Below are 42,863 nucleotides of genomic sequence, written 5' to 3' on the forward strand. Positions count from 1 at the left end.
ATGTAAAAGCCTCAGGCTGCCCATGCCCGACATTCTGGCACAAGGACTTATCCTTGTTAACGACAGCCTGACAGGGCTTGAACCGAGAGCAATACGTTCCGAAAACAAGCTGAACACGCTTCTTTCAGGTGCAATTCGACAGGCCGCCTGGTATTCAGATGTCTATTTATATAAAGGTACACCTTATTTTATCGATAACATAGAAATAAGTACTTATAGCTTCAAATACAGGAAATGGTCGTTTAACCCAGACGCCAATTGTGAAATCTTCTATAACGATAGAATTAAATAACATAAGGAATTATTTATTATGACTCTTAAATGGCATACCATTAATTACCCCGCAAAAAAACTCGAACTACATTCTACGAATGCGATAACAGAGTATAAAGCGAGCACATTAAAAGGTTGCATTACTAAATGCAGACACCGCAAATGTTAACATAATTTTTAATGATACATATAATATCCTTTATCATGGAAATAAAATAAATAATAACCACATCATTTCCCACAACTAATCGGATGCACCTGAAGACAATAAGATATCTAATATGGATAATTAAACCCTTTTAAGAGAGATTCGTAATGATTATATTTTCTAGCGGGGAATATAAACCGTTATTATCAGTTGAAAATTCAAGCTTCTGTTGCTGGCTGAAAACATGGCTAAAATATTTTATTTGCCTGCTTGCCGGTATAAATAGCATGATGATCTCCCCATCTCTTTGTGCAGAAAAACTGAATAGAGAGAACCGCTTTGATTCTCTACCATCCATATCCTGGAGCGAACTTGAAAAACGGCGACCAACTGGTAGCTTTCGTCTGATTTATGCAGAAGATGAGACATTATGTCAGATCATTCTTAACTCACTGAATGAAGAAGGCTATAACCCAGACGTTTATCATTCTTCACCTGAAATTTATCACCCACTTCCCGAACTGATTTTGCAAACCCGTCTTAATCTTCCTCGAAAACTTCTGGGAACACATCTGTGGCGCACTGAAGAGTATGAAATTTATTACACAGATAAAACGGGAAAACCTCAGAAAGATTATTGGTATCGATTTATTGGACAGGGTGATGCAAATCTCGCACTAGGTTTGGGGGTAAAGGAAAGCTATACAGAGCATCATTCAGTGCCTTATACCGATTTTATAAAATTCAGGTTAACTGCATTTCCTTATCCCTGGAAGGATAAACTTTATTTAACCATGGATAATATCAATGGTCAACTTCGACCAACAGAACGGGACCAATACTGGAAGAATAAAAAATTTAGGCTATGGGAAAAAGATGGTCGCTATAAAATAGACCCAGAAATTGAATATTATATATATAGATATTTCGAAGAACTTATCATGGTAGGATCGGAATATTACCTGCTATCTACCCTTCGTTTTCCTGAGCAGGACAAACCATTACGAATTGTAGCCAGCCTATTCAACAGTATGCGAACTTATCAGCGATGGGACTATGCTCCCATACCACCCCATGGAGTTTGCTTTATTGAATCCATATTTATATTACATGGAGAATAATAATGAAAAAAATATTACCAGCCATGGTTAAAAATAAAACAAAATCAATGGTTTTTATTGTCTTACTTTCATTACTTGGTTGTATCTTTTGCCTGGAGCATCAATCAAGAGCAGCTTTAAATATAGTCGAAGATGAAATAACAGAGATGATCATCAATGAATTCATTACGGACAAAAACAATCAATTGGAGATATCTCGTCGCATAGTTGCTTATTATCCTGGTTTGGCATCCAGAGATTCATTTCTCTATGAAAATATGAATTATGAAGACAGACTAAGGAAAAAGTACGCCAATGGAAATTATTTCACGATAATATCCTATACCTCTGTCGATGAATTTAAAAAAATCAACCCAAACTGCTGTGCGGCTATAACAGCAGTGATAGTTCAAAATGCATCTATAGAAATGCAGGAGATGACAATGATGATGGAAAGCATATCTGCGTATTTCTCAAGATAAAAGTTCGTTACCTCGATCAGAATAATACTATCCAGTACGTTGAGTTACCCAAAAGAAGAGATACCGCAGTGATCGTTGATAGAAAAGGAAAAATTGTCGAGTGGATATTAAGTTCATCCCTAAGGACACAATAATATTTTAGTTAAAATATTTATATTTTTCTGTAAGTATAAAATTATGGAATAACATATGGAGAATATCTAATGACAGTTGCCAATAGTTCTTCGAACGATAAATCATTACTCCCTACACTAGAACAAGTGATAAATCTTTATTTATGGGGAAGAGAGGAAGGTGTTAGTGATAAAACAGATGAAAATATACTCCAACTCCGTTCAAAGGAAAACATCACATTAAATATCAGCATAAAAAAATTTATAAAAGAATGTGGATCGTTTATTAATGCAAAAAATTTCCCATGGATAGATGAATTCTTTAATGATAAAACGTTAGATGATGTTTATTCAAGCAATATGAATTCTGGTATGGATATTGTTTTTGAAAGTCACTCTCTGGCCAATAAATTAAAGGAACTCTACCCAAAGGTTTCCGCAGAAGATGGTTATACTCGCACGGAAATTCTCACTGCCATGGGATACTACGACAGCGAAAATAAATTATCTATTGATGAGTACCAATTTTTTCACCATGGGGAAAACGAAACTGAAACCCAGTATGAAGACAGAAGTTTCATCTGGGCCTCAACCCAGTTCAGAGTAAACGGAACCCCTAGAAAAATAATTAAAGATAAAGATATAGTAAAAATAATAGATGAAGATAGGAATAATATATCATCAGGAAATGGAAATAATACATTAAGATTTTGCATCTATCCCGATGGGAGGCGTGAAATAAAGAATTTTTCAATAATACCAAGAGAAAGATCATCTCATGCTGATGATGATTTTGATTTTGATGGGGGAACCATTTCAAATTATACAAATTCGGCGACTGAGAAAGTAATTGATCCTTCTGGCATTGGCAGAACAGTGAATTTCAAATTTGTTAATGATCTGACTATAGAAGATTACAGTACTTTAACTGTAGACGATTATCATGCATTATCAATAATAGATCCATCTTATTTTACATCTATTGTCGATGGAAAGTCACATCTTGAAAACTTGATAGATCGGCTCTGGAATAGTGGCACCATTAAATTTTTAGATAACAATAACCGTCCAATTATATATGGTTCCGGTGAAAATGATGAGATTTCTGGGACAGTAACTCTTAATAATGTAGATATTAGCCAGAAGGACTTTACTTTTAATTACGATGGAACCTGGTATAAAAAATGGTCTATGAATAGCTTTGCACACTTAACTCAGCTAAAATTAAAAAACCATCTTTCTGATTATGTCAATAACGGTATACATTATATTGCCGGTAATGGAAATGATAAAATTTCTGGCACTCAAGAAACAGATCTCATAAAAGGTGGTAAAGGTGATGATTTACTTATTGGATTGCAGGGTAATGACATATTAATAGGTGGGGAAGGTAATGATATATTATATGGAGGAAATGGTGATGATATACTGTATGCTCGCGATAACACGATAAAGAATAAACTATTAATTGATGACATTCTTCCAGATGCTCTTTACGGCGGAGCTGGTAAAGACATCCTATATGGTGATAATGACAACGATATTCTCTACGGTGGCGACATAATGAAACCTTCAGATGGAGAGGCCGATCAACTCTATGGCTACGGCGGCTATAATACTTTTATTGTTGACCATCACGATACTATACAACTGACTGATAAAGCAGATATTTATGGTGCCGTATATTTATCCGACGGCCAGAGTAACATATTGGAGCTAAAAGAAGCCACTCACTCAGAAGGCGACCCAGAAGGCACATACACCGATTATGCCGGTAATAAATATACCTTTGACGGCAATACGCTAGTAATTAATAACGGTCTTAGAATTACTGATTTTAAAAAATGGGCAATAGTTGACACAGATGCAGCAGGAAATAGAGTCTGGTCAGCATTAGGTATTACTATCCGGAGCGACGAGGAAGAGGATGCCTTTGAAGAAGATCCGTCAGGTACCAACAATAAAAATGCCAAAGATAAAATGCCGGATAACGGAGAGGCTGAGAAAGTGGATCCTGTGGTCATCGACATGGATGGCAACGGTGTAGAAACGCTGTCCGGTAGGGGAGTTCATTTTGATTACGGCGGTGACGGCGTCAGGGAACTGAGCGGCTGGGCAGCGGCGAGCGACGGTTTTCTGGTTCGCGATCTAAATGGCGACGGCAAGATCAATAATGGACGGGAACTGTTCGGCAACCATACTCTGCTGCAAGATGGCAGTACCGCCAGCAATGGTTTTCAGGCGTTGCTGGAGCTCGATGATAATCAGGACGGAATAATCGACGCCCAGGACAAAGTCTGGTCATCGCTGCAAATCTGGCAGGATAAAAACAGTAACGGCGAAACGGATGACGGTGAACTCGTCACTCTAAGCGATGCCGGCGTGGCAGCAATCGATATCCGCTATGCCTCTTCAACCTATCAGGACACCAATGGCGAAGCTCACCGGCAGACCAGCACCGTGAAGTGGGCTGACGGCAGGACCACGGTCAGTGCCGACGTCTGGTTTAAGATAGATCAGTCCGATCGCGTTCACGTCAATGACGTTCCCCTGACGACGGATGTGATTCAACTGCCAAACGCACGAGGCTTTGGCAACGTATCCGATCTACGTGAAGCAATGGCTCAGGACGATATATTAAAAGCGCTGGTTACCGAATACATTGCGGAAACTGACAGCGGCCAAAAAGAAGCGCTGCTGGATAAGCTGATTTATCAATGGGCGGGAGTACAAGACGTTGCTGCTACCAGGTTGTACTCCGTTACCGCGCAGCAGGTCGCCCTGCTGGAGCAACTTACTGCCTCATCTTATAACCACTGGTATCATGGATCAAAGATCGCGGCAGAACCTTCAACGCTGCTGCTGAAAGAATATCAACAATTCAGGAATTACACCCGCGCACAGTTACTGGCGCAGACCACCCTCTATGACCACCTGAAAGATGTCGTATTAACAGGGTTTAATTCCGGTGTCGCTGGTGTAGTCATTAGCCTGGAGGCGGCACAAGCGCTGTTTACCAAACTCTATCAGGCTGGCGAATATGCTCTGCTCAACGAGGTGAGCTCCACATTAATTGACCTCTCTATTTATTCTGACTACAACCGACAGAAACTGGCAGACCTCCGCTACACGTTAATTCAGCATGAACCAGGTATGGCCGACTATCTGGCCGATGACGCAGAATTCTCCCCATCCTCAGATGCGTCTAAAACCCCTGAAGCTCCCGAGGCTCCTGAAGTGCCGGAGCAGGAAGAAGAAACCAGCGATAACTTTTTCACCGGTGGCGACGAGAGCGAGTCGCTATTTGGAGATACCGGGGCTAACACGCTTAGCGGCGGTAAAGGCAGCGACTATCTGTGTGGTGGTGAGGGAGACGACACCTATTTGTTCAATGCGGGTGACGGCCAGGAAGTGATTTTTGAATACAGCGGTGACCTGGAGGATTTCTCTCGAATTAACGAAAATGAAGATAGCCAGCGCGCCAGAGCGCTGCTTGCAGGCCAGGATACAATCCGTTTTGGGCAAGGGTTGTCTCCTGACAAGGCCATACTCACCCAGGATGATTATGATTTAGTCATTACCTTCCAGGGTAGCGATGATAGCGTGACGGTAAAAAAGTACTTCTACAAAAATGAGCAGATTGTAGAAAGCCTAATCTTTGCCGATGGAACCATCTGGAACCAGGAAGACGTCGCGGCACGAGCCCTGGCGGGAACAGAAGACGATCAATTTCTGATGGCAATGCTAGATGGCAGTGAAATTCATGCCGCTGGCGGAGACGACACGCTCGAAGGAAGACAGGGCAATGATGTGCTTTATGGCGACGAAGGAAACGACGCAATTACCGGCGGAAGCGGAGACGATATTCTGTCCGGTGGCGCAGGCGATGACGTTCTTCAGGGCGGCCACGGAAATGATATCTACCTGTTTAATAAAGGCGACGGGCACGATTATATCTTTAGCAATATGTCGTCGTGGAACGAACCAGAAGATACCAGCCAGGACACACTGCGCTTTGGGGAGGGAATTAGATCCGAAGAAGTTCAGTTACTACGAGATGGTGACAGCCTGATCATCAGCGTTGAAAGCGGAGAAGGTAGTATCACCGTCGAGGAGTACTTTTCTGCCGCCTATTCGCTGATATCACGGATTGAGTTTGCTGATGGCACTTTCTGGGATACGGCAGCCATTAGCGCAGCGCTCCACTCCGTGCACGATGCCCCACAGACGCTCACGGCAACAGAAGCGGGTGGCGTACTCGAGGCCGGTGATAACGATGATTCTCTGTACGGCTTATCCGGTGACGATGAACTCTATGGTATGGGCGGCAATGACCGGCTCAACGGTGGTGAAGGTAACGATTTTCTGTCCGGCGGTGAAGGCAGCGATACCTATACGTTTAACGCAGGTGATGGTCAGGATATTATTGAAGATCAAGGCTATGCCGACCAGCGAGACAGCAATACGCTCTATTTTGGCGAAGGGCTGCTGGCGGAAAATGCCATCGTACAACGTAGCTACGATGATCTGCTCATCACCTTCAAAGACAGTGATGATAGCGTCACCATCAGGAGCTATTTTCTTAACAGCGTCCCTACGCTGGATAGCATTAACTTTTCCGATGGCACCACCTGGAATCAAACGATAATCAAGACCCTAACGCTTAGCGGCACGGATGGGGACGATAATCTCATGGCGTTTGCTGAGGGTAGCCATATTGACGGAGGCGGAGGCAACGATTCTCTCGAGGGCTCTCTGGGAGATGACTATCTGGATGGTGGTGAAGGGAACGATTGGCTTACAGGTTGGGAAGGTTACGATATGCTGGCAGGTGGTGCCGGAGACGATGAGCTTTCAGGCTGGGAAGGCAACGACATACTGTACGGCGGTGCCGGTGACGACCAGCTCTATGGTGATGACGGTAATGACACGCTGGCCGGCGGCGAAGGGAATGATACGTTAAGCGGAGGGACAGGGAGCGATACGTATCTTTTCAACGCTGGCGACGGACAGGATTTCGTCGATGAATGGGGAAATTATTCTGAGTACAGACACGATACGGATACCATCCGTTTTGGTCGTGACCTGCGGTCTGACGCCGCCATCGCCTCTCGTCAGGACGATGACCTGATTATCGCTTTCCCGGATACCGGTGACAGCATCACCCTGAACGATTACTTCTCCCCTTACGCTCGCCCCGACTACCGTATCGTTTTTGCTGACGGTGCCGAGTGGGACTACGAAACTATGCGAGCCATGGTGCTCAGGGGCCATGACAATAACCAGACGCTGACAGCATTTGAGGAAGGCAGTGAAATTCATGCCGCAGGTGGCGATGACATGCTAATTGGTGATACGGGCGATGACATACTGCACGGCGACGACGGGAACGATACGCTGTATGGCAACGACGGTGATGACCTGTTAAGCGGCGGCGCAGGGAACGATACGCTTTGCGGCGGTTATGGCAAAGACACCTACTTGTTCAATGCCGGAGACGGCCAGGATCACATCACCAGCACCATCGGGGAAATTGCCATTGATACGCTACATCTAGGAGACACGCTGCTGGCGAAAAACACCCTGATATATCGTAGCGGTAACAGCCTGGTTATCAGCTTTCGCGACAGCACCGATAACGTGACGCTCACTGACTACTTCAGCAGGCCCCCGATCGCAAGGATCGTTTTTGCCGATGGTACAACGTGGGATTGCGATATGATTGAAAACCAATATCTCCTCCGCGCAGGAACTGACGAGGCACAGTCTCTCTTTGCTCAAAACTCCGGCAGCGAAATCCACGCCGCTGGCGGGAATGACACCCTTAACGGAGGTAACGGCGACGATGCGCTGTACGGCGACGACGGTGACGATACGATTTCCGGTGCGGGTGGTAGCGATACCCTATATGGTGGAAATGGCAATGATATGCTGGCTGGCGGCGCTGGCGACGATCTGCTGGCGGGTAACGCAGGAAACGATACGCTGAAGGGCGATGCCGGTAGAGATACGCTGTACGGCGATGATGGTGACGACGCGCTAAATGGCGGCGAGGGCAATGACTGGCTAAGCGGCGGTGCAGGAAATGACCATCTGGATGGTGGCAAAAATAACGACCAACTGTCAGGCGGTGCGGGAAACGATAGTCTCCTGGGCGGATATGGTAGTGATATTTACCTGTTTAGCGCCGGGGACGGTCAGGACGTCATTACCGAAGGCTATAGCTACAGCGGCGATAACGACACTCTCCGTTTTGGCGACGGAACCGAAGCGGCAAAAGCTATCGTACAGCGCAACAGCAACGATTTACTGATTACGTTTGAAGACAGCACGGACAGCGTCACGGTGAAAGACTACTTCTCTGCGGCAAAATACCGGGTTGAACATATCACTTTTGCCGACGGCACGGACTGGCTAATTGAAGATGTTCTTAATCATATCGAAGATGATATTCCGCTACCGCTGGCGCAACCCGCCGATGCACCGGTATCGTTGCAGAAAATCAGGGAACAGATGGCCATGTTTACCGCCGATAGTGATAACGATGATGACTGCGTGGTCAACATGTCTCCATCTCTCAGCACGGCACGTACTACTGTCAACTCGCTGATGAGTGCGTAAACCTGCCGGTTTATGTCGCGTAAAAACAAACCCCGGCACATGGCCGGGGTTTGTTTTATCTCACGCTATCGCGATTATTTCACCGGACGCATGGCCGGGAACAGAATCACGTCGCGGATGGTGTGGCTGTTGGTGAACAGCATGACCATACGGTCGATACCGATACCCAGACCCGCGGTCGGTGGCAGGCCGTGTTCCAGCGCGGTGACGTAGTCTTCGTCGTAGAACATCGCTTCGTCATCACCCGCTTCTTTGGCGTTAACCTGATCCTGGAAGCGCTGCGCCTGATCTTCTGCGTCGTTCAGCTCGCTGAAACCGTTACCGATTTCGCGGCCGCCGATGAAGAATTCAAAGCGGTCAGTGATTTCCGGATTCACGTCATTACGACGCGCCAGCGGAGAAACTTCCGCCGGATATTCGGTGATGAAGGTTGGCTGAATCAGGTGCGCTTCCGCCACTTCTTCGAAGATCTCGGTCACGATACGGCCCAGACCCCAGCTTTTCTCAACGTGAACGCCGATGCTTTCCGCAATGGCTTTCGCAGAGTCGAAGTTATCGAGATCGGCCATGTCAGTTTCCGGGCGATATTTCTTGATAGCTTCGCGCATGGTCAGTTTTTCGAACGGCTTGCCGAAATCGAAAGTCTGGTCGCCGTAAGGCACTTCGGTGTGGCCCAGAATCTCCTGCGCCAGCGTGCGGAACAGGGATTCGGTCAGTTCGATCAGATCTTTGTAGTCCGCGTACGCCATATAGAGTTCCATCATGGTGAACTCTGGGTTGTGGCGAACGGAGATACCTTCGTTACGGAAGTTACGGTTGATTTCGAACACGCGTTCGAAGCCACCAACCACCAGACGCTTCAGGTACAGTTCCGGCGCGATACGCAGGTACATGTCCATATCCAGCGCATTATGATGGGTGATGAACGGACGGGCAGACGCGCCGCCAGGGATCACCTGCATCATTGGGGTTTCCACTTCCATAAAGTTGCGGCCAACCATGAACTGACGAATACCCGCCAGGATCTGGGAACGCACTTTGAAGGTGTTACGGGAAGTATCGTTGGAGATCAGATCCAGATAACGCTGACGATAGCGCGCTTCCTGATCCTGCAGGCCGTGGAATTTGTCCGGCAGCGGGCGCAGTGCTTTGGTCAGCAGGCGCAGCTCGGTGCAATGGATAGACAGTTCACCGGTTTTGGTTTTGAACAGTTTACCCTTCGCGCCCAGGATGTCGCCGAGGTCCCATTTCTTGAACTGCTCGTTGTAAACGCCTTCCGGCAGATCGTCACGCGCCACGTACAGCTGAATACGGCCGCCAACGTCCTGTAAAGTCACGAAGGAAGCTTTACCCATAATACGGCGAGTCATCATACGACCGGCAACGGAAACTTCGATATTCAGCGCTTCCAGCTCTTCGCTGTCCTTGCTATCGAATTCAGCGTGCAGTTGATCAGAGGTTCGGTCACGACGGAAATCGTTCGGGAACGGGATGCCCTGCTCACGCAGTGCAGCCAGCTTCTCGCGGCGTGCCTTCATTTCGTTATTAAGATCGACTACCTCGTCAGCGCCTTGTGCGTTTTGTTCAGACATGTTGGTTCCTCATAACCCTGCTTTCAGACTTGCTTCGATAAATTGATCCAGACTTCCGTCCAGTACCGCCTGCGTATTGCGGGTTTCAACCCCGGTGCGCAGGTCTTTAATACGGGAATCGTCCAGGACATATGAACGAATCTGGCTACCCCAGCCGATGTCGGACTTGGTGTCTTCCATCGCCTGTTTTTCTGCATTCTTTTTCTGCATTTCCAGTTCATAAAGCTTCGCTTTCATCTGCTTCATGGCCTGGTCTTTGTTCTTGTGCTGCGAACGGTCGTTCTGGCACTGCGTCACGATCCCGGTTGGGATGTGGGTGATACGCACCGCGGATTCCGTACGGTTAACGTGCTGACCGCCCGCGCCGGATGCGCGATACACGTCGATACGCAGATCCGCCGGGTTGATTTCGATATCGATATCGTCGTCAACTTCCGGGTAAACAAACGCGGAGCTAAAGGAGGTGTGGCGACGGCCGCCGGAGTCAAACGGGCTCTTACGGACCAGACGGTGAACGCCGGTTTCCGTACGCAGCCAGCCGTACGCGTAGTCGCCGGAGATTTTAATGGTCACGGATTTAATCCCGGCCACGTCCCCTTCGGACTCTTCAATAATTTCGGTTTTAAAGCCACGCGCTTCTGCCCAACGCAGATACATACGCTCGAGCATGCTTGCCCAGTCCTGCGCTTCAGTACCGCCAGAACCTGCCTGGATATCGAGATAGCAATCGGCGCTGTCATACTCACCGGAGAACATACGACGGAATTCCAGCTGTGCCAGCTTCTCTTCCAGGGTATTGAGTTCTGCAACGGCTTCGTTGAAGGTCTCTTCGTCTTCGGCTTCTACAGCCAGTTCCAGCAGGCCGGATACATCTTCCAGACCCTGAGACATTTGATCGAGGGTGTCGACAATCGCTTCAAGTGAGGAACGCTCTTTGCCCAGCGCCTGCGCGCGTTCGGGTTCGTTCCAGACATCCGGCTGTTCCAGCTCGGCGTTTACTTCTTCCAGACGCTCTTTCTTAGCATCATAGTCAAAGATACCCCCTAAGAACGTCGGAGCGCTCCGTGAGGTCCTGAATGCGATTATTTACCGGGTTTATTTCAAACATGGTCTATTTTCTTTTAATGGACGAGAAAAATGCGGTTATAAGAGCGGAATCTTAGCGGATTCCCGCTCTTAATTACAGTATAAGCGATGCTAAATCGGCCAGAGATGATCGATGATAAGCTGCAGAGTTCGGTTACCGCGATATTCATTGATATCCAGACGGTAGGCCAGCGTCACTTCACGCACGCCGTTATCCGGCCAGACGGCGGTATCAACGTTAAACGCGATGCCGTCCAGCAGCGGGCCGCCGCCGACCGGTTCAACCATCACCTTAAGGTGACGCTCGCCAACCAGGCGCTGTTGCAGCAGGCGAAAACGCCCGTCAAACAGCGGTTCCGGGAACATCTGCCCCCACGGCCCGGCTTCACGCAGCATCTGCGCCATCTCCAGCGTCATCTCCTGCGGGCTCAGTTCACCATCGGAGAGAATCTCACCCTGCAACAGCGCCGGATCCAGCCATTCGGTGACCAGTTCGCCAAAGCAGCGCTGGAACTCTTCGAAGCGTTCTTCTTCGAGAGAAAGTCCCGCCGCCATCGCGTGGCCGCCGAACTTGAGCATCAACCCAGGGTGCAGCGTATCCAGACGCTCCAGCGCATCGCGCATATGCAGCCCCTGAATGGATCGTCCCGAGCCTTTAAGCTGACCGTTACCCGCCGGGGCAAAAGCGATCACCGGCCGATGGAAACGCTCTTTGATACGCGACGCCAGAATGCCAACCACGCCCTGGTGCCACTCGGGGTGATACATCGCCAGCCCGCCCGGCAGTTCGGCGCGGCTGCGCTCAAGCTGCTCGCACAGGGTTAGCGCTTCTGCCTGCATCCCCTGCTCTATCTCTTTACGCGTCTGGTTCAACGCATCCAGCTCGTTTGCCAGCACGCGGGCTTCGCCGAGGTTATCGCACAGCAGCAACGCCACGCCGACCGACATATCGTCCAGACGACCGGCCGCGTTCAGGCGTGGACCGAGCGCAAAGCCAAGATCGCTTGCCACCAGCTTCGCCGCCTCGCGGTTGGCAATCTCCAGCAGCGCTTTAATCCCCGGGCGACAATAACCGGCACGAATGCGGCTCAGCCCTTGCCAGGTCAGGATGCGGTTATTGGCATCCAGCGGCACCACGTCGGCAACCGTCCCCAGCGCGACGAGATCGAGAAACTCGACGATCTTCGGCACGGGGATCCCACGCTTTTCGAACCAGCCTTTCTCTTTCAGGTGGTTACACAGCACCAGCATCAGATAAAAAGCCACGCCTACGCCCGCCAGGGATTTTGACGGGAACGGGCAGTCGACGAGATTCGGGTTAACCATCGCATCCGCCTTGGGCAGCGTTTCGCCCGGCAGGTGATGATCCGTCACCAGCACGCTGATCCCAAGGTCATGCGCATGATCGACCCCGGCATGGGACGAGATCCCGTTGTCCACCGTCATGATCATCTGCGCGCCGCGGGCGTGGGCCTGCTCGACCACTTCCGGGCTTAACCCGTAGCCGTCCTCAAAACGGTTCGGCACCAGGTATTCGACGTTGTGGCAGCCCATCGCCCGCAGGGCGAGCACGCTCAGTGCAGTACTGGTCGCGCCATCGGCATCGAAGTCGCCCACCACCATGATGCGCAGCTCTTTTTCAAACGCGTCATGCAGCATCTCGACGGCTTTTTCCACGCCCGTCAGCGAGCGCCAGTGCAGCATGCCTTTCAGGCCACGCTCCAGGTCGTCCGGGGTTTTCACCCCGCGGCTGGCGTAAAGGCGACGCAGCAGCGGCGACAGTTCGCCCGGCAACACGATTGAATCATCCACCTCACGGCGGCGAAGTTGAGTCTGTGGTTTCACGCGAATTATTTACCGCTGGTCTGTTTCTGGTGTTCGTCGAGGAAGGCTTTCATCTCTTTCGGCCCCTGATAGCCCGGAACCACGTAGCCGTTGTTGAGCACGATAGCCGGAGTGCCGGTCACGCCGAACTGCACGCCGAGCGCGTAGTGGTTGGCAATGTCGATATCGCAGGTGGCGGCCTGAACGCCTTTGCCGTTCATCGCATCGTCAAACGCTTTGTTGCGGTCTTTGGCACACCAGATGGATTTCATATCCTGCTCAGCCTGGCTCTGGATCCCCTGACGCGGGAAGGCCAGATAGCGCACGGTGATCCCCAACGCGTTGTAGTCTTTCATCTCTTCATGCAGCTTGTGGCAGTAGCCACAGGTGATGTCGGTAAAGACGGTAATCACGTGCTTTTCCTGCGGCGCTTTGTAGACAATCATCTCTTTTTCCAGCGCGTTCAGGTGGGTCATTAGCAACGCATTGGTGACGTTCACCGGCTGCGCGCCGCTGACGTCATACATTGGCCCCTGAATAATGTGCTTGCCGTCATCGGTGACGTACAGCACGCCGCTGTTGGTCAGGACGGTTTTCATCCCGGCGACCGGCGCCGGCTGAATATCGGTGCTCTGCACGCCCAGTTTCGCCAGCGACTGCTTGATAGCGGCATCGTCAGCGTGCGCCAGGCCGGAAAATGCCGCCGCCAGCAGGGTGAACATCATTAAACCTTGTTTCATAAACTGTCCTTTTAAATCAGCATCATGCTCGTGGATGGTGCTGTTGATGAAGTTGTCGCAGCCGCTCTGTCGCGACGTGCGTATAAATTTGTGTGGTCGACAAATCGCTATGCCCCAACAGCATTTGTACGACACGCAGATCCGCGCCGTGGTTCAGCAAATGCGTCGCAAAAGCGTGGCGCAACACGTGCGGTGACAGTTTTTCGCTGTCGATACCCGCCAACTGGGCATAGTGCTTAATGCGGTGCCAGAAGGTCTGGCGAGTCATCTGCTGGGCACGCTGACTCGGGAACAGGACGTCAATCGCCACGCCGTTAAGCATCCAGGGGCGGCCATGCTCCAGCCAGTTCTCAACCCAGTAAACGGCCTCTTCGCCGAGCGGCACCAGCCGCTCTTTATTGCCTTTACCGATCACCCGAACCACGCCCTGACGCAGGCTGATATCACTCATCGTCAGCCCCACCAGTTCGGAAACGCGCAGGCCGGTAGCATACAGCACTTCAAGCATAGCCTTATCGCGAAGCTCCAGCGGCTGATCGACCAGCGGTGCTTGCAGCAAACGCTCTACCTGCGCTTCGCTGAGATCTTTCGGTAGCCGCTGGGGGAGTTTCGGTGATGCCAACTGGGCGCTGGGATCGTCCGGACGGAATTTTTCACGATACAGATGCTGGAAGAAGCGTCGCATGGCGCTCAGCAGTCGGGCGGTGCTGGTTGCTTTATAGCCCCCCTGCTGACGTTCGGCGAGCAAATTTTGCAGGTCGTCGCTTTGCGCTGTTTCCAGCGAGAGCTCGCGGTGCGCCAGCCACTCTACCACCATGGTCAAGTCACGGCGGTAGGCGCTAAGGGTATTTTCAGCCAGATTGCGCTCCAGCCACAGCGCATCGAGAAACTGTTCGATTCGAGCAAGATCCTTATCCACCTCGGCCCCTCTGCGTGTTAAATCAGCACCATTATGCCTGAATTAGCCCCCTTTCTGGTACACTGGGCGCATCATCATCGCAAGAATCGAGAGCAGTACGTCATGAATATCGGCCTTTTTTACGGTTCCAGCACCTGCTACACCGAGATGGCAGCGGAAAAAATTCGCGACATCATCGGTCCGGAACTGGTCACATTACATAACCTGAAAGATGATTCCCCCGCCCTGATGGAGCAATATGAGGTGCTCATTCTCGGCATTCCAACCTGGGATTTCGGTGAAATTCAGGAAGATTGGGAAGCGGTCTGGGAACAGCTCGACACGCTAGACCTGGAAGGTAAAATCATCGCGCTGTACGGCATGGGAGACCAGCTCGGCTACGGCGAGTGGTTCCTCGATGCGCTGGGTATGCTGCACGATAAGCTGGCGAGCAAAGGGGTGAAATTTGTCGGCTACTGGCCAACTGAAGGCTATGAGTTCACCAGCCCGAAACCGGTGATTGCTGACGGGCAGCTATTCGTCGGTCTCGCGCTGGATGAAACCAACCAGTACGATCTTAGCGATGAACGCATTCAGAGCTGGTGCGAACAGATTCTCGGCGAGATGGCCGAGCAGTTCTCTTAGTGCTTCGTGGGCGCGGGCTGCTGCAGAAGAATTCTCCGCAGGTCGCGCCACTCTTCAGGATTCATGCTGTCAGCCGCCAGCCACAGATGCTGACGACGGCCACCATTCAGGCGACGAATCCGTAGCATCATCCCCGAATTCAGCATCCACGGCGTACCAAGCAGTTCGTAATCCTGATTGCGCCAGCGCAGCCTTGCGTCCATCAACAGCTTAATCTCCCCCTGATGCGAGTGAATGCGTCGTTGGCTACGTACGCAGTCAAACACCACCAGCGACAGCAAAAGCAGCCAGAGCGGCGTGTAACTCAACGGCCACGGCATCAGCAGCACGAAAGCCGCCACCAGACCGTGGAGCAATAAAGAGAGCCACTGTGAGCGCCAGGAGACGCGTAAATCAGATTGCCACAGGACCACGTTCCCGATTCCGTGTTTGAATGAGTTGTACCATGCGCTCAAGGTTAGCGTCGTCAGGCTTGCCGTGGTTCATCAGCCAGTTGAAGAGGTCAGGATCGTCGCATTCAAGAAGACGAATGAAGACCGCTTTGTCTTCATCGCTGAGCGTGTCGTACTCGTGCTCAAAGAACGGCATGATGGAGATATCGAGTTCGCGCATACCGCGGCGGCATGCCCAGTGGATACGGGCTTTATTATTGATGTCCATAATTTCCTTCCAGCATTACGTTGTGACTAGTTTAACGTGTTTTTTGCCGTTACCTTACTGGAATATCACGTTTCACGCGTCATATTCCGAAAAAAGCCCTGAAATATGAAAGGGATTATTTTTCTTTCGAGCCGCTTCGCAGAACGCGCAGAGGGCACAAAACGCCCTGCAAAAGCGCTTGCAATGGCAGGCATCTCTTTTACCATGAGTGAATAAGTGCGTTCGCAACTCTATTCAGGACATCAATATGGCTTTTACTCCGTTTCCTCCACGTCAGCCAGGCGTCTCTGCCCGCTTACCGCTGACGCTGATGACGCTCGATGATTGGGCGCTGGCGACCGTGACCGGTGCCGACAGTGAAAAATACCTGCAGGGTCAGGTAACGGCAGACGTGGCGCAATTGACTGAACATCAACATCTGCTGGTCGCCCACTGTGATGCGAAAGGCAAAATGTGGAGCAACCTGCGCCTGTTCCATCGTCAGGATGGTTTTGCATTTATTGAGCGCCGCAGCGTCCGTGAAGCGCAGCTGACCCAACTGAAAAAATACGCCGTCTTCTCGAAGGTGGTGATTGCGCCAAACGATGACGCGGTGCTGCTGGGCGTGGCCGGTTTCCAGGCCCGCGCCGCGCTGGCTAACCTGTTCGCGGAACTACCAAACGCCGAGAAACCGTGCCTGCAGGAAGGTGAAACTTCCCTGCTGTGGTTTGCCCATCCGGAAGAACGTTTCCTGCTGGTGACCGATACCGCAACCGCTGAACGCATCACCGAAGCCCTGCGCGGCGAAGCCCAGCTTAACAACAGCCAGCAGTGGCTGGCGCTGGATATCGAAGCCGGTCTGCCGGTGATTGATGAAGCAAACAGCGCGCAGTTTATTCCGCAGGCAACCAACCTGCAGGCGCTGGGCGGCATCAGCTTCAAAAAAGGGTGCTATACCGGGCAGGAGATGGTCGCTCGCGCCAAGTTCCGCGGGGCCAACAAACGCGCGCTATGGACGCTGGCAGGCAAAGCCGCTCGCGTACCGGAAGCCGGTGAAGACCTTGAGCTCAAGATGGGTGACAACTGGCGACGTACCGGCACCGTGCTGGCCGCCGTACAGCTGGAAGATGGTCAGATACTGGTGCAGGTCGTGATGAACAACGATATGGAAGCCGACAGCGTGTTCCGCGTGCGCGACGATGCCAATACGTTGAGCATTAAGCCGCTGCCGTATTCGTTAGACGAAGAGTAGTTGAGTTTCGTGCCTCCCCCGAGGTCGGCGTAAACGCCTCGCCCGGGCTACCGATCAACCGTAGCCCGGCCAAGCGCAGCGCCGCCGGGGTTGCACCGAATCTATGCGTGTTGCCCCACGTACAGATAAATGGCCAGAAAATGACAGGCGCTACCGCCCAGCACAAACGCATGCCAGATAGCATGGTTGTAGGGAATGCGCTTACAGACGTAGAAAATCACCCCCAGCGAATAAACCACCCCGCCGACCGCCAGCAGCGTCACGCCGCCAATCGCCAGCTTCACCGCCAGTTGATAGACCACAATCAGCGACAGCCAACCCATCGTCAAATAGGTCACCAGCGACAGAACTTTAAAGCGGTGCGCAATGGTCAGCTTAAACAGGATCCCCAGCAGCGCCAGGCTCCAGATAACAATCATCAGCCCTTTCGCCAACGGCGAGTCCAGCCCTACCAGCAGGAATGGCGTATAGGTACCGGCAATCAGCAGATAGATAGCGCAGTGGTCGAATTTTTTCAGCCACACCTTGGCCCGCTGTGACGGAATGGCGTGATACAGCGTGGAGGCCAGAAACAGCAGGATCATGCTGCCGCCGTAGAGGCTGTAGCTGGTGATCGCTGTGGCGTTGGCATTAGCGTCAACGGCCTGAACCAGCAGTAAAACCAGCCCGACAATCCCCAGGACAAAGCCAACGCCGTGGCTGATGCTATTGGCAATTTCCTCTGCCAGAGAATATCCCTGCTTGATGAGTGGTTTCTTATCCATTACGCGCTCCGGGCGAACGACAAATTAAGCAAACACCCTAGCGTAACTGAGAATGGTTCCAGTGAACACATGTAAGCTAAAATAAAAAAATGAATTTTTATAAACTCAAAATAATCAGTGAGTTAACAAATTCATTCAGCTAACAGGTGTACACTTTTTCATTCAACACATTTAAATTCAATAACATAAAACAGGTTCTCGCCCGGATAGATATCCGCAATCACCTTTTTCAGCTCCGGCAGACCCATGTTTTCCTGCTCCGCATGACGCTCGGTCAACGTATCCATCGTGACGGTAGAGGTTGCCACCACGCGGATGGTGCAGAAGTAGCCATCATCTTCATAGCGGCCCACGCGCAGCACGTCCCCAACCTTAAAGTGTGACTCTGCAGCATCGCGCAGGGTGATCGTTTTGCGTCCTGCGAGAATGTCGTCCTGAAAGCGTTGAAAAAAGGTAATGTCGTTTGGCTGCATGTTATCATTCCTATCAGGTCATTATTTTTACGAGTATCCATCACCGTGAGCATGTTCTCCCACGCCGCCGTTGCCAGCCTCAATAATCTTGAGATGATGGTCTATCACTACGTCATTAAAAATCGCGACACGGTGATGTACATGACCATCCGTGAACTGGCCGACGCGGCGGGTGTCTCCACCACCACGGTGATGCGCTTTTGTAAAAAGCTCAACTGCGAAGGTTACTCGGAGTTCCGCGTACGCTTCAAATTATATTTAGAGCAGGATGAACCGCAGCAAGCCAATTTTGGCGCCAGCGAAATTATCAGTTTTTTCAAAAGCGTTAATAACGACGAGTTTGATAAACTACTGGATGACGCGGTGGATATTATCCTCTCTTCCGAACGTATTATTTTTGTCGGTGCAGGAACCTCCGGCTCGCTGGCAAAATATGGCGCACGATTCTTCTCAAATATTGGTAAATTCAGTAACCATATTGACGACCCTTATTTCCCGGTCACCAATGACATGGCGAAAAACGCGTTGGCGATCGTGCTTTCGGTATCGGGAGAAACCGAAGAGATCCTGCGCTTTGCCGGGCAGTTCAGCCTGCATCGCTGCAAGGTTATGTCCATCACCAGCCACGAACACTCACGCCTGGCAAAGCTTGCCGACTTCAACCTCTCCTGGCATGTACCGCAAACCCGTATTGCCGGCGTTTACGATATTACAACGCAGATCCCGGTTATCTATATTCTGGAATCGTTAGGCCGTAAACTGGCGAAGAAATTAGCATAAAAATACAGGGTGTTTTTTCGATGTAACATATTCCCTGAAGTGGGATTTGTTATATCGTGACATTTATTATCTCTTTGTTAGACTCAGATTTATTAAGCCCAATAACTGAGCATAGCAACGATGAAAAAACTGACCTTACCGAAAGACTTTTTATGGGGTGGCGCGGTTGCGGCCCACCAGGTTGAAGGCGGCTGGAATAAAGGCGGCAAAGGCCCCAGCATCTGTGACGTGCTAACCGGCGGTGCCCACGGCGTACCGCGTGAAATTACCCAGCAGGTCGAGCCAGGCAAATACTACCCGAACCACGAAGCCATCGACTTCCACGGCCATTACAAAGAAGACATTAAGCTGTTCGCCGAGATGGGCTTCAAGTGCTTCCGTACCTCTATCGCCTGGACCCGCATTTTCCCGAAAGGTGACGAAACGCAGCCAAATGAAGAAGGGCTGAAATTCTACGATGACATGTTCGATGAACTGCTGAAGTACAACATCGAGCCGGTGATTACCCTCTCCCACTTCGAAATGCCGCTGCACCTGGTGCAGGAGTACGGCGGCTGGACCAACCGCAAAGTCGTTGATTTCTTTGTTCGCTTCTCGGAAGTCGTCTTTGAGCGCTACAAGAATAAGGTCAAATACTGGATGACCTTCAACGAAATCAACAACCAGCGTAACTGGCGCGCACCGCTGTTTGGCTACTGCTGCTCTGGCGTGGTTTACACCGAGCATGAAAACCCTGAAGAAACCATGTACCAGGTGCTGCACCACCAGTTCGTGGCCAGTGCCCTGGCAGTGAAAGCCGCTCGCCGTATCAACCCTGAGATGAAAGTCGGCTGCATGCTGGCGATGGTGGCGCTCTATCCGTTCTCCTGCAAACCGGAAGATGTCATGTTCGCCCAGGAGTCGATGCGCGAACGCTACGTCTTTACCGACGTGCAGCTGCGCGGCTACTACCCAAGCTACGTGCTGAACGAGTGGGAACGTCGTGGTTTCAATATCAAGATGGAAGCAGGCGACGAGGCGATTCTGCGTGAAGGCACCTGCGACTACCTTGGTTTCAGCTACTACATGACCAACGCCGTGAAGGCAGAGGGCGGCAGCGGTGACGCGATCTCCGGCTTTGAAGGCAGCGTACCGAACCCACACGTGAAAGCGTCAGACTGGGGCTGGCAGATTGACCCGGTTGGCCTGCGCTACTCGCTGTGCGAGCTGTACGAACGCTACCAGAAGCCGCTGTTTATCGTGGAAAACGGCTTTGGCGCGTACGACAAAGTCGAAGCCGACGGCAGCATTAACGACGACTACCGCATTGATTATTTGCGCGCACACGTTGAAGAGATGATGAAAGCGGTCACCTATGATGGCGTGGATCTGATGGGCTATACGCCGTGGGGCTGCATCGACTGCGTGTCGTTCACCACCGGCCAGTACAGTAAGCGCTATGGCTTTATCTATGTGAACAAGCACGACGACGGCACGGGTGATATGTCGCGTTCACGTAAGAAGAGTTTTGAGTGGTATAAAGCGGTGATTGCTAGCAACGGCGAGAGTTTGTAAGTCTGTTTCCTCTCACCCCGGCCCTCTCCCCAAAGGGGCGAGGGAGAAAACCGGTCGGTCCCCTCTCCCCCACGGGGAGAGGGTTAGGGTGAGGGGCATACACCACACTACTTCCCACCCGCCAACTCAATAAAACTCCCCGTCACATACGACGCCTTCTCGCTCAGTAGCCAGACAATCGCCTGCGCCACCTCTTCCGGCTGGCCGCCACGCTGCATCGGCAGCACGGACTTCACCCGATCAACGCGCCCCGGCTCCCCGCCGTCGGCATGCATCTCGGTATAGATAAACCCAGGCCTGACGCCGTTCACCCGAATACCCTGTGCCGCCACTTCCAGCGACAGCCCGGTGGTCAGCGTATCAATCGCCCCTTTCGAGGCGGCATAGTCCACGTATTCGCCCGGCGAGCCCAGGCGCGCCGCCGCCGAGGAGACGTTCACAATCGCGCCGCCCTGCCCGCCGTGCGGTAACGCCATCCGCTTTACCGCTTCCCGGCAGCAGAGAAAATAGCCGGTCACGTTGGTGGTCAATACCCGGTTGATACGCTCGGCGGTTAACGCCTCTACGCGGCTTTGGGTGAACAGCACGCCCGCGTTGTTGACCAGCGCCGTTAGCGGTTCATCCTGCTGGTCGAGGCGGGCAAACATCGCTTCCACCTGCGCTTCATCGCCAATATCCGCCTGAACGGCAAAGGCCTTGCCGCCCTGCGAAATAATCGTGTTTACCACGTCGTTGGCGGCGACTTCGTTGCGGTGATAGTTCACCGCCACCGTATAGCCTTCCTGCGCCAGCTGTAACGCCGTCGCCCGACCAATTCCCCGGCTCGCGCCGGTTACTAATGCCATTGCCATTCGCGTCTCCCAAAAAATAAAGGCGCCGAAGCGCCTTTAAAAGATAGCCTAATCAGAGCATTACTGATATTCGCTCATCGGCACGCAGGAGCAGAACAGGTTACGGTCGCCGTAAACGTCGTCGAGGCGTTTCACCGTCGGCCAGTACTTGTTCGCCATACCTGCCGGGAAGACGGCGATTTCGCGGCTATAGCCGTGGTTCCACTCCGCCACCAGCTCATTCTGGGTGTGCGGGGAGTTGACCAGCGGGTTATCTTCGAGCGTCCATTCACCCGCTTTCACGCGGTCGATTTCGCTGCGGATCGCCAGCATTGCGTCAATAAAGCGGTCCAGCTCGGCTTTGCCTTCGGATTCCGTTGGCTCAACCATCAGGGTACCGGCCACCGGGAAGGACATGGTTGGCGCGTGGAAACCGTAGTCAATCAAGCGCTTAGCAATATCCAGCTCGCTGATGCCGGTCTCTTCTTTCAGCGGACGAATATCCAGAATACATTCGTGCGCCACATGACCGTCACGGCCAGTGTAGAGCACCGGATAGGCATCTTTCAGGCGAGTCGCAATGTAGTTAGCGTTGAGGATCGCCACCTGGCTTGCCTGCTTCAGCCCTTCTGCGCCCATCATGCGGATGTACATCCAGCTGATTGGCAGAATGGAAGCGCTGCCGAACGGTGCCGCGGAAACCGCGCCCTGACGGGTCAGCATGCCTTCAATGTGCACCACGCTATGGCCCGGAACAAACGGCGCCAGGTGTGACTTCACGCCGATAGGACCCATACCTGGGCCGCCGCCGCCGTGTGGAATGCAGAAGGTTTTATGCAGGTTAAGGTGCGAAACGTCCGCGCCGATGAAACCTGGGGAAGTAATACCAACCTGGGCGTTCATGTTTGCGCCGTCGAGGTACACCTGGCCGCCGAACTGGTGAACAATTTCGCACACTTCACGGATAGTCTCTTCGTACACGCCGTGGGTGGACGGGTAGGTCACCATGATGCAGGAAAGGTTGTCCGCATGCTGCTCCGCTTTCGCGCGCAGATCCGCCAGATCGATGTTGCCGTTCTTATCGCAGGCCACCACCACCACCTGCATCCCCGCCATCTGCGCAGAAGCTGGGTTGGTACCGTGTGCTGAGCTCGGGATCAGACAGATATCACGATGACCGTCGTTGCGGCTTTCGTGGTAGTGACGAATCGCCAGCAGGCCCGCATATTCACCCTGTGCGCCAGAGTTCGGCTGCATGCAGAGCGCGTCATAGCCGGTCAGTTTCACCAGCCACTCGGAGAGCTGACCGATCATCTGATGGTAGCCTTCCGCCTGATCAACCGGGCAGAACGGGTGCAGTTCAGCAAATTCCGGCCAGGTGATAGGGATCATTTCCGCCGCAGCGTTGAGCTTCATGGTGCAGGAACCCAGCGGGATCATCGCCTGGTTCAGCGCCAGATCTTTACGCTCCAGCGAGTGCATGTAGCGCATCATTTCGGTTTCGCTGTGATAGCGGTTAAACACCGGATGGCTCAGGATCGCGTCGTCGCGCAGCATCGCTTGCGGGATAGAGCGGCTGTCGAGCGCCACGTCTTTATCCAGCGCATCGATGTCCAGACCGTGATTGTCGCCGAGAATCACGCTAAACAGCGCCAATACATCTTCACGGGTGGTGGTTTCGTTCAGGGTGATACCTACCGCATTGAGGATATCGCTGCGCAGGTTGATTTCTGCTGCCTGAGCGCGCGCCAGTACGGCGGCTTTATCCGCCACTTCCACACACAGGGTGTCGAAGTAGTGCGCATGACGCAGCTTTTGGCCTTTCTGCTGCAAACCCGCGGCCAGAATATCGGTCAGGCGGTGAATGCGGTTGGCAATACGCTTCAGGCCAGCCGGGCCATGGAACACCGCGTACAGGCTGGCGATGTTAGCCAGCAGTACCTGCGAGGTACAGATGTTGGAGTTCGCTTTCTCGCGGCGAATGTGCTGCTCGCGGGTCTGCATCGCCATGCGCAGCGCGGTATTGCCAGCGGCATCTTTCGATACGCCGATAATACGGCCAGGCATGGCGCGTTTGAATTCATCTTTTGCGGCAAAGAATGCCGCGTGCGGGCCGCCGTAGCCCATCGGTACGCCGAAACGCTGCGCAGAGCCGAAGACAATATCCGCGCCCTGCTTGCCCGGTGCGGTTAACAGCACCAGCGCCATGAAATCGCCAGCAACGCTGACGACGACTTTACGAGATTTCAGTTCAGCAATCAGCTGGCTGTAGTCATGAACTTCACCGGTGGTCCCGACCTGCTGCAGCAGCACGCCGAAGACGTCCTGATGCTCCAGTGCTTTGCCAGCGTCGTCGACAATCACGTCAAAACCGAAGGTTTCCGCACGGGTACGGACGACGTCCAGAGTCTGCGGATGCACGTCAGCGGCAACGAAGAAACGGTTGGCGTTCTTCAGTTTGCTCACGCGCTTGGCCATCGCCATCGCTTCAGCGGCTGCGGTGGCTTCGTCCAGCAGAGAGGCGGAGGCCATATCGAGACCGGTCAGATCCAGCGTCACCTGCTGGAAGTTGAGCAGCGCTTCCAGACGACCCTGAGAAACTTCTGGCTGATACGGGGTGTACGCGGTGTACCAGCCCGGGTTTTCCAGCATGTTGCGCTGGATAACCGGCGGCAGCTGTACCGGGGTGTAACCCATGCCAATGTATGACTTAAAGCGCTTGTTGCGACCGGCAATCACCTTCAGCTCCGCCAGCGCGGCAAACTCGGTGGTGGCCTCGCCAACCTGTGGCGGCGTAGCAAGCTGGATATCTTTCGGCACGATCTGCGCAATCAGTGCGTTTAATGAATCCGCGCCAACTGTTTTGAGCATCTCTTGCTGCTGCTGGGCATCCGGCCCGATGTGACGTTCAATAAACGCGCCACGGTTTTCAAGCTGGCTTAAAGTCTGTGTCATGAGCGATGGTTCCTGAAACGTGCGGTGAATCGTAATTGTCTAACTGACCTGCCCGGTGGCACTTCGCTTACCGGGCCTACAAACTACGCCGAATACGCAAAATAATTCGCGTTGCAGGAAGGCGGCAAGTAAGTGAATGCCCAGGAGCGTACATAAGTACGTGACTGGGCTGAACGAACGCAGCCAACGCGCCTGCAGCGCGAAGTATGAAGCGTATTTATTCGTCTTCTAACAGGGCTTCGTATGCAGTCGCATCCAGCAGCGCGGCAACTTCCGCTTCGTCGCTGGCTTTGATCTTAAAGATCCAGCCGCCCGCGTACGGTTCGCTGTTCACCAGCTCCGGCGAGTCGCCCAGTTCGTCGTTCACGGCAACGATTTCGCCGCTGATCGGTGCATAGATATCGGAAGCCGCTTTAACGGACTCCGCCACGGCGCAGTCGTCGCCCGCGCTAACGGTGGCACCGACTTCCGGCAGGTCAACGAAGACCATGTCACCCAGTAATTCCTGTGCGTGTTCGGTGATACCAACGGTGTAGCTACCGTCAGCTTCTTTGCGCAGCCATTCGTGTTCTTTGCTGTATTTCAGTTCTGCTGGTACGTTGCTCATCAAAAAATCTCCAGAATAAAAAGGGCTTACGCGACGGCCTTGCCGTTACGCACAAAAATAGGTTTTGTCACTTTGACCGGCATCTCGCGGTTGCGGATCTGCACGATCGCCATCTCGCCAATCCCAGCCGGGACGCGAGCCAGCGCAATACTATGGCCTAAGGTTGGCGAGAAAGTCCCGCTGGTGATCACACCTTCGCACGCGTTGCCGCGGGCATCGGTAAAGCGCACCGGCAGTTCACCGCGCAGGACGCCTTTTTCGGTCATCACCAGGCCGACCAACTGCTCAGTACCTTTCTCACGCTCCAGCTCCAGTACGTCGCGACCGATAAAGTTGCGTTCGGCCGGTTCCCAGGCGATGGTCCAGCCCATGTTGGCCGCCAGCGGGGAGATGCTTTCGTCCATCTCCTGGCCGTAGAGATTCATCCCGGCTTCCAGACGCAACGTATCACGCGCGCCCAGACCGCAAGGCTTCACGCCAGCCTGAACCAGTTTCTGCCAGAAATCGGCGGCCTGCTCTTTTGGCAGGGCAATTTCATAGCCTGCTTCGCCGGTGTAACCGGTGGTGGCGATAAAGAAGTCACCCGCCTGCACGCCAAAGAACGGCTTCATGCCTTCCACAGCGTGACGTTGTTCATCGGTGAACAGCGTGCCGGCTTTCGCCTGCGCGTTCGGCCCCTGTACGGCAATCAGCGACAGGTCATCACGGACGGTGATGTCGATGGCATAAGGTTCAGCGTGTTGGGTAATCCAGGAGAGGTCTTTTTCGCGGGTGGCGGAGTTAACGACGAGGCGGAAATAATCTTCGGTAAGGTAGTAAACGATCAGGTCATCAATCACGCCGCCCGATGCATTTAGCATACCGCTGTAGAGCGCCTTGCCGGGCTTGGTGAGCTTGGCAACGTCGTTTGCCAGCAGATAGCGTAGAAACTCTCGGGTCCGCGGCCCGTGGAGATCGACGATGGTCATGTGCGACACATCGAACATCCCGGCATCGGTACGCACCGCGTGGTGCTCATCAATCTGTGAGCCATAGTGCAGCGGCATCATCCAGCCGTGGAAATCCACCATACGCGCGCCACATAACACGTGCTGGTCATACAAAGGCGTTTGTTGAGCCATCATGTCCTCGTTGAATATATCGCACCACAAAACCAAACGCCGACACCCATCTGGGCACCGACGCAAACGTTCTCTTTTCCCTGAACTTACCACCGAACATCGTGGTAAACCATCCTGAAAAAGGGGACATCACATTAGCTTATGACCAAAAGTCGCGAAAAAGCATACAGAGGAATTGACTGCAAAAAAGCGAAATACACCCCATTTTATTAACAACAACGGTTAACAATTCAGCATAAGATAATATTTTATGCGTAAAACAGGGCGCTTTTTCCGTAACATGAAAATGCATGGATTAATAAAACTAATGCGAAAAACGGCGTGAAATTAGAATTTTTCAAATGAGAGAGGAGACTCCCGGTAGAACCACCGGGAGTAAAAGTGTGAGCGACTTAACGAAGCCACTCTGGCAGGTCGTTCAGGCCCATTGCCTGACGAATCAGTTGCGGCTTCACGCCGGGTAGCGTATCAGCCAACGCAAGACCGAGATCGCGCAGCAGTTTTTTCGCCGGATTTTCGCCAGCAAACAGCTCGCGGAAGCCCTGCATTCCCGCCAGCATCAGCGCGGCGCTGTGTTTACGGCTGCGCTCGTAGCGACGCAGATAGAAATGCTGACCGATGTCTTTACCCTGCATATGCAAACGACGCAGCTCTTCAATCAGCTCGGCGGCGTCCATAAAGCCCAGGTTCACCCCCTGCCCGGCCAAAGGATGGATGGTGTGCGCTGCATCGCCGACCAGCGCCAGACGATGGGCGGCAAACTGACGTGCATAGCGCCCGGTCAACGGGTATACCTGACGTTCGCTCTCCACCTTGCACAACCCCAGGCGATTATCAAAGGCGATATTCAGCTTCTGGTTAAATTCAGCGTCATCGGCCTGCTGCATCCGTTCCGCTTCCTGCGGCGACAGCGACCAGACAATCGAACAAAGATGCGGATCGGAGAGCGGCAGGAAGGCCAGAATACCTTCACCATGGAAACTTTGGCGCGCCACCGCCTCGTGCGGCTCTTCGGTGCGAACGGTCGCCACCAGCGCGTGATGGCGATAGTCCCAGAAGGTTAACGGAATATCCGCTTTGCTGCGCAGCCAGGAGTTAGCGCCGTCCGCCCCCACGACCAGACGCGCGGTCAGCATATTGCCGTCTTTCAGCGTCAGAAACGCTTCATTCTCACCCCAGACCACCTGCTGCAGTTCAGCGGGTGCCATCAGCGTGACGTCGGAACTGCGCTCGGCTTTCTGCCACAACGCGTGGTGAATCACCGCGTTTTCAACAATATGGCCGAGATGGCTGTAACCCATGCTGCGGTCATCAAACGTAATGCGACCGAAGCTGTCTTTATCCCACACTTCCATGCCGTGGTAGCAACTGGCGCGCTGGGCGGTAATGGCCGACCAGACGTCCAGCTTTGTGAGCAACTTTTCGCTGCCCGCATTGATGGCGGAGACGCGTAGCGCAGGTGGCGCATCGGCGGCAAGCGCCTGCGGTAGCGACTGTTCCAGCACGGCAACCCGCAGGCCGCTGCCCTGTAAACCGCAGGCTACCGCCAGCCCAACCATTCCACCGCCTACGATGGCAACATCAACACTTTGCACATTAACTCCTTAAACTGCTGATTAGCGGGCGACCCAGCCCAGCGTCCGCTGTGCCAGCACATCGCGTGCAGGGGTAAATAATTCCATCGTCATCAGGCCCACGTTGCGCCCGACTACCAGCGGAGCCCAACGGTTGGCGAACAGATGCACCAGCCCGTCGGTTACGCCAATCGTGGCGGCTTTATCTTCCGCACGCTGGCGTTGGTAATGGCACAGCAGCGAGTAGTCGCCGATATCCTGATTGGCCTCGTGCGCGCCTGCCAGATGTTCCGCCAGCGTCATGACATCGCGCATGCCGAGGTTAAAACCTTGTCCGGCAATCGGATGCAGCGTCTGCGCCGCGTTGCCCACCAGCGCCAGGCGGTGCGATACCGTCCGGGTTGCGGTGGTCAGCGATAACGGATACACGCTACGAGCTCCTGCCTGAGTAATGCGTCCCAGACGCCAGCCGAACGCTTTCTGTAGCTCACGGCAAAACTCAGCCTCTGACCAGTTGAGCACATCGTCATGGCGCGCCAACGGATGGCACCACACCAGCGAACAGCGGTTCTGCGACATTGGCAGCATGGCGATAGGGCCATGCTCGGTAAAGCGTTCAAACGCCCGCCCCTGATGCGCCACGGCGGTGGAGACGTTGGCAATCACCGCCACCTGATTATACGGCTCCTGCTGCCAGGCAATACCGCACTGCTCGCCGAGCGTGGAGCGCGAACCGTCGGCGGCAACCAGCAGTTTGCCGTGCAGCGTTTCACCGTTATCCAGCGTCACGCTTACACCATCAGCCTGACGTTCAACCAGCGATACCCGTGATGGACAATGCAGCGTGACGCCGCGCGCATGGCGCAGCAGGCCAAACAGCCGCTGGCCCACGTCGTACAGTTCCACCACGTTGCCGAGTGCAGAGAGACGATAATCCTGAGCATCAAGAGTGACAAAACCGGCATGGCCGCGGTCGCTGACGTGAACGGTGGTAATCGGCGTCGCACAGTCGGCAATCGCCTGCCACAGGTTAATCTTCGCCAGCTGTTGGCAGGTACCAGCGGCCAGCGCAATCGCCCGCCCATCAAAGCCTGGATGTTCGGCGGCGTGAATATCCGCCGCCTCTATCAGGTGCACCGGAAGGCGGCCCGCCGTCAGCTGCGAAATAGCCAGCGCCAGCGTGGCGCCGGTCATGCCGCCGCCGACAATAATCACGCTCATAGCTGACGTGCCGCTGCCATCAACGCTTCAATGGCATCAGCATCCTTCACCACGCTCGCGGTGAGGTTCTCGTTACCGTCTTCGGTAATGAGAATATCGTCTTCAATACGAATACCAATACCGCGATATTCCGCCGGCACGTCCGCGTCTGGCGCGATGTACAGGCCCGGCTCAACGGTCAGCACCATCCCCGGCTCAAGCACGCGGGAACGGTCGGCGCCGTAGACGCCAACGTCATGCACATCCAGCCCCAGCCAGTGGCTCAGGCCATGCATAAAGTACGGGCGGTGGGCGTTGTCAGTAATCAGCTGATCAATTTCCCCTTTAAGGATCCCCAGACCGTGCAGGCCGGTCACCATGATCCGCACCACTTCACCGGTCACTTCCTGAATGGAGGTGCCAGGGCGATACAGCTCGAGGGATTTGTACAGCGAGGCAAGCACGATATCGTAGATAGCGCGCTGTGCCGGGGTAAATTTGCCGTTCACTGGGAAGGTTCGGGTGATATCGCCCGCGTAGCCTTTGTATTCGCAGCCCGCGTCAATCAACACCAGCTCGCCATCGCGCAGCTCAGATTCGTTCTCGGTGTAGTGCAGGATGCAGCCGTTTTCGCCGCCGCCCACAATGGTGTTGTAGGACGGGTAGCGCGCGCCGTGGCGAGAGAATTCGTGGAGGATCTCCCCTTCCAGCTGATATTCAAACATCCCCGGACGGCATTTTTCCATCGCGCGAGTATGGGCCAGCGCAGAAATTTCGCCCGCGCGACGCAGGATGTCAATCTCTTCGCTGTCTTTGAACAGGCGCATTTCATGCACCATCGGACGCCAGTCGATCATCGCGTCCGGCGCAGTGAGATTCTGGCGCGACCCTTTACGCAGCTTGTCCAGCGCGGTGAAGACGATGTCATCAGCAAAAGCGTATTCGCCCTGCGCGTGGTAGATAACGTCCAGGCCGTTCAGCAACTGGAACAGCTGTTGATTGATTTCGCTGAACGCCAGTGCGCGGTCAACGCCCAGTTTTTCCGGTGCGGCGTCCTGGCCCAGACGACGGCCAAACCAAATTTCAGCCGTCAGGTCACGAACGCGGTTGAACAGCACGCTGTGGTTGTGAGTGTCATCGCTTTTAATCAGCACCAGCAAGGCTTCAGGCTCGTTAAAGCCGGTGAAGTACCAGAAATCGCTGTTCTGGCGATAGGGATACTCAGAATCCGCGCTGCGAGTCACCTCTGGCGCGGCAAAAATCAGCGCCGCGCTGCCTGGTTTCATTTGCGCCAGTAATGCCTGGCGGCGGCGGAGAAACGCTTGCTGTGTCATGACATCTCCTTTCAATCCCTTAGCGCTCCGGTTACCGGCCTTGCGCAGCAAGCGGAGCGGGCGTTGTGATTAGTGTAATGTTGGCTTTTGCACTTCAGGCGCGGTCGGCTGTGGGTGGGTGAAAGTATCGTGGCACAGCAGCGCCGCTACGCGAACGTATTCGATAATTTCTTCCAGCGACATTTCCAGCTCTTCCTGATCTTCATCTTCTTCATAGCCAAGTTGCGCAATATTTCGAAGATCGTCAATGGCTTCGCCGGTTTCATCTCTCACTTTATCCAGTTTTGGCTGTACCATGCCCAGACCGAGCAGGAAATGGTTCACCCAGCCGGAGAGCGCATCGGCGCGGTCGAACACGCTGACATCGTCTCCTTCAGGCAGATAAAGCTGAAAAAGGAAGCCGTCGTCTTCCAGCGCATCGCTGGTTGCCGCATGCATGGAACGCAGCGACTCGGCAAGCTCGTGACCAAACGCCAGACCTTCGTTGGTCAGGTCGTGAACCAGCGGCTGCCAGGAGCTGTCCTTGTTTCCGCCGCAGAGCAATCCACTCAGCAGACCGTGCATTTCTGCAGGCGTCAGGCCTACCCCTTGTTGGTTTAACAGCTGGTTCATCACGGTGTAACCCGGCATTTCGTTCTGTATAGACATGCGCATTCGTCATTGTTGGGTGGAATTCATGATATGCTACCACTTTGGACCCTGGAGATACCAGAAAAGGGCTTGTATCTTCATACCAGGGTAGCTATAGTGTCGCCCCTTCACATCCTGAGAGTGAAGGAAGCGCAGTCAATCAGCAGGAAGGTGACATGTCTGCACAACCCGTCGATATCCAAATTTTTGGCCGTTCACTGCGAGTGAATTGCCCGCCTGAACAAAGAGATGCTTTGAATCAGGCAGCGGACGATCTGAATCAGCGGTTGCAAGATCTGAAAGAACGCACTAGAGTCACAAATACTGAGCAGCTGGTTTTCATCGCCGCGTTGAATATCAGCTATGAGTTAACTCAGGAAAGGGCAAAGACGCGCGACTATGCTTCCAGCATGGAACAGCGCATTCGGATGCTGCAACAGACCATTGAACAGGCATTGCTTGACCAGGGTCGCATATCCGATAAGTCAGCCCCAAAGTTTGAATAACACTTTGCAGTTTACTATGGTAGAGTGACTGTGAAGACAAAATTTCTCTGAGATGTTCGCAAGCGGGCCAGTCCCCTGAGCCGATATTTCATACCACAAGAATGTGGCGCTCCACGGTTGGTGAGCATGCTCGGTCCGTCCGAGAAGCCTTAAAACTGTGACGACGCATTCACCTTGAACCAAGGGTTCAAGGGTTACAGCCTGCGGCGGCATCTCGGAGATTCCCCTTCTACCTACCGGTCTTATGACGCATCCATCTGAGCAACAAAATTCCCGACAGCACATTCGCCAGCTAATCCGGCAACGCCGTCGTGCGCTCACACCCCAGCAACAAACGCTTTACGGCGAGCAAGCCGCAGACCGCATGATGGCCTGGCCTCCCGTGGTGATGGCAAAAACCGTCGCGCTGTTCTTATCCTTTGACGGTGAGCTTGATACCCAACCCCTGATTGAACAGCTCTGGCAAGCCGGTAAGCGCGTCTACCTGCCCGTATTGCACCCGTTTAGTCCTGGAAATCTGCTGTTTCTGCATTACCATCCGCACAGCGAACTGGTGACGAACCGCCTGAAAATCCGCGAACCGAAGCTTGATGTGCGCGATGTGCTGCCGCTGGCGAATCTCGACGTGTTGATAACGCCGCTGGTTGCCTTTGATAAACTGGGCCAACGGCTGGGCATGGGCGGAGGCTTTTACGACCGCACGTTGCAGAACTGGCAGCAGCACGGCATCCAGCCCGTCGGCTATGCTCACGACTGTCAGTTGGTCGATGGTCTGCCGGTTGAAGAGTGGGATATTCCTCTACCGGCCGTAGTCACACCGTCGAAGGTGTGGCAGTGGTAAGCATTTTCTGCCGATTGACATCGATTCTTTTTTGACCTAGATTCCTCGGTAAAGGGTGAGAGAGGCGAACCTCCCTCCTGCGTAAATCTTGTTAATATGCTGGCCAAGCGATGATTAACAAAATCAGCAGTATGATGACGAGTCTCATCATTATCCCTTTCCTTTTAGAGCCCCTGCTTCGGTAGGGGCTTTTCCGTTTCAGCCCTATGCTGAACCCCTATCGTAAAATCCTTTTCCCCACACACAATGCGCAGCAGAACCTTTAATCACCGTTTGCGGTGAGGCTCGTCAATGCCATGTATGAGTTGCAGTACGGAAACAGAAAACAAAAACGGGCTGACCTTTGGTCTGCCCGTCTGGAGAGAATGGATAAAGATTAGTACAGCAGACGCGCGCGGACGGTGCCCGGAATCGCCTTCATGCTCAGCAGTGCTTTCTCCGCCACATCTTCTTCCGCTTCAATATCGATAACCACATAACCCATCTGCGGTGTGGTTTGCAGGTACTGTGCGGCAATGTTCACGCCCTGCTCGGCGAAGATTTGGTTGAGCGCTGTCAGCACGCCAGGACGGTTTTCGTGGATGTGCAGCAGACGACGACCGCCGTGCAGCGGCAGCGACACTTCCGGGAAGTTGACCGCGGAGAGCGTAGAGCCGTTATCGGAGTACTTAATCAGTTTGCCAGCCACTTCCAGGCCGATGTTCTCCTGCGCTTCCTGGGTAGAACCGCCGATGTGCGGCGTCAGGATAACGTTGTCGAACTCACACAGCGGCGAGGTGAACGGCTCGCTGTTGGTAGCAGGTTCGGTTGGGAAGACGTCGATAGCCGCCCCGGCCAGGTGCTTACGCGCCAGCGCATCGCACAGCGCAGGGATTTCAACAACCGTGCCGCGTGAGGCGTTAATCAGCAGCGCGCCTGGTTTCATCAGCGCCAGTTCTTCTGCGCCCATCATGTTCTTGGTTGACGCATTTTCTGGCACGTGCAGGCTGACCACGTCGCTCATGTTCAGCAGGTCAGAAAGATGCTGTACCTGGGTGGCGTTACCTAGCGGTAGCTTGTTTTCAATATCGTAGAAGAAGACATGCATCCCCAGCGATTCCGCCAGAATACCGAGCTGGGTGCCGATGTGGCCGTAGCCAATAATGCCCAGCTTTTTGCCGCGCGCTTCATAAGAGCCCGCCGCCAGTTTGTTCCACACGCCACGGTGCGCTTTGGCGTTCGCTTCCGGGATACCGCGAAGCAGCAGCAGCAGTTCGCCGATCACCAGTTCCGCCACGGAGCGAGTGTTAGAGAATGGTGCGTTAAATACAGGAACGCCGCGTTTGGCCGCCGCTACCAGGTCAACCTGGTTGGTACCGATACAGAAGCAGCCCACCGCCACCAGCTTCTCTGCGGCAGCAAAAACCTCTTCCGTCAGGTGAGTACGGGAACGCAGGCCGATGAAATGGGCATCACGGATCGACTCTTTCAGCTGTTCGCTATCCAGCGCACCCTTGTGAAACTCGATATTGGTGTAGCCTGCCGCGCGCAGACTATCCACCGCCTTCTGGTGCACGCCTTCAACCAGCAGAAATTTAATTTTCTCTTTTTCCAGTGATACCTTAGCCATTTCCCCGTCCTGTCTTTGTTTTACTCATGTTGTGGTGAACGAAAGTTCACCTAAGCAACATATCAAAAAAAATTATTGCGGCAATATGAACGTTTGCGTCGGGGTGATGAGGAAATGTCATGCAGCGGGAAATGCCAGCATAAAATGCTAAGTGGAAAGATAAACGTGGGATGTTAATAATGTGTGACGCAAAAATGTGACACAAGTCACCGAATTTAGCCCACATAAAAAAAATGGGGGAAATTGTATTTTCCCCCCGGCCAGATCATTTCACGATGGTTTTCACGCCGTCGGCGGTACCAATCAGCGCGACGTCCGCACCACGGTTCGCGAACAGACCCACGGTGACCACACCTGGAATGCCGTTAATCGCGTTTTCCAGTGCGATAGCATCGAGAATTTCCAGGCCGTGCACATCAAGGATCACGTTGCCGTTATCGGTCACGACGCCCTGACGGTACTCTGGACGACCGCCCAGTTTTACCAGTTCACGCGCCACAGCGCTGCGAGCCATTGGGATCACTTCAACCGGCAGCGGGAAGTTACCCAGGATATCAACCTGCTTGGAAGCATCAGCGATACAGATAAATTTGTCCGCAACGGAGGCAATGATTTTTTCGCGCGTCAGCGCTGCACCGCCGCCTTTGATCATCTGCATGTGGCCGTTGATCTCATCTGCACCGTCCACGTAGATGCCTAAACGGTCGACTTCGTTCAGATCGAAAACGGTAATGCCGAGGCTTTTCAGCTTCTCGGTAGAGGCATCTGAGCTTGATACCGCCCCTTCGATTTGTCCTTTCATCGTGCCCAGCGCGTCAATAAAGTGCGCCGCAGTAGACCCCGTGCCCACACCAACAATCGTACCCGGCTGTACGTATTGAAGTGCTGCCCAGCCTACTGCTTTTTTCAGTTCATCCTGCGTCATGATCGTTTCGCCTGTGGTGTCATCAACTGCCGCGCATTATAGAACATAACCCTGGAACAATTCGAGCAGCCGGGAAACCTCAGGCCGGGTGCGATAAAGCAGATGCCCAACACGTGACCTCTATCACAGTAAACTGCAAACCATTTTCGTCTGTATATCGGGTAAATTTATGTCATAGTGCAGATAACACCTATAGGGGAGTACCTCAGAGCAATGAAACGTCCGGACTACAGAACACTACAGGCGCTGGATGCCGTTATCAGGGAACGTGGGTTTGAGCGCGCCGCGCAGAAACTGTGCATCACTCAGTCCGCCGTTTCCCAGCGCATTAAGCAGCTGGAGAACATGTTCGGTCAGCCGTTGCTGGTGCGAACCGTGCCGCCGCGCCCAACGGAACAGGGGCAGAAGCTGCTGGCGCTGCTGCGTCAGGTTGAGCTGCTGGAAGAGGAGTGGCTTGGCGATGAGCAAACCGGCTCCACACCGCTGCTGCTGTCTCTAGCAGTCAACGCCGACAGTCTGGCAACCTGGCTGCTGCCAGCGCTTGCTGACGTGTTGGCCAACTCCCCTATTCGTTTGAATTTGCAGGTAGAAGATGAAACCCGGACCCAGGAGCGTTTGCGCCGTGGTGAAGTGGTTGGCGCGGTGAGTATTCAACCACAGGCGCTGCCAAGCTGTCTGGTCGATCAGCTCGGGGCACTCGACTATCTATTTGTCGGGTCAAAAGCATTTGCCGAGCGCTATTTTCCTAACGGAGTAACCCGCTCTGCGCTGCTGAAAGCGCCGGCCGTGGCCTTCGATCATCTGGACGATATGCACCAGGCCTTTTTGCAGCAAAACTTCGATCTGCCGCCGGGTAGCGTACCGTGCCATATCGTGAACTCGTCAGAAGCGTTTGTGCAGCTGGCCCGTCAGGGGACGACCTGCTGTATGATCCCGCATTTGCAGATAGAGAAAGAGCTGGCAAGCGGGGAACTGATTGACTTGACGCCTGGGCTGTTCCAGCGTCGGATGCTTTACTGGCACCGGTTTGCGCCGGAGAGTCGAATGATGCGGAAAGTGACGGATGCGTTGTTGGCTTATGGGCATAAGGTGCTGCGTCAGGATTAAGCTTTTTCCTTTATTGAGCGGATACAGGGAGGGGGCAAGCACCGCCGCCCCCTGCACCCTATCCGTTATTTAGCAGCAGGCGCTGGAGCTGCGGCTGGAGCCGCAGGAGTCGCAGCCTGCTCAGGCTGGAGCTGGAACACCACATCCACCTGATCATCAAACTGGATGGTCGCCTGCTCGTAAGTTTCCTGCGCGGAAACCGGTGCCGCATCCGCCTTCATCATCCGCACCATCGGGCTCGGCTGATAGTTAGAGACGTGGTAACGTACGCTATATACCGGCCCCAATTTGCTATGGAAGCCCGCCGCCAGAGATTGCGCCTGATGAATCGCATCTTCAATTGCCGCTTTACGCGCTTTATCTTTATAGGCATCCGGCTGTGCCACGCCCAGCGACACAGAACGGATTTCGTTCAGCCCTGCTTTCAGCGCACCATCCAGCAACGAGTTCAGCTTATCCAACTGACGCAGCGTCACCTCTACGGTACGCACCGCACGATAGCCTTTCAGCACGCTTTTACCGTTCTGGTAGTCATAATCTGGCTGAGTACGCAGGTTCGCGGAGCTGATGTCTTTTTTCGCTACGCCGTTTTGCTCGAGGAAGGAGAGATATTGCGCGACGCGCTGGTCGGCCTGTTTTTTCGCGCTCGCGGCATCCTTGGCAGCTATGTTGACTTCAATGGCAAGCGTCGCGATATCCGGAACCGCATCCACGCTCGCCGTACCCGATGTCACGATATGTGGGCTGTCCGGCAATTCATTTGCCTGTACCGCCATTGCGCTAAACCCAACTACTGCAGCCAGAGCCATCACTTTAAACTTCACTGTTGTATCTCCTTGGTTATCACCCGACAACGGGGTCTTGCCTGCAAGCTTAGCCGTTGCCAGGGGAAAGTCCATCAGATGAGACCTAGTTCAGCAACGCATGCAGATGCCCGACGCCCTCTTTTGCCAGCTGAAATGCAATAAACCACATCACTACGCCGACAACGAGATTAATAATACGCTGTGCTTTGGCGGTACGTAAACGTGGAGCAAGCCAGGCTGCCAGCAGCGCTAACGCGAAGAACCACAGGAAAGAGGCACTGACTGTGCCCAGCGCGAACCAGCGTTTTGGTTCATCCGCCAGCTGGCCACCGAGGCTTCCCAGCACCACAAAGGTATCCAGATAGACGTGTGGGTTAAGCCAGGTCACCGCTAACATGGTGGCGATAATTTTCCAACGTCCCTGCTTCATTACTTCGGCAGTCGCCAGTTCGATATTACTGCCCATCGCGGTTTTCAGCGCCCCAAAGCCATACCACAGCAGGAACGCGACGCCGCCCCAGGTCACTAGCGCCAGCAGCCATGGCGAAGCCGTCAGCAGCGCGCTACCGCCAAAGATCCCAGCGCAGATCAACAGCAGATCGCTAACGGCGCAAAGTAAGGCGATCATCAGGTGATATTGACGACGGATCCCCTGGTTCATGACGAAAGCATTTTGCGGCCCCAACGGCAGGATCATCGCAGCACCGAGCATAAGCCCTTGAAAATAGTAAGATATCACGATAGTTTTCTTCAGATAGTTCAGGAATGGCGCTGACTATAACGCGATAAAATCATTAGCGGAAATTGATATTTTTAATCAGTAATAAATTTAACTAATAATTTTTTAAGCTATGCGTACCAATATAGGCAGGATAAGACGTTTACGCCGTCCATAAAAAAAGCCGGGCATCAGCCCGGCCTTATTACCGCATGGAAGCGATTACTGCTGAGCAGCATTCCCCGGCTTCATATGCACGTCTAGCTGCGGGTAAGGAAAGCTAATGCCGTTGGCATCGAACTCACGCTTAATTTGCTCAAGCACGTCCCAGTAGACGTTTTGCAGGTCGCCGCTCAGGCTCCAGGCGCGCACGACAAAATTCACTGAAGACGGCGCCAGTTCATTTAAGCGCACGGTAATATCGCGGTCTTTGAGAATGCGGTTGTCCGCTTCAAGAATGCGGGTCAGGATCTGCTTAACCTTATCAATATCCGCATCGTAAGAGACGCCAATAATGAACTCATTACGGCGCGCAGGCTCACGGGAGAAGTTGATAATATTGCCCGCAATAATTTTACCGTTCGGAATCACGATAATTTTACCGTCAACGGTACGCATGGTGGTCGAGAAAATCTGCACGCTGAGCACGGTACCGGCAACGCCGCCGAGATCAACGTATTCACCCGCGCGGAACGGACGGAACATCACCAGCAGTACGCCAGCAGCCAGGTTGGAGAGCGAGCCCTGCAGCGCCAGACCTACGGCTAAACCGGCGGCACCCAGTACGGCAATCACTGAGGCGGTCTGCACACCGACACGGCCCAGCGCGGCAATCAGCGTAAAGGCGATAATCGCATAGCGTACCAGCGCGGAGAGAAAGTCCGCTACGGTGGCATCAATTTTACGCGCCAGCATCAGGCGGTTGACGGTGCCAGAGACAATCCTCGCCACAATCATCCCGACGATAAGGATCGCAATCGCCGCGACGATATTGACGGCATAGCTCAGCAGTAATTCCTGGTTGCGCACCAGCCAGGAGCCAGCGTCATTTATGCTATCGACAACGTTTAAATCTTCCATTCAATATTCCTTATGGATACCCGGATGGGAAACTAAAAACGACCCGTAAAAGTACAGGCAGGTATAAAGGGTAAACAAAAAATCAGTATTTTGCCAAGCCGGTCACACTTTCATACCAGCCCATCATATTGAAAAGGCAATAAAAAAGCCCGCTATGCAGCGGGCTTTGGTCAAGAATCAGGTTTATCTTACAGAACGTCTTTCGCGTTCAGTTCAGTGAAAGCCTGTTCCAGACGAGCGATCATGGACGCCTGAGCTGCACGCAGCCATACGCGTGGATCGTAGTATTTCTTGTTCGGCTGGTCTTCGCCTTTCGGGTTGCCCAGCTGGCCCTGCAGGTAAGCTTCGTTGGTTTTGTAGTACTGCAGGATACCGTCCCAGGTTGCCCATTGGGTGTCGGTATCGATGTTCATTTTCACTACGCCGTAGCTTACGGAGTCTTTGATTTCCTGAGCAGAAGAACCGGAACCACCGTGGAAGACGAAGTTCAGGCTGTTGTGCGGCAGGTTGTGTTTCTTAGAAACGTATTCCTGAGAATCACGCAGGATAGTTGGGGTCAGAACCACGTTACCTGGTTTGTACACACCGTGTACGTTACCGAAGGAAGCTGCGATGGTGAAACGTGGGCTGATTTTGCTCAGTTCGGTGTAAGCGTAATCAACGTCTTCTGGCTGAGTGTACAGTGCAGAAGCGTCCATGTGGCTGTTGTCCACGCCGTCTTCTTCACCACCGGTGCAACCCAGTTCGATTTCCAGAGTCATGCCCATTTTGGACATGCGCGCCAGGTATTTGGAGCAGATTTCGATGTTTTCGTGCAGGGACTCTTCGGACAGGTCGATCATGTGGGAAGAGAACAGTGGTTTACCGGTAGCCGCGAAGTGCTTTTCACCCGCGTCCAGCAGACCGTCGATCCACGGCAGCAGTTTCTTAGCGCAGTGGTCAGTGTGCAGGATTACTGGAACACCGTAGTGTTCAGCCATCTGGTGTACGTGGTGTGCACCGGAGATAGCACCCAGGATTGCAGCGCCCTGAGGAACGTCAGTTTTCACGCCTTTACCTGCGATGAACGCAGCGCCACCGTTGGAGAACTGAACGATAACCGGTGCTTTAACTTTTGCAGCGGTTTCCAGAACGGCGTTGATGGAGTCAGTACCAACGCAGTTAACTGCTGGCAGAGCGAAGTTGTTTTCTTTTGCTACCTGGAAAACTTTCTGTACGTCATCACCGGTGATAACACCTGGTTTTACGAAATCAAAAATTTTAGACATGTTACGTAGTCCTGTATCTTCGGCCGTTAGAAAAGGTGCGAGCTCTATAAAGCGCGCTGAAAATGGGGCAGGTTTCCCTGCCCTTGAATGGCTTACTTCTTAGCGCGCTCTTCGAGCATTGCTACTGCTGGCAGGACTTTGCCTTCCACGAATTCGAGGAATGCGCCGCCGCCAGTGGAGATGTAGGAGATTTTGTCAGCGATACCGAACAGGTCGATAGCTGCCAGGGTGTCGCCGCCGCCTGCGATAGAGAACGCTTCGCTGTCTGCGATGGCGTTAGCAACGATTTCAGTACCTTTGCGGAAGTTCGGGAATTCGAACACGCCAACCGGGCCGTTCCACAGGATGGTTTTGGCGTTTTTCAGGATTTCTGCCAGTTTTTCTGCAGACGCGTCGCCCAGGTCCAGAATCTGCTCTTCATCTTTGATGTCGTTAACAGATTTCAGGGTTGCTGCCGCAGTTTCGGAGAACTCGGTCGCTACGCGAACGTCAGTTGGGACTGGGATATCGCAGGTCGTCAGCAGACGTTTAGCTTCGTCAACCAGGTCAGCTTCGTACAGGGATTTACCCACGTTGTGGCCTTGAGCAGCAACGAAGGTGTTCGCGATACCACCGCCAACGATCAGCTGGTCAGCGATTTTAGACAGGGAGTCCAGAACGGTCAGTTTGGTAGAAACTTTAGAACCACCAACGATAGCCACCATTGGGCGAGCAGGTTCTTTCAGTGCTTTACCCAGCGCGTCCAGTTCAGCTGCCAGCAGCGGGCCTGCGCACGCAACGTCAGCAAATTTGCCGATACCGTGGGTGGAAGCCTGTGCACGGTGTGCAGTACCGAATGCGTCCATTACGAATACGTCGCACAGTGCAGCGTATTTTTTGGACAGTGCTTCGTCGTCTTTCTTCTCGCCTTTGTTGAAGCGAACGTTTTCCAGAACAACCAGCTCACCGGCAGCAACTTCTACGCCGTCCAGGTAGTCTTTAACCAGACGAACCGGAGCAGACAGTTTGTCTTTCAGGTAATTAACTACCGGCAGCAGAGAGAATTCTTCGTTGTACTCGCCTTCGGTCGGACGACCCAGGTGAGAAGTCACCATCACTTTCGCACCCTGTTTCAGCGCCAGCTCGATAGTTGGCAGTGAAGCACGGATACGTGCGTCGCTGGTTACTTTCCCTTCTTTAACTGGTACGTTCAGGTCCGCACGGATGAAAACGCGTTTACCAGCCAGATCCAGATCGGTCATCTTAATTACAGACATGGTGAATCCTCTCGTTGATACTTAAAGTTTTGTCGACGCTCAAGCGTCGAGCCTGAAACCAATAGCGGCCATTGCTAACGTGGTGTCGAGCATTCGGTTAGCAAAACCCCATTCGTTATCACACCAGACCAGCGTTTTGATCAGATGCGCCCCACTCACCCGCGTCTGCGTGCCATCGACAATGGCGCTGTGCGGATCGTGGTTAAAATCAGTTGAGACCAACGGTAATTCCGTATAGTCAACTATACCATGAAATGCACCCTGTGCTGCTTTTTGCAGCAACTGGTTGACTTCATTTGCTTTTACTGGCTTTTTCACCGTCACGCTCAGGTCAATTGCCGTCACGTTAATGGTCGGTACTCGCACCGCAATCGCCTCGAAGCGGTCACCAAACTGCGGGAAAATACGGGTAATTCCCGCGGCGAGCTTAGTATCTACCGGAATAATCGACTGGCTTGCTGCGCGCGTACGGCGTAAATCGGGATGGTAGGCGTCAATCACCTGCTGGTCATGCATCGCGGAGTGGATGGTCGTGACCGTACCCGATTCAATGCCATAAGCATCATCTAACAGTTTGATGACGGGGATTATACAATTCGTAGTACAGGAGGCGTTGGACACGATACGGTGTTCGGCGCACAGCTCATGTTCGTTAACGCCAAACACAACGGTGGCGTCGAGATCGTTGCTGCCAGGATGTGAAAAGAGCACCTTCTTCGCGCCAGCGGCAATATGGGCTTCGCCGTCATGGCGACTGCCGTATACGCCGGTACAGTCTAGCACGACATCAACCGATAGCTCTTTCCAGGGCAGCGCTTCAATAGTGCGCTCATGCAGAAGACGGATGGCGTCATCGCCGACGAAAAGCTGTTCACGCTCCTGGCGAACATCCCAGGCAAAGCGCCCGTGGCTGGTGTCATATTTCAACAAGTGCGCGATGCCCGCAGCATCTGCCAGCTCGTTGATTGCCACCACGGTGATTTCCGCACGGCGTCCGGATTCATACAAAGCACGAACCAGGTTACGTCCAATGCGACCGAAGCCATTAATCGCTACGCGTACGGTCATAGGTCTCCTGCAAGGTTGTCCCGATGCAAAGTGGCAAACAGAGTAATGCAGCCAAACGCTTTGGGAAACCTCACCCGCCACAAACAGTGACTGATTGGTTAAATGTCGAACAATTTATCGACTGAAACGCTTCAGCTAGAATAAGCGAAACAAGGAATAAAAGGAATGATTGTCCAGACAGAGACGCCTAATATCTGACATGCATCACATTTTGATTGGAATAATGTGCAAAGAAATTCCAGAGAAAAACAAAAAGGGCCGCCGAAGCGACCCTTTCATTTCAGAGAAAACGCAGATTACAGCAGGGATTTCGCTTTCGCGAGCACGTTCTCAACGGTGAAGCCGAACTCTTTGAACAGCAGATCCGCTGGCGCAGACTCACCGAAGGTGGTCATGCCGACGATTGCGCCGTTCAGGCCCACGTATTTGAACCAGTAGTCCGCG

General features: G+C 53.2%; 38 protein-coding genes and 1 other RNA gene. 12 read left to right on the forward strand and 27 right to left on the reverse strand.

The features are described from left to right. The 4 genes from HII27_RS23835 to HII27_RS23850 all read left to right on the forward strand — a co-directional run. Positions 1-292: hypothetical protein (locus HII27_RS23835; protein ID WP_223883289.1), on the forward strand; the 292-nt coding region annotated here is incomplete at its 5' end. Between the two features lie 296 nt (positions 293-588). Then, positions 589-1,542 carry a hypothetical protein gene (locus HII27_RS23840; protein WP_185669853.1) on the forward strand — a complete coding sequence of 318 codons (954 nt, stop codon included), beginning with the start codon at positions 589-591 and terminating at the stop codon, positions 1,540-1,542. A gap of 2 nt (positions 1,543-1,544) precedes the next feature. After that, complete coding sequence (locus HII27_RS23845; protein ID WP_185669854.1) at positions 1,545-2,003, forward strand: carboxymuconolactone decarboxylase family protein; 459 nt, start codon at positions 1,545-1,547, stop codon at positions 2,001-2,003. Positions 2,004-2,206: 203 nt separating this feature from the next. Beyond that, a complete protein-coding gene (locus tag HII27_RS23850) occupies positions 2,207-8,737 on the forward strand; it encodes a calcium-binding protein (protein ID WP_185669855.1) in 6,531 nt (2,176 codons plus the stop codon). 74 nt (positions 8,738-8,811) lie between these two features. On the opposite strand, the gene lysS is transcribed toward HII27_RS23850, so the two are convergent. The 5 genes from lysS to xerD form a co-directional block, all read right to left on the reverse strand. Then, positions 8,812-10,329, reverse strand: a complete 1,518-nt coding sequence (gene lysS, locus HII27_RS23855) for a lysine--tRNA ligase (protein WP_185669856.1) — start codon at positions 10,327-10,329, stop codon at positions 8,812-8,814. Between the two features lie 9 nt (positions 10,330-10,338). Beyond that, a protein-coding gene (gene prfB, locus HII27_RS23860) for a peptide chain release factor 2 (protein ID WP_115073720.1) occupies positions 10,339-11,437 on the reverse strand; the annotation gives its coding sequence in 2 pieces (ribosomal slippage) (positions 10,339-11,361 and positions 11,363-11,437; 1,098 coding nt in all). Positions 11,438-11,526: 89 nt separating this feature from the next. Beyond that, positions 11,527-13,260 carry a single-stranded-DNA-specific exonuclease RecJ gene (gene recJ, locus HII27_RS23865; protein ID WP_185669857.1) on the reverse strand — a complete coding sequence of 578 codons (1,734 nt, stop codon included), beginning with the start codon at positions 13,258-13,260 and terminating at the stop codon, positions 11,527-11,529. A 5-nt stretch (positions 13,261-13,265) separates the two neighbouring features. Then, positions 13,266-13,979 carry a bifunctional protein-disulfide isomerase/oxidoreductase DsbC gene (gene dsbC, locus HII27_RS23870; RefSeq protein ID WP_185669858.1) on the reverse strand — a complete coding sequence of 238 codons (714 nt, stop codon included), beginning with the start codon at positions 13,977-13,979 and terminating at the stop codon, positions 13,266-13,268. A 22-nt stretch (positions 13,980-14,001) separates the two neighbouring features. Beyond that, positions 14,002-14,898 (reverse strand): site-specific tyrosine recombinase XerD, encoded by an 897-nt coding sequence (xerD, locus tag HII27_RS23875; RefSeq protein WP_185669859.1) that lies wholly within the window; start codon positions 14,896-14,898, stop codon positions 14,002-14,004. Positions 14,899-15,000: 102 nt separating this feature from the next. On the opposite strand from xerD, the gene fldB reads away from it, so the two are divergent. Beyond that, entirely contained in the window at positions 15,001-15,522 is a 522-nt protein-coding gene (fldB, locus tag HII27_RS23880) for a flavodoxin FldB (RefSeq protein WP_185669860.1), read from the forward strand. On the opposite strand, the gene HII27_RS23885 is transcribed toward fldB, so the two are convergent. Together HII27_RS23885 and sdhE are read right to left on the reverse strand one after the other, a co-directional pair. Further along, complete coding sequence (locus HII27_RS23885) at positions 15,519-15,935, reverse strand: protein YgfX (protein WP_185669861.1); 417 nt, start codon at positions 15,933-15,935, stop codon at positions 15,519-15,521. The genes fldB and HII27_RS23885 overlap by 4 nt on opposite strands. Next, a complete protein-coding gene (sdhE, locus tag HII27_RS23890) occupies positions 15,916-16,182 on the reverse strand; it encodes an FAD assembly factor SdhE (RefSeq protein WP_185669862.1) in 267 nt (88 codons plus the stop codon). The genes HII27_RS23885 and sdhE overlap by 20 nt, the downstream gene beginning before the upstream one ends. 247 nt (positions 16,183-16,429) lie before the next feature. On the opposite strand from sdhE, the gene ygfZ reads away from it, so the two are divergent. Continuing rightward, positions 16,430-17,413 carry a tRNA-modifying protein YgfZ gene (ygfZ, locus tag HII27_RS23895; protein ID WP_185669863.1) on the forward strand — a complete coding sequence of 328 codons (984 nt, stop codon included), beginning with the start codon at positions 16,430-16,432 and terminating at the stop codon, positions 17,411-17,413. Between the two features lie 101 nt (positions 17,414-17,514). On the opposite strand, the gene trhA is transcribed toward ygfZ, so the two are convergent. Together trhA and yqfB are read right to left on the reverse strand one after the other, a co-directional pair. Continuing rightward, positions 17,515-18,177, reverse strand: coding sequence for a PAQR family membrane homeostasis protein TrhA (gene trhA, locus HII27_RS23900; protein ID WP_185669864.1), 663 nt, complete (start codon positions 18,175-18,177; stop codon positions 17,515-17,517). Between the two features lie 158 nt (positions 18,178-18,335). Further along, positions 18,336-18,650 carry a N(4)-acetylcytidine aminohydrolase gene (gene yqfB / locus HII27_RS23905; RefSeq protein ID WP_185669865.1) on the reverse strand — a complete coding sequence of 105 codons (315 nt, stop codon included), beginning with the start codon at positions 18,648-18,650 and terminating at the stop codon, positions 18,336-18,338. A gap of 51 nt (positions 18,651-18,701) precedes the next feature. Between yqfB and HII27_RS23910 the strand changes: the two genes are divergently transcribed. Beyond that, positions 18,702-19,430: a MurR/RpiR family transcriptional regulator gene (locus HII27_RS23910; RefSeq protein ID WP_185669882.1), complete on the forward strand. Its 729-nt coding sequence runs from the start codon at positions 18,702-18,704 to the stop codon at positions 19,428-19,430. Positions 19,431-19,550: 120 nt separating this feature from the next. Then, the gene (gene bglA, locus HII27_RS23915) at positions 19,551-20,984 is read left to right on the forward strand and encodes a 6-phospho-beta-glucosidase BglA (RefSeq protein ID WP_185669866.1); all 1,434 of its coding nucleotides are present in this window, start codon (positions 19,551-19,553) and stop codon (positions 20,982-20,984) included. 107 nt (positions 20,985-21,091) lie between these two features. On the opposite strand, the gene HII27_RS23920 is transcribed toward bglA, so the two are convergent. From HII27_RS23920 to HII27_RS23955, 8 genes are all read right to left on the reverse strand, one after another. Next, positions 21,092-21,835 (reverse strand): SDR family oxidoreductase, encoded by a 744-nt coding sequence (locus HII27_RS23920; protein ID WP_185669867.1) that lies wholly within the window; start codon positions 21,833-21,835, stop codon positions 21,092-21,094. Positions 21,836-21,895: 60 nt separating this feature from the next. After that, positions 21,896-24,769, reverse strand: coding sequence for an aminomethyl-transferring glycine dehydrogenase (gene gcvP, locus HII27_RS23925; RefSeq protein WP_185669868.1), 2,874 nt, complete (start codon positions 24,767-24,769; stop codon positions 21,896-21,898). A 217-nt stretch (positions 24,770-24,986) separates the two neighbouring features. After that, complete coding sequence (gcvH, locus tag HII27_RS23930) at positions 24,987-25,376, reverse strand: glycine cleavage system protein GcvH (RefSeq protein WP_052281990.1); 390 nt, start codon at positions 25,374-25,376, stop codon at positions 24,987-24,989. A 26-nt stretch (positions 25,377-25,402) separates the two neighbouring features. Continuing rightward, positions 25,403-26,497 carry a glycine cleavage system aminomethyltransferase GcvT gene (gcvT, locus tag HII27_RS23935; RefSeq protein WP_185669883.1) on the reverse strand — a complete coding sequence of 365 codons (1,095 nt, stop codon included), beginning with the start codon at positions 26,495-26,497 and terminating at the stop codon, positions 25,403-25,405. A gap of 392 nt (positions 26,498-26,889) precedes the next feature. Continuing rightward, positions 26,890-28,092 carry an FAD-dependent 2-octaprenylphenol hydroxylase gene (gene ubiI, locus HII27_RS23940; protein ID WP_185669869.1) on the reverse strand — a complete coding sequence of 401 codons (1,203 nt, stop codon included), beginning with the start codon at positions 28,090-28,092 and terminating at the stop codon, positions 26,890-26,892. A 21-nt stretch (positions 28,093-28,113) separates the two neighbouring features. Beyond that, entirely contained in the window at positions 28,114-29,292 is a 1,179-nt protein-coding gene (ubiH, locus tag HII27_RS23945) for a 2-octaprenyl-6-methoxyphenyl hydroxylase (RefSeq protein WP_185669870.1), read from the reverse strand. Further along, positions 29,289-30,605 carry a Xaa-Pro aminopeptidase gene (gene pepP, locus HII27_RS23950; RefSeq protein WP_185669871.1) on the reverse strand — a complete coding sequence of 439 codons (1,317 nt, stop codon included), beginning with the start codon at positions 30,603-30,605 and terminating at the stop codon, positions 29,289-29,291. The genes ubiH and pepP overlap by 4 nt, the downstream gene beginning before the upstream one ends. 69 nt (positions 30,606-30,674) lie before the next feature. Continuing rightward, positions 30,675-31,253 (reverse strand): YecA/YgfB family protein, encoded by a 579-nt coding sequence (locus HII27_RS23955; protein ID WP_185669872.1) that lies wholly within the window; start codon positions 31,251-31,253, stop codon positions 30,675-30,677. 158 nt (positions 31,254-31,411) lie between these two features. Here HII27_RS23955 and zapA point away from each other — a divergent pair, with 158 nt between their 5' ends. The 3 genes from zapA to HII27_RS23970 all read left to right on the forward strand — a co-directional run bounded on the left by zapA (position 31,412) and on the right by HII27_RS23970 (position 32,582). Further along, positions 31,412-31,741 (forward strand): cell division protein ZapA, encoded by a 330-nt coding sequence (gene zapA / locus HII27_RS23960; RefSeq protein ID WP_185669873.1) that lies wholly within the window; start codon positions 31,412-31,414, stop codon positions 31,739-31,741. Positions 31,742-31,782: 41 nt separating this feature from the next. After that, positions 31,783-31,966: non-coding RNA, 6S RNA (ssrS, locus tag HII27_RS23965), on the forward strand. A gap of 19 nt (positions 31,967-31,985) precedes the next feature. Further along, positions 31,986-32,582, forward strand: coding sequence for a 5-formyltetrahydrofolate cyclo-ligase (locus HII27_RS23970; protein WP_185669874.1), 597 nt, complete (start codon positions 31,986-31,988; stop codon positions 32,580-32,582). A gap of 91 nt (positions 32,583-32,673) precedes the next feature. Here the strand turns inward: HII27_RS23970 and HII27_RS27565 are convergent, their stop codons facing one another. The 3 genes from HII27_RS27565 to rpiA form a co-directional block, all read right to left on the reverse strand. After that, positions 32,674-32,733 carry a type I toxin-antitoxin system Ibs family toxin gene (locus tag HII27_RS27565; protein WP_185669884.1) on the reverse strand — a complete coding sequence of 20 codons (60 nt, stop codon included), beginning with the start codon at positions 32,731-32,733 and terminating at the stop codon, positions 32,674-32,676. A 225-nt stretch (positions 32,734-32,958) separates the two neighbouring features. Beyond that, positions 32,959-34,191: a phosphoglycerate dehydrogenase gene (serA, locus tag HII27_RS23980; protein ID WP_185669875.1), complete on the reverse strand. Its 1,233-nt coding sequence runs from the start codon at positions 34,189-34,191 to the stop codon at positions 32,959-32,961. A gap of 265 nt (positions 34,192-34,456) precedes the next feature. Next, complete coding sequence (rpiA, locus tag HII27_RS23985; RefSeq protein ID WP_047347933.1) at positions 34,457-35,116, reverse strand: ribose-5-phosphate isomerase RpiA; 660 nt, start codon at positions 35,114-35,116, stop codon at positions 34,457-34,459. Between the two features lie 213 nt (positions 35,117-35,329). Between rpiA and argP the strand changes: the two genes are divergently transcribed. Then, a complete protein-coding gene (gene argP, locus HII27_RS23990) occupies positions 35,330-36,223 on the forward strand; it encodes a DNA-binding transcriptional regulator ArgP (RefSeq protein ID WP_035896251.1) in 894 nt (297 codons plus the stop codon). Between the two features lie 65 nt (positions 36,224-36,288). On the opposite strand, the gene HII27_RS23995 is transcribed toward argP, so the two are convergent. From HII27_RS23995 to HII27_RS24025, 7 genes are all read right to left on the reverse strand, one after another. Next, positions 36,289-37,047 (reverse strand): oxidative stress defense protein, encoded by a 759-nt coding sequence (locus HII27_RS23995; protein ID WP_185669876.1) that lies wholly within the window; start codon positions 37,045-37,047, stop codon positions 36,289-36,291. Positions 37,048-37,132: 85 nt separating this feature from the next. Next, the gene (gene argO, locus HII27_RS24000) at positions 37,133-37,768 is read right to left on the reverse strand and encodes an arginine exporter ArgO (protein ID WP_185669877.1); all 636 of its coding nucleotides are present in this window, start codon (positions 37,766-37,768) and stop codon (positions 37,133-37,135) included. A gap of 201 nt (positions 37,769-37,969) precedes the next feature. Continuing rightward, the gene (locus tag HII27_RS24005; protein WP_185669878.1) at positions 37,970-38,827 is read right to left on the reverse strand and encodes a small-conductance mechanosensitive channel MscS; all 858 of its coding nucleotides are present in this window, start codon (positions 38,825-38,827) and stop codon (positions 37,970-37,972) included. A 188-nt stretch (positions 38,828-39,015) separates the two neighbouring features. After that, complete coding sequence (gene fbaA / locus HII27_RS24010; protein ID WP_185669879.1) at positions 39,016-40,095, reverse strand: class II fructose-bisphosphate aldolase; 1,080 nt, start codon at positions 40,093-40,095, stop codon at positions 39,016-39,018. A gap of 92 nt (positions 40,096-40,187) precedes the next feature. After that, on the reverse strand, positions 40,188-41,351 hold the full coding sequence (gene pgk, locus HII27_RS24015) for a phosphoglycerate kinase (protein WP_185669880.1): 1,164 nt from the start codon (positions 41,349-41,351) through the stop codon (positions 40,188-40,190). Between the two features lie 39 nt (positions 41,352-41,390). Next, positions 41,391-42,419: an erythrose-4-phosphate dehydrogenase gene (epd, locus tag HII27_RS24020; protein ID WP_185669881.1), complete on the reverse strand. Its 1,029-nt coding sequence runs from the start codon at positions 42,417-42,419 to the stop codon at positions 41,391-41,393. Between the two features lie 296 nt (positions 42,420-42,715). Continuing rightward, positions 42,716-42,863 (reverse strand): transketolase-like TK C-terminal-containing protein (locus HII27_RS24025; RefSeq protein ID WP_396402018.1); only part of this gene is annotated, 148 nt, incomplete at its 5' end.

The organism is Kluyvera sichuanensis, assembly GCF_014218705.1.
GTDB lineage: Bacteria > Pseudomonadota > Gammaproteobacteria > Enterobacterales > Enterobacteriaceae > Kluyvera > Kluyvera sichuanensis.

Bases quoted from the DNA above. Each gene is read 5' to 3' on its own strand.
- HII27_RS23840 (WP_185669853.1), top strand. From the start codon at position 589: ATGATTATATTTTCTAGCGGGGAATATAAACCGTTATTATCAGTTGAA.
- HII27_RS23845 (WP_185669854.1), top strand. From the start codon at position 1,545: ATGAAAAAAATATTACCAGCCATGGTTAAAAATAAAACAAAATCAATG.
- HII27_RS23850 (WP_185669855.1), top strand. From the start codon at position 2,207: ATGACAGTTGCCAATAGTTCTTCGAACGATAAATCATTACTCCCTACA.
- lysS (WP_185669856.1), bottom strand. From the start codon at position 10,329: ATGTCTGAACAAAACGCACAAGGCGCTGACGAGGTAGTCGATCTTAAT.
- dsbC (WP_185669858.1), bottom strand. From the start codon at position 13,979: ATGAAACAAGGTTTAATGATGTTCACCCTGCTGGCGGCGGCATTTTCC.
- fldB (WP_185669860.1), top strand. From the start codon at position 15,001: ATGAATATCGGCCTTTTTTACGGTTCCAGCACCTGCTACACCGAGATG.
- sdhE (WP_185669862.1), bottom strand. From the start codon at position 16,182: ATGGACATCAATAATAAAGCCCGTATCCACTGGGCATGCCGCCGCGGT.
- ygfZ (WP_185669863.1), top strand. From the start codon at position 16,430: ATGGCTTTTACTCCGTTTCCTCCACGTCAGCCAGGCGTCTCTGCCCGC.
- trhA (WP_185669864.1), bottom strand. From the start codon at position 18,177: ATGGATAAGAAACCACTCATCAAGCAGGGATATTCTCTGGCAGAGGAA.
- yqfB (WP_185669865.1), bottom strand. From the start codon at position 18,650: ATGCAGCCAAACGACATTACCTTTTTTCAACGCTTTCAGGACGACATT.
- HII27_RS23910 (WP_185669882.1), top strand. From the start codon at position 18,702: ATGTTCTCCCACGCCGCCGTTGCCAGCCTCAATAATCTTGAGATGATG.
- bglA (WP_185669866.1), top strand. From the start codon at position 19,551: ATGAAAAAACTGACCTTACCGAAAGACTTTTTATGGGGTGGCGCGGTT.
- HII27_RS23920 (WP_185669867.1), bottom strand. From the start codon at position 21,835: ATGGCAATGGCATTAGTAACCGGCGCGAGCCGGGGAATTGGTCGGGCG.
- gcvP (WP_185669868.1), bottom strand. From the start codon at position 24,769: ATGACACAGACTTTAAGCCAGCTTGAAAACCGTGGCGCGTTTATTGAA.
- gcvH (WP_052281990.1), bottom strand. From the start codon at position 25,376: ATGAGCAACGTACCAGCAGAACTGAAATACAGCAAAGAACACGAATGG.
- gcvT (WP_185669883.1), bottom strand. From the start codon at position 26,497: ATGGCTCAACAAACGCCTTTGTATGACCAGCACGTGTTATGTGGCGCG.
- ubiH (WP_185669870.1), bottom strand. From the start codon at position 29,292: ATGAGCGTGATTATTGTCGGCGGCGGCATGACCGGCGCCACGCTGGCG.
- pepP (WP_185669871.1), bottom strand. From the start codon at position 30,605: ATGACACAGCAAGCGTTTCTCCGCCGCCGCCAGGCATTACTGGCGCAA.
- HII27_RS23955 (WP_185669872.1), bottom strand. From the start codon at position 31,253: ATGTCTATACAGAACGAAATGCCGGGTTACACCGTGATGAACCAGCTG.
- zapA (WP_185669873.1), top strand. From the start codon at position 31,412: ATGTCTGCACAACCCGTCGATATCCAAATTTTTGGCCGTTCACTGCGA.
- HII27_RS23970 (WP_185669874.1), top strand. From the start codon at position 31,986: ATGACGCATCCATCTGAGCAACAAAATTCCCGACAGCACATTCGCCAG.
- serA (WP_185669875.1), bottom strand. From the start codon at position 34,191: ATGGCTAAGGTATCACTGGAAAAAGAGAAAATTAAATTTCTGCTGGTT.
- rpiA (WP_047347933.1), bottom strand. From the start codon at position 35,116: ATGACGCAGGATGAACTGAAAAAAGCAGTAGGCTGGGCAGCACTTCAA.
- argP (WP_035896251.1), top strand. From the start codon at position 35,330: ATGAAACGTCCGGACTACAGAACACTACAGGCGCTGGATGCCGTTATC.
- HII27_RS24005 (WP_185669878.1), bottom strand. From the start codon at position 38,827: ATGGAAGATTTAAACGTTGTCGATAGCATAAATGACGCTGGCTCCTGG.
- fbaA (WP_185669879.1), bottom strand. From the start codon at position 40,095: ATGTCTAAAATTTTTGATTTCGTAAAACCAGGTGTTATCACCGGTGAT.
- pgk (WP_185669880.1), bottom strand. From the start codon at position 41,351: ATGTCTGTAATTAAGATGACCGATCTGGATCTGGCTGGTAAACGCGTT.
- epd (WP_185669881.1), bottom strand. From the start codon at position 42,419: ATGACCGTACGCGTAGCGATTAATGGCTTCGGTCGCATTGGACGTAAC.